Genomic DNA, 57,671 nt, shown 5'->3' with positions numbered 1-57,671 from the left:
TGGAGAAGCAAATGAATTTCATTCTATGATTGCTCCAACATTATTAATAGAAAATTTGATTTTAAAATTAGGGATGAAAGAAGAAGAGAAGAATATTGAACGATTAGAAACACTATCTCGCTTAAGAAAACAATTTAGTGAAGAACTACCGAGATAACTAGAATAGGACCGTTATTTCTATGTAATCTATCATTGATTCTTTTCTCCTACAAGATTATACTATAATTAAGATAAATATGAGATTAAGCTACCATCAAATCGATATTAAGTAATAGATTTTTATGTTTTTTTAACTACATAATGTGTCTGATTCTCATATTTTCATAAATGTATATAAGGGAGTGCGACAATGGAATTAGTTCAAGAAATGAAGCAAAAAGATTTAGTGAAAAAAAATACGTTAATGTATATCATTATGACGATTACTTTATTGACAGGTTTGGTTTTAGCTTTCATCACAAATAAGATGATAGTAGCAATGTATTATGGTACAGAATTATTGCTTATTACCGCTATTTATTTTATATTACAAAAACTTCTCAAAAAACATGGTGTTTTACCGTATTTACTTGTTGCATTATTTTACTTGTCAAACATTGTTTTTATTTTTACGCAAGGTGCTTCTGCAGCAATATTCCTTATTGTGATCTTTTTATCATTGTTTTCTGCGATTCAAATGAATAAGAAGTTATTCTTCTTCGGTTTTGTTATAGGGTTTATTGTAATTTTCTCTAACTATTTTCAAATGGATTCATCAAATGAAATAATGAATCAATTATTTCAAAATGCAATTCTAATATATTTACTAACTGCCATTATTTTTCATTTTGTTATCGGAATAGCAGATAAGCAATTAAAACAAGTTGAGCAACTATTACTAGATGCAAATGAAGAAAGCTTAAGAAAACAAAACCAATCAGCACAAATTGAAAATTCAGTAAAAGCGATATTAGAAAAAGTCGCTACAATAAATGAACAACTACAAGAAAATGTTGAGCGTCAAAATGACTTGAATCATTCTATTTTTGAAATTTCTCAAGCTAGCCAAGCACAAGCAGAACAAATTGCAGATATTTCAAGCGCTACAAACGAAACACGCAAAAATGTGGATACTGTTCAACAGCAATCTAAAAAATTGTATGATGATTCTTCAAATGCAATTCACTTAGTAACATCTGGAAAAGAAAAAATGGACACATTGAATCAAAATAATTTGGAAATGGAAAGTACAATTGGGCAATTAAGTAGGACTTTTGCCGAATTAACAGAGAAAATTAAAGAAACAAATCAATTTGCAGATACAATTAAAGAAATAACAGAACAAACGAATTTGCTAGCACTCAATGCATCGATAGAAGCTGCACGAGCAGGTGAAGCAGGAAAAGGTTTTGCTGTTGTTGCTGATGAAATAAGAAAATTAGCAGATTTAACTGGTGAGACAACAGAAAAAATTACAAATAACCTCGTCTCCTTAAATAAAGCAAATGACTCTGCTGTTGCACAAATGGATCAAAGTATGCAGAATTTTGTTGTTAGTATGGATATGACAGAACAAATTACCGGCTATTTTAATGAGTTAACATCAACTGTTTCCACATTAAATGGAGCATTACAGAACTTCACAGTGCTAGCAGAAGCAGTTCAAGTACAATCCAATGGTGTAGAATCTTCAACAAATGAACTTGCAGCAATCATCGAGGAAGCGTCAGCCAGTTTACAAGAAATGAGCGCGACAATCACTTCACTAACAGACAAAAATACCGGTTTAGCTGAACTATTAGACGAAGCAGTAAAAGACACAAAAAAATTAAATGAAATTGCTAACACAAAAGCGGAAACGTCCGTTTAGAAACGTAGAGACTGGAGTAAACCAACTGAGATAAAGGAATCACGATGAGCTTGCGAATCGATGATGACTTATCGTAGGGTGGTTTGCGAAGTCTCCTAGTTTCTGGACGTTTACGCTAGACGACACAAAAGCGGAAACGCCCGTTTAGAAACGTAGAGACTGAAGTAAACCAACTGAAATAAAGGAATCACGATGAGCTTGCGAATCGATGATGACTTATTGTAGGGCGGTTTACGAAGTCTCCTAGTTTCTGGGCGCTTACGCTAGACGACACAAAAGCGGAAACGTCCGTTTAGAAACGTAGAGACTGGAACGCATCAACAGAAATAAAGGAATCACGGTGAGCTTGCGAATCGATGATGACTTATTGATCGTTGATTCGTGAAGTCTCCTAGTTTCTGGGCGTTGTAGCTGGATGACACAAAAGCGGAAACGCCCGTTTAGAAACGTAGAGACTGGAACGCATCAACAGAAATAAAGGAATCACGATGAGCTTGCGAATCGATGATGACTTATTGTAGGGCGGTTTACGAAGTCTCCTAGTTTCTGGGCGCTTACGCTAGACGATACAAAAGCGGAAACGCCCGTTTAGAAACGTAGAGACTGGAACGCATCAACAGAAATAAAGAAATCACGATGAGCTTGCGAACCGATGATGACTTAAGGATATACTTATAATTCCCTATACAACCCACAAAAGACGAAGAAAATTAATTCTTCGTCTTTTGTTTATCATTCATAAATGATTCGCTTCATTATACAAATAGTAGGTAACAAATAAAAACACTCAATAAATAAATAAGTGAACTAACAAACAATTGATTCGCCCAATGGAGCACATCGCGTTGTTTGAACCCTTTAATTGCAATATATAACCAACTAAGATTGAGTATTGTAATGACAACATAAAACCAAATAGACATATCTTGCACAAATAATGGTACAAAAAGTAATAGTGCAATGTATATAGTTGTTCGACAAATCGTTGTTTGATATCCTTTAACAATTGGCAACATCTTCAAACCAGACTTCTTGTAGTCATCAAATTTGCGGATAGCAATAGCATACGTATGGGGCATTTGCCACAAAAACATTATGGCAAACAAAGAAAGCGGTATGACATGAAGTGCTGAATCTACTACTGCCCAGCCCATCAATGGAGTTACCGCTCCTGACAAACTTCCTATATGTGTATTCCATGTAACCCGACGTTTTGTCCATATGGTATACACTACGACATAGGTAAACCATCCAATCCATCCATATAATGCTACTTCGAAATTTATATATAATAAAAGTAATTGTCCGATTACACTTAGACTGATACCAATTGTTAATACTGTACGTAATGACATTGTTCCAGTTACTGTTGGTCTATCTTTTGCTCTTTCCATTAATTTATCTACATCTGCTTCCAAATAATTATTACAAGTTAGTGCGCCTGCAACCAAAAATGTACTACCAACTAACAGCAGTATAACTTGCAGGAAATAATCACTTAATGGTACACCATAATAATGTAATGCAATAAAAAAAGTAATCATTGCTGGAGTTACATTTGCGATTAAGACAAATCTTTTAAATAAATATTTTAAATCATGTAAAACTTGATTGATGTTGATCACTTCCTTATGCTACCCCTTTTTAACTTTTGCGTAATGTCATTCGCCAGCTTGCGCCTGTACCAATATTATGTGCTTTAGCAAAGGAACCTTGATTAATTGCAATAGCCATATTATCTAAAGAATTCACATATATTAATGGTTCACCTATATGAATTGCTGCAAATGAACGGCCAAATGTTATTACATTATGATAAACTTGGCGACTCTCATATTCTATCATTACCTCAATCTTATCACCATAATCTACATGTAATTGTAGAAATAATTCACGCGGAACATTTGTCCATAAATTTCCATATCGCACATCTAAAATATCAATGGATCCCCTTACTGTACCTTCTTGTATGACAGGTTCATCATACGGTAATGAAACAAATTGCTTAATCGGCAACATTTGACCAACTTCCTCAAAAGAAATGACACCTGCAGCAATTCTCGCACCTGTAAATGCATAAATATCTCTGCCATGAAAAGTGTGTGATGCTCCAGACTTTGGTAACCGGTTTGTTTCTTCATCTATTTCACGTATCGATTCCATGCCGATAAATTTTGCAATATGCGTCAAAGTACCGTTATCTGGAGTCACAATATATTGACCAGATACTGTTTTGGCAACAATACTTTTTCGATTGGAGCCTACACCTGGATCCACTACAGAAACAAATACTGTTCCTTTTGGCCAATACGTAACAGTTTGCCACAATCGATAAGAAGCTGACCATATATCAAATGGTGGTATATCATGCGTATTATCATAAATTGGAATTACCTTACTAACAGAATGAGCAACACCTTTCATTGCACTTACTGCACCATCTTCTAAACCAAAATCTGATTGCAATACTAACGCATTCATCATGATAATTCCTCCTATCGAATAATTAGTCTTCTTTATAATAAAAATAAGCCGAATTCCATTTGATATCTATTTGTTATGATAAAACTATTATACTATTTCTATCATCTTTTGTCCTTATTCACAAATTGTAAATTGTATGAACACATGTGTATTTTTAAGAAAAAGTGAAAAACTATCCACAATACATTGTAGAAAGAAAGGATGTTACTACATGCAAAAAAAGGTGGTTATTATCGGTGGTGCCGGTACAATTGGTATAAAATTATATGAAGGGTTACATCATTTGTATTCCATTCAATTATTGGACAAACTAACACATCACCATTTAGAAATCATTCAAGTTGATGCAACAAATTACGAGAAGTTGAGTCAACAAATTCCCCAAAATACAGATGTACTGATTAATTTATTAAGAATAGAAACAACAGATGCAGTCGAAGATATCGATACATTTCATGACATGACTGAAGTTTTTTTCAAAGCCTCTTATTACATTCTAGATATTGCAACAAAATATCAAATTCCAAAAGTTATTTTTGCTAGCAGCAATCATGTCACAGACTATTATGAGCAAAACGGCTATTCTACACTCAAAAGAGAAATTAAGACAACAGATTATCCTGCACCAAAAGGTCTATATGGTGTACTGAAAATGGCCTCTGAATTAACTGGATTCATCTTCATGTTACATCATAATCTATCCGTTATTAATATTCGAATAGGATCTGTGCCAAATGAACCAAAATCCAATGATCGATTAAAAAGAACGATTTTACACGAAGCTGATTTGATTCAATTATTTCAAAAAGCAATCGAGTCGGACCAGCAATATGGTACATACTACGGTGTTTCTAATAATGTGGATAAACCTTGGGATATTGCAAATGCAATCGAAGAACTAGGATATAGACCAATGGAATAAGCAGATTAATTTCTTTCTTTATTAAAAATTGGTACCATATGTTTACTGTTTCATTAGAAAAGCTTCTTAAAATAGATGAACATAACGTGTCACATAGAGAGGATGGAAGGAATGACAAATATAAACATACCTGTTTCTGTATTAAACTTAGTTCCAATTCGAGAAGGATTCGGTCCAAAAGATGCTATTGATCAAATGGTAGATTTAGCGCAAGCAGTGGAAAAAATGGGCTATGAAAGATATTGGATTGCTGAGCATCACAATACAACAACACTAGTTAGTTCTGCAACAACCATGTTAATGAAACATACATTAGAACATACAAATAGTATCCGTGTGGGCTCTGGTGGCGTGATGCTTCCAAATCATGCACCACTTGTTGTAGCAGAACAATTTGGTACTATGGAATTACTTTATCCTAATCGATTAGATCTTGGATTAGGTAGAGCTCCCGGAACAGACCAGTTAACAGCAAGTGCACTACGTCGTGGAAAAGATGATGGTGTGTACACATTTCCGAAAGATGTACAACAATTACTTACTTATTTCGGGAGTGAAGAAGAACAAGGATATGTAAAGGCATTTCCAGGAGTGAATGCAAATATCCCTATCTATATTTTAGGATCTTCTACGGATTCTGCACATTTAGCAGCAAAATTAGGATTACCATACGTATTTGCGTCACACTTTGCTCCAACACATATGGAACAAGCAATCAAAATATACCGCGAATCATTCCAAGCATCAGAGTATCTTGAAAAACCATATATGATGGTATGTCTAAATGTAATAGCATGTGAGACAGACGAGGAAGCTAAAAAAGAACAAACAACAATGCAACAATTTTTCCTAAATGTCGTAAGAGGATCAAAAAACCCACTTCAGCCACCTGTTGAAGATATGGATACACTTTGGTCAGCACATGAAAAGCATGTTGCCGAATCGATGTCTAGCGTGACATTACTCGGAAGCAAAGCATCCATTACATCCCAACTCACTCGTTTTCAAGAGAAATACAATGTAGATGAATTAATGGCCGTCTCCTACATTTATGATATAGAAAAACAAAAACGCTCCTATCAAATATTAAAAGAAATTGTTGATTCAAAAGCGAAAGGGACCGTTTAAAAACGTAATGTATACTTAACCAATCAAAAAAGTAAAAGTGCTCATTCTTAAACGAGCACTTTTACTTTATTTCTTATTCAAATGTTGGCCAATCATCATTCCAATTGAATTGTCTTATCTGCATACGAATTGTTCCATTCGCATTACCGTCATAATAATGATAAATCATATAGTGATCTCCATCTACTTCGATGACATCTTGACCACCAGGACCAATTTGATTATCTTCTGCATCTAAAATGATGTCACCACCGCCGTCTAATAAATCTGTTCCATTTGAATCTACATAAGGACCAGTGATAGATTCAGATCGACCGACAGCAACTTTATACGTACTAGCTGTACCATTACAACATTGATCCCACGAAGTCAATAAATAGTAGTAATCACCATGTTTAAAAATGGTCGGACCTTCAATCGCATTATGAGTCGTTGTCATAGCACGTGATGCCAATACGTACTCATCTATTCCTAGTTCCGTCATGTTGACTAAATCTCGTAATACAATACCGCCAAAGTGTGAACCATATAGCAACCACCATTTTCCATTATCTTCAATTACCATCGGATCAATTGCATTAAATGTATCTCGATTAGTTGTTGTTACAATTGGACCATGATCTTCCCAACTATTCACATCACCTGGTGTTTCAGTTGATGCTACACCAATAGCAGAGTAATTTGTTCCAAACATAGACGCAGCATAATACATATAAAATACACCATCATTTTCAATGACATATGGTGCCCACAAATGTTTAACATTATAGTCTTTTACCCATTCAGGTGTAGGAATTTCTCCAATTGATTGCCAAGGACCTTCTAAGCTATTCTCAGATTTACGAATATAAATCCCACCAGGATTCTGTTCATCACGCGCAATCCCTGTTGAAACAACATAAAAAGTACCATTTGCTTCAAATATAGAAGGATCATGAGTTGGATCATCTATACCTTTTTCAAATCCTCCAATGTCCCCTGTCATCTCGAGTTTTGTATTTTCCATATGTTTATCCGTATCCTTTCCACCAGCCTCTTGTTTTTCCGGTTGGTCAAAGACAATTGATCCAACAAGTAAAACAATTGAAAAAATAATTGCAATAATTGCCCCAAACTTTTTCATTTCTTTTCCCCTCAATTCTCAAAGTTGTACGTACATTATAGCACGAGAGGATGATAGAAATCTACAAATTATATTTCCATTCTATTTAATTCATCATCAAAAAAAGCAAACGCTTCAGAAGAATTATGAATTGGATTTTCAAGAAGGTTCCATATATTCAATGCTGTATCCATAGGTTTTTTAGGCGCTTTCTTTCCACCCATATCAGTAGACATCCAACCAGGATGAATCGATAGAATTTGAATATCTTCTTCCATTAAGTACTTCTTTAATTTCTCTGTTAACATATTTAATGCAACTTTAGATAACCCGTACGGATAATCTCCAGCATATGCATTCGTCAAACTACCCGCTTCTGAACTAATATTTATAATGGATTGTGAGGAAGTACTATCCGTTGTTGCGCCATTACGAATTAATGGTAGAAAGTGCTTAATGACTCGAATTGGACCAACTGTATTTGTATCTAGTGCTTTCAATGTTTCTGCAATATCTAACTCTTCAATCGTTTTATCTCGTTCATTTAATATTGCTGCATTATTTATAATAATATCGACATATTGATCAGTAAATTTGACCGCTTTAGCTGCTTCTATTACGGATTTTTCATTTGTTACATCTATATGTAAAATTCTGAGTTGACCTTCAAATACTTTCTTTAATTCCTGAAGTTGTGTAATATCACGATCAGCCACAGATCGAACACCTGCAAAAATTACATGCCCTCTTTTCAGTCCTGTTTCCACTAAAGATAGTCCTAATCCACGATTTGCACCAGTAATTAGTACTTTCATTTATTATCACTCCTATGTTCATTTTCCTCTTCACTATATTATATTGTAAACCCTTTCATGAAATTTTGCATTATTATTTAAAATATCATGAAAAAAATCTTCAATTCGAATCATTAATCTATAGAGAATAAGGATATCGAGTAGGCCTATAGAATAACAGAAAAGATGCGGTATGTACTAAGCATACATGCCACATCTTTTTTTCATAACATTATTTATTTTTAATCATTTTCGCTATTTCCATTAAGATCATACTTCCTACCGCAAGTCCAAATGCAATAAGGATTTCATTCCATCCAAATGCTTCTGGAATATGGAAGATTTCTCTTGCGAATGGCATGATTGTTACACTATATAATACAAAACCAACTAAGACCGCTCCAATCACATACTTATTACTGAACAATCCAGCACCAATTGCTGTTTGTACATTCGAACGAGCCGGAAATGTTTGTAACGTTCGTGCTAAGATTAATGTTGTAAATGCCATCGCCACACCCATGTCATCAGAATGTTGCAAACCGATATAATGAGAGACAATTACCGCAATACCTATAAATAAACCTCTAACAATAACAGATCTTAATGTACCTCCAGCAAAGATTCCTTCATCAATATTTCGTGGTTTTCGTTTCATTACATTTGGTTCTGGTTTTTCCATACCTAGTGCGATTGCAGGTAAAGAGTCGTTAACTAAGTTAATAAAAAGCAATTGCAAAGCTGTAAATGGGTTTGCCCAATTCATGATTACAGCAAACATAATCGCTATAATTGCTCCTAAATTCCCTGCAAATAAATACGCAATCGACTTTTTAATGTTATCAAATACCGTTCTACCCACACTTACTGCCTTCACAATGGAAACAAAATTATCATCTGTTAGAATCATTGCAGCAGAATCTTTTGCTACATCTGTTCCACTGCCCATTCCGATACCGATATCTGCTTGTTTTAATGCAGGTGCATCATTTACTCCATCACCCGTCATCGCAGTAATTTGATTTTTTTTCTGCCATGCTTTTACGATTCTAATTTTGTTCTCAGGGGATACACGTGCATATACAGAAATTTTCTCTAACTTTTGATCAAGTTCATCATCTGTCATTTTATCAAGTTCTTTCCCTGTAACAGCAAGGTCTCCTTCATTCATTAGACCAATTTCACGTCCAATTGCTTCAGCAGTTGTCTTATGGTCTCCTGTAATCATGACAGGTTTTATACCCGCCTTTTTCGCTTCTTCAATCGATCCATATACAGCATCACGTGGTGGGTCCATCATTGCAGTAAGTCCGATAAGTGTAAAATCATGCTCATCTTCTAATGTGATTTGCTGATTTTCTTCTAATTCTTTAAACCCAAATGCTAAAACCCGTAATGCTTGTTTAGAATAAGACTCATTCTGTTCCTTTAACTTCTCTAACCATTCGGGATTTAATTGTTCCACAGTGCCATCTACTAAAATAGAAGTGGCTTTCTCTAACATAACATCAGGTCCACCTTTAATTAGCATGATTCTCTTTCCATCTATCTCGTGAACCGTTGACATCATTTTGCGATCAGAATCGAAAGGTAATTCTGCATCTCGCTTATAGTTTTCTCTAAATTCCTTATAGGATTCCTTCTGATCTTCAACGAATCGGATGAGTGCAATTTCAGTAGGATCCCCTATTTCATTATTGTCTGCATTAATATAGGAATCATTACATAAGGCTGCTGTTCTGAGTAACATTTTCTCATTCTCTCCTAGTGTGTCTTCAAATGGATGACTGACACCAGGTAAATAATAATCTGTTACTGTCATTTGATTTTTTGTTAAAGTACCAGTTTTATCCGTACAGATGACACTAGTAGAACCGAGTGTCTCAACAGCTGGTAGTCTTCTAATGATGGCATGTTGTTTTGCCATTTTATTCGTCCCTACAGATAATACAATCGTTACAATAGAAGATAATGCCTCAGGGATTGCAGCAACTGCAATTGCTACAGAGAACATTAATGCATCTAAAACGGCTTTTGTCATGTCTACGTCTGCGCCACTTAACCACAATCTACCTACTTGTACTGCAAATATAACTACACAGATTAACAATATTGCAATACCTAACTTCTTACTAAATGCATCTAATTTGCGTTGTAATGGTGTCTGTTTTTGTTCCGCTGTCTCAATCATTTCTGCTATTTTACCAATTTCGGCTTTTTCACCTGTTGCTGTAACGACAAACGTTCCGCGACCATTTACTACAAGGGAACTACTAAAAACCATATTTCGTTGATCACCGATAGATACTTCATCATCAATGATTCCGGTAATCTTCTCAACAGCATCTGATTCCCCTGTTAACATACCTTCATTTATTTTTAATGATTCTGCTTCAATTAATCGTCCATCTGCTGGAATATAGTCTCCCGCTTCTAATTTTACGATGTCCCCTGGAACTAATTCTCTTGCCATGATCGTGGAAGTAGTTCCATTACGTACAACTTTTGCTTCAGGTGCTGACATATCTCTTAACGCATCTAATGAGCTCTCTGCCTTTTTTGTTTGTACGACGCTAATAATAGAGTTAAGTAAAATAACAAGGAAGATAATGACTGATTCAATTACTTCACCCAATATTAATTGAATAACTGCTGCAATAACTAATACAATCACCATTGCATCTTTAAATGTTTCTAAAAATAATTTCCATGTTGGCACTTTTTCCTTACTAGCAATTTCATTGTATCCTTCTTCTTCTAACCTTTGTTGAACAAGTTGATCAGATAACCCTTCTGTTTTCTTTACATCAAATTGTTCTAATACTTCTTCCTTAGATTGTTGATATGTACGCATGCTACTCCTCCTTCGGCCCTGTAAGAACTACATTAACTTTCTCTATCCTTAGATTTGAGACTTCTACTATTTGAAATTCTACACCATTATATGTAACAATGGGTTGCTCACCTTCTTTAGGTATATAACCTAATTGATGAACAAGGAAACCATTTAATGTTTCAAATTCATCTGATGGTAATGCAATAGAAAATGCATCCTCTAATAAATATAAATGAGCGGTTCCTTCTACTTCATAATGATTCTTTTTAATCTTCTTCACTGTCAACTGCTCATCTTCTCCAGGCAAGTGATGTTCACTCATTATTTCTCCAACAATCTCTTCAATCATATCTTCTATTGTAATCAATCCATCAATCCCACCATATTCATCTACAACCATTGCAATATGAACGTTATTATTACGCATGTCGCGAAATGCGATGTCAATCGGTTGCGATTCTAAGACAAAATATGGTTCTCTCAGTAATGACTTACTATCAAAATGATCCTTATTCATTCTAATAATAGAAACGATATCCTTCATATGTAATGTTCCTATAATATTGTCCATACTATCTTCATATACAGGAAAACGCGTAAATCGTTTTTCATTCATCAAAGTTATAATCTCATCAAATGAGGCATGAATATTTATTGCACTAATTTCTGTACGGTGTGTCATAATGTCAGATACTGTCTTGTTGTTAAATTCAAAGATGTTATGAATCATTTGTTTTTCATCTTGCTCAATCGTTCCTTTTTCACCACCTATATCTACAAGCATTCGAATTTCTTCTTCATTCGCCTCTTCTTGCTTGGCATTTGGATCGACACCTAATAGTCTTACGATTCCATTCGTAGAAAGATTCAATATTTTCACAAAAGGTGTACTAATTTTAAATAATAATGTTAATGGTGTGACCACTTTATATGCAATTGCTTCTGCCTTTTGTAAAGCTAGTTGCTTTGGAACTAATTCTCCAATCACTAATGTAAAATAAGATAGTAAAATAGTGATTACAACAACAGAAATGGTTCTTAATAAACCTGGTGCAACTGGGACGCCAATTGAAACAAGCCAATCAGACAATGGGTTGGCAAAACTATCTGCAGCAAATGCACTTGCTAAGAATCCCGCAAGCGTAATTCCGATTTGAATGGTTGCCAAAAATCGCCCAGGCTCATTCAATAGAATTTGAAGCTTCACAGATTTCTTATCTCCTTGATCTGCACGTTTTTTTATTTTATTATCATTTAATGCTACTAAAGCAATCTCGGATGCTGCAAAAAAAGCATTAATAAAAATTAAAATAATTAATACAGTAATAGCAAACGCCATACTTTTTCACCCACTCATTAAATTGTTTAGTATTGTTATACCCTAATTTGTTGTTCATACAACTACATTTCACACAATTTTTTTATAATTTCACAAAAAAAAAACATCCGTCCAAAAATGAACGAATGTTTTTTAAATCTTAATAGAATAATTCTGCTAATGCATCTTCTCGATATTTATTTGCTTGTTCTGTTAAATCTGGCGCAATATCGTGTGCATTTACTTCCCCGTTAACAATTGCTGCTTCTACATCACCGAATTCTCCACCAAAGTATACTTCATCAAGGAATGTTTGGAATCCTGGTTGTGCTGCTCCACCAAGTGGAATTGGGTGTTTCGCACGTTGTAAGAAATCATCATAGTAATGGCTTTCTGGCAATAATGCACGTAAACCATCCCATGTTTCTTGATTCTTGATTAATGGTAAACCATCTGGGTGATCGAACACTAAGTTACCATTCTCATCTTGGATTGTTTCAAATGCTTCTAACTTCGCATCCCAACCTTCTTTACCCCAACCAAAGAATTTTAGTAATTCATATGCTTCACGTGGGTGTTCTGTTGCTGCAGATAGAGCACCAAAGTCAATAAACGCTGGTTTATTTTCTGTTTCTGCATTGTCACCTTTAGGTACTACGTAAGGAACCCATTTGATTCCTTTATCAACAAACTCAGGTGTTGCAAATAATCCATTTGTCCACCATGCATCTAATTGCATTGCAAGACGTCCTGTACTTGCTGCCCATAGTAATCTGTCACCAAATGCAGCTTCTGCTTCATCTGTATCAAAGAATGGTGCATGAACACCACTACGTACATATTCAGCATGTTGTGTTGTCGCTTCTGCCCAATCTGTAGTTAAATCATAAGACTCGCCGTCCCATCCAAATTCACCTGTACCATCTTGATTCACAATTGGAGCCATAGTAACTAATTTAGTAAATGTATTATAACCATAAATACCTTGTTCAGGAACTGTCATTTGTTGCATTAAATCAATCATTTCACTATATGTCCAATCTGGTGAAGGCATATCCACATTTAATTTCTCGAAAAGGTTTTCATCTAAGAAAATTGTGTATGGATAATAATTTGCAGCAGCTGCAAGTTTTCTTTCTCCATCAAAATAACCAACATCTACTACTGTGTCTAATAAATCACTTGTTTCAGGGTCTGCTTCAAAGTATTCTGTCATGTCACCTAACCATGCATTACGAATTGCAATATCCACATTTCCTAAATACCAAAATACATCTGGTAATTCGCCAGTACTTGCTAAGTTCGTTAAATGATCATTCCATCCTTCTTGCTCAAGTGTCACTAGTTCAACAGTAATGTTTGGATATTTCTCCATGAACTTATCTGCTAAGAATTGATTAAGTTCAGGATTTGCCCATGATGCATAAGAAAGCGTAATTTCTTCCTCTGTCATTGGTGGCAATTCTTTTGCTTCTCCTTCACTTTCTGATGATTCTGTTCCACCATCATTGGCTGAATCTGCTGGTTCATCACCTGAATCATTGGAACAACCTACAGCAACCATCAACAGTAACAACATTGCTGCCAAAAGACTTACTATCATTTTTTTTGACATTTTCTTTTTCCCCCATTTCTTTTAATGAAAAATTTATATTACGGTGCTTATTCACCGGTAATACCAGTTCGATCAACACTTTCCACAAAATATCGTTGTAAAAAGAAGTAAATAATTAGTAATGGTAAGATACTTATAACCGTACCTGCCATTTTGATGCCCTCGTTAATCTTGTTCGGACTGTTCTCTGTTACAGGATACATCGCTTCATAATTTGCTTCGAACTGTTGTAACTGTAACAAAATCGTTGTGATATCTGTTGACTTACTTGTTAAATACAGTGTTGTTAAGTACGTCTCATTCCAATACCACACAAACGAGAATAGAAAGGAAACGATAAATGCTGGAGCGGCCATTGGAATTGCGATTTTAAAGAAGCTAATCAGCTGTCCTGCTCCATCCACCTCTGCCGCTTCATAAAGTGACTTCGGTGTTTGTTTAAAGAATTGATAAAAAATTAATATGAAAATGGTGCTATTAATCCCTTGTCCTAATGCAGCAGGAATCCAAAATGCGTTTAATGATCCAGTTAAACCTAATTCACTAAATAGGCGATATGTTGGCATCATTAATATTTGCGGTGGGATTATAAAGCTAAATAACATGAATCCAAATAACACTTTTTTTAATGGGAATTCAAATCTCGCAAACCCATAACCTACTAATGAAGCTACTGCTACTTGGAAAACAGTAGGTATAATCGCAATTAAAAAGCTCCCTACTAATGATGAGCGAATATTCATTACAGAAAATGCTTGCTCATAGTTTTTTGTATAGAATGTCGATGGAATCCACCGAACAGCTGTATCTAGTAAATCACTTAATGATTTCATACTTGTAACAAACATATGAATCATTGGATATAAGTAAACAAAACCAATACACAGTAATAATGTATAAATGACAAGCTTTAACAAAAAGCCTTTGCGATCATTAAAACCAAATAGAAAGCGTGCTAGTTTAGCTTTAACTAATCGCCACTTTTCACTTGGTGTAATTTCTTGATTACGAATCACACCAATAACGCCTGTTCCTTCTTTCGTAGCCATTAGAATTCCCTCCTATTTATCAAAATGCTCGCTTGGACTTTCTTTCGCGGAAAGAAAGGAAAATTACAATTAGCATAATACCGATGATAATCGCATACATCCAAGCCATCGCAGAAGCGAATCCATATCCTCTAGTTGCATTAAACATATTACTGTAGATCAAATTAATAATTGGATTTTGTCCACTATTTGCTAATGCAACAAGTGTGTATACCATATTGATTAATATGATTGGTTTAATTGTAGGTAATGTAATCTTCCAGAAACATTCCCAACTTGATCCACCATCGATTTTCGCTGCTTCATATAAACTAGGATCTATTTTCTGTAATACTGCTAAGAAAATTAAAATTTGCACACCGGAATACCATAATATAATGATAATTTGGTTGAATAACCCTGCAATTACATTTGCGATGAACATCGGGAAAATTTGAACTAACAAACCTACAATTGTATCTTGATTTACCATCGGGATGGAAGTAGCCCCTTGATCAATTAATTGATTTATTACAGGGCCACTTGCAACAATTACAGGTAAGAAAAAGATGGTTCTAAATGTTCCTTTAAATTTCACATTTTGATTTAATAACATTGCCATAATCAGTGCGAATACAACAATAACTGGTACACGCAATATCGTATTCATGAAAAAGGCAAGTAATTCTTGTAAGAAGAACATATCCTTTAACCATACATCTAAATAATTGTTCAATCCGACATAGCGAAATTGTAATCCAACTGGAGTAATTCGCATGCTATTCAAACTGTAATAGAATGATTGAATCATTGGCCATAGTACAAAGATTAGAAATCCGATTAACCATGGTAAGATAAAGAGATAGCCATATATAGTTTGTCGTTTTAATTTCACTGTCCTTGCACCACCTTATATGACATTCCATCAAGTTGAATATCGTCTATTTGCTGTGATTCACTATGGTAATTGATATATACAATTGCTCCATTGTCATAACTTACTTTCGTTACTTTACCGTTACGCTCATGATTAACAATCATTGCCTCACCAATTACTTCATGTACGCTTTGCAATTCCTCATAATAAGAAGGAATCATCTCTTCATATCTTTCATATTGTGAGCTATAAATATTAGACGAATTCGTATTCTTCAGCTCAGCTGGATTTTCATGTGTTATATAGAAAGAAGGATTGACACCTTGTTCTACTAACTGCAAGAAAAATTCCTCCTGATTCGCTTGGAAATTTGTATATTCCGCATACATTGGCACTAATCCTTTTAGTGTTAATGCAATAAAAGGAATATCTTCGTCTGTAAATACATAGTTAGATGACTTTGTTGGTAAGTCGACTATTGCATTTGTCTTATTCCATAAATAAGCAAAAGGTTGTTCTAGCAACAAATTAAATATGTCGTTATATTGTGAGATAATTGTCTCGTAATCATTTTTTGTAGTGATTCTATCAAATTCTTTACTACCATCACTGTAAGAGAATAAAGTATTGGAAATACCGCTTAGCATCACATTCTCTATCGACTCACTTGTATATTCTTTTTCCATCTTATTGAGTAATTCAATAGTCGATTTAGGATGTAAGTAATTGAAAGATTCGTATACGTTACCATGTACTTCGTCTTCATATGCACGCTTATTGAACTTTTTCATTAATTCGTATTTTGTATTAGTTAATTCTTCCATATTAATGCGAAGAGCATCTTGATATACATATAAATCAATGCTATTTTTCTTAGCATTTTCAAGTAATTCTTGAATGGACATTTCATCATCTAATGCAGATTCTGGGTTGAAAGATCTGACCGGTAATCCACCGTATAGTCCACCTTCTTGCCATCCTTTATAGATAGATAAAATATTTCCTACTCCATTTTTTTGTAAGTCTTGTAAAATCGTATTTGCTTGATCAAATGTAGTCATTGGAACATCTTGTTTCATAATCAATCCTTGTTCTACTTCTGTACCAAGAAAATCGATTCTCGCTTTAAATGGTGTGTCTTTGTCTGTGACTAGATTATTCTCTAACAGGTACTCTCTGTAATTGCTTGCTAATCCCATATAATTTGCATTTTCTCCAGATACAAATTGGTAATGGACTTTAATATCAAAGTCATTTCTATTCTTTTGGCGGACAACCATTGTACCGCTATCTTGACTTGTTGGTTGATTATATACTTGACGATAAATGAATTTTGAAGTAATCCAGTTATATGGCAAAATAGCCCCACTAGGATACGCTTCGATTTTTGCACTATACTCTCCTTCTTCAATAATTCCTAAATAACCAATCTCTGAATCTGTTTGAACCATGCCGAATATTGGTGCTAAAATCTTTTCTGGATCATTAAATGGATCCATTCGATTAAACAAGGAAAGAACATAGGAATCATCAATTCCAACATTACCACCATAAACCATTTCTGAGTATGGTTGCTTATACTTGCCATCATTGTCTTTCAAATGAATTAATGCCCCAGATCCATCAGGAATGAACATATATCCCTCTCGTTCACCCAATTGAGAGTAACCTAGGAATGGATACACATAAAGACTTGCCATTTTGTATTTATCCGAGTTTTCTTTAATAGAATCTTTTGGAACGTCGACTGTAATACCTTTTTCATTTAAAGATACTTTTACTTCAAACGATATCTCTAACTCTGGATATTCAATTTGTGCGACAAACCCATCAGATTCTTTTGTAATTGTTTTTGTTGGATTTTGAGAATACATATCTGCTCTATAAACAACAATATTTGTATCCACTAAATATTCCATCACAATTCCCGAACGAGTGAAGTTCTTCCATGACTCATTACTATCAATCGGATTTTTCACCGTGGAATACATCACAGCTCCAGTCGATTTATCACGAATAATTAGTGATAGATTCTCTTCATTTACATACATTTCTAATTTGTTGTTTTCCACATAAAATTTGTGTCCATCAATTTCATCTTGTTTAGAAGTTACATATTCTGGACGTTTCTCTGCACTTAAGTCTTCATCTACTACTTGCTCTGGCTCTGGTTGTGCAGGCGGTTGCTCTGCTCCTTCTTCTGCGCCCGCATCTGGAGCTTCTTCTGTCGGTTCCTCTACAGGTACAGTTGGAGCTTGTGGTGTGTTAATCGATTGATTCGATTCATCACTCTGAAATACTAAGTATAGGAAGCCTCCAGTGATTGCAAGAAATAATATTATTTTTATGATAGTTCTCGGCTTCAATTTAGCGATTTTCAAAACGATACACCCCCTCATTTACAAGCGATACAACAAATTGAATCATTTGTAAAACAAGCACATACACGATAAATAACAGAAGTACTGCAATTAAAATCATGAATAATGTTAAGAAAATGATTTTAATTGTATCTCTAATCGTATAATCATTAATTTCTTTAATCATTACAAACAGCAAGATACCTACCCACACGTATATAATGAAATTCGCCAAATTAAGTAAGTACGCTTCATTAAATGTTAAAAAATTACTTAGAATAATTAGAAATGGTTTAAAAATAAAAAATGGTGCAAATGCATAAATAAAACTTATAAATACATGTTTAAACTTACCTTCCCCGTCGTTAATCGTACAAATTAAGTAATGACTAACAATAACAAGTAAGAATAGGAAGAAGAATCCTACGAAATCCATTCCTAAACTGAATTCACCTTCTCTTACATAACGGAAAATAAATCCTGAATAATACTTTTCTGCTACGAATAAAACAAATAGTATACCTAACCAAAAGATTGCTGATCCATAGCTTGCTTTATTTTCATGTTGAATACTATAATAACTGTCAATTGGATGCCTAATTAAATTCTTAATGAAAAGAACATTTTTTATAAATTTAAACTCGTATTTCTCATTTACTCGATTGCGTACTTGTTTTTTCCATTCATACTTACGATTTAACCATCCTAATATTTTCGCTAGAATAAACCACGCTATTAAGATATAAATGAAATAAATTACATTTTCACGCATCCATTTATTTCGCACTTCCCAAAAAGCATCGGAATAGCCTTCTTTATACTTCGCTTGTCTAAAAGAATCTAATGACAAATTGTAATTCTCTTCTTTAAAATAGGCTTCTCCAAGACCTAAATGTGCAAAGTCAAATAATCCATTTAAGCGGATTACTTCTTGCCATGGTTCTTTACTTGCATCGTAATCTCCATTTTGATAAAGTTCTAGACTTTGATGCACAAGGTTTGCAAATTCTGTTGGTTGAAAGATTTGAATTTGATTTTTTTCTGGATCAAGTGCATAGATTTGATTGTTTTGATCAACAGCAATGGCAGAAATTTTGCTAAATAAACCGACACGTTGTCTTCCATCATCTTGACCACCAAATACAAATAGTAAATTCCCTTCACTTGTATATTCATAAATAAAGCCATTTTCACCTGCGACGAATATGTTTTCGAGTGATCCAATTTCTACAGATACAGGGAAATCATCATATACTGCAGCATCTAGTATATTTTTACCCGCAACATTTAATTTACGAATTCCTTCTACTCTCTCCCCTTGCGAAACAGCATATACCAGACCTTTTTCGTCAATATTCAAGTTCTTTGCAGTTGCTGGTACAGAATCAATCATTTTAGATAATTGTTCTTCTGTAAATATTGCTTTGCGAAATGCTGTTAATGGTGTAACAACTGTTTGGTTTGGTGCGAAATACCCAATGAACTCCCCATTGTTCGCATTGATTTGAATAATACCATTGGAGTTCCCTCTTGAAATAACATAGACGTTATCTCGTTTATCGACTGCAACCTTCTCTGGAACAAATGTTGCCTTCTCTCCAAATAATATACTTTCAGGTCGCTCAAATTCTTGTAATAACTCCCCTTCCAAACTAAAAACAAATACTTTCGTAGCAACTTCATCTGCGACATATACTTTATCATCATGAGATAAGAATATACCTGTTGGCTTTTGTAATACACCTTCTCCAAATGTTCGTACAAGTGTACCGTCTGATTTTCCAACTAGTATACGTTTATTTCCAGTATCCGCAATATAGATATTTCCATCTTTACCTATCTTCATGTCTGCTGCCTGAAGAAACAACTCTTCATCAAATTTCACGATTGTTTCTCTTACAGTATAAGCTGTTTGTGTCTCTACATACTGTCCGTATCCATCTTCAGTAAATGTCTTGTATGCTGTATTTGCTAAAGCTGGTTCAAACGGAAGAAGTAGACACAACAACGTAAGTAGGACAACTATTTTCTTTTTTATTTTTTTCATCATTACACCTACTTTAATCCCGAATGTGACATCGTATTCATTACTTTACTTTGTAAGATAATGAAAAGAATTAAGTTCGGCACAAACATTATTAATGCAGCAACAGCAGCCATTCCTTGTCCAACTACTACATTTGTCTCCACCGCTAATGTGTTCATAAAGAATGCCAATGTTCGCATATTCTCGCTCGTTGTAAATAAATTCGATGTTTCTAAATCGTTCCAAACTAATTGAAATGCTAGTATTGCAGCAGTAGCAATTGCTGGTTTTATTAATGGAAGAATAATCTTATAGTAAATCTTAAAACTCCCTGCCCCATCAATAACTGCAGCTTCAATTAATGAATCTGGTATCTGATCAATAAATTGCTTAATTAAGAATAATCCTACAGGCATCGCAATTAATGGAAAAATATGTGCAAAATACGTATCTTCAATGCCTAAATAAGAAATTGTTAAATATCTTGGAATCATTACTGCGATTGGAACGAACATTAATGCTGCAGTATTGATTTCAAAAATCGCCTTTTTACCAGTAAATTTCTTTTTTGATAATACATATCCCGCTAAGGAAGAAATGAAAACAGATAGAAATACAACCGCTCCTGTGACTAGTAAACTATTAAATAAATATCTACTTAGTGGTATCCCAGATGTATTTGCTAGTTCGAATAAGTTTTCAAAGTTCTCAAATGTTGGTCTAATAACAAAGAACCTCGGCGGGAAAGCGTATAGCTCATCCAATGGTTTAAATGCATGATTGATAATAAACAAAATTGGTAAAAGCATAAAAATCGCAAAAGGAATTAAAAAGATATAGAATTTCAGCTGACTTTTCTGAAATTTCTTTGGGTTTATCCCACTACTTTTAAAAGCCATATCAACCTTCCTTTCTTCTCTATGTCAGACAGTTTCATGTACTTATTTATGTTGATTCACTAAAAAGTTTTTTAGAAATGTATGAGAATAAATAAATGATTAAGAGTAGTACAACAGATAACGCTGCTGCATAACCCATTTCAAATCGTATAAAACCATAATCTTCAATATGATTGACAATCAGTTGACCTGCATAGGAAGGCGTTGGATTTGCCCCAGTCAACTGCACCCCAATGGCTCCTGTGGAGAATGTACCCACAATTGCCATTACTGCTCCAAATAACATTTGCGGTTTCATCGAAGGGATCGTAATATAAATGAGTTCTTGGAAACGGTTCTTAATCCCATCAATTGCACCTGCTTCATACAATGTCTCATCCACGTTCAATACACCTGCAAGCATTGCTAAAAAACCAACTCCCATACTGCTCCATAATGCAACGATAATCATAATTAACAGTATGTATCTAGTATCTTGTAGCCAAATAATTGGTTCTGTAATAAAACCCCATTGCATTAAAATGCTGTTCACATAACCTGCCTGGTTTCCACTAAAAATAACTTTCCAAACAACCGCCATTGCCACACCTTGTGTCATGGATGGTGAATAGAAAATCAAAGCTAATATCATTCGTGGAACTGGCGTCAATTGCGCTAAACACCACGCAAGTAGGAAGGATAAAATATATCCACCAGGGCCAACAATTAATGCGAATAGTACTGTATTTGGCAACACGTATTGCATAAAAATCTCATCTTGTGTTAGTAGATTGATATAATTGAGAAACCCTACAAAGTCAGGTTTCTCAATTGTATTAAAATTTGTGAAAGACAAGAATATAGCAATAACAACTGGAACTACGATAAATAATGTAAACATTAAAAGATATGGGAGCAAAAAGAGATACGAACGCTTATTGTCTGTTTTCATTATTTGCCCTCCGTTTACTCAGTATTTACTTCTGGATTGTAATATGGTTCGATTAACTCCCCATTTTTCATAAATCCAAACTCTTCTAATTTTCGAATTGTTTCTCTATTTACACGTTTGCTTGCCAAGTCAATTGCTGTTCGTAAATTCTCCCCATCTAAAACAATAGAATTGTACGCATTACTTAATTCACGCTCTAACATATAACTTCCTGGTACCCTCGGAACTTCTGTAATCCACTCAGCTTGTTGTAATACCACTTCTTTATGACTTGTAGACCATGGTAGACCGTTATATGCTTCTACATTTGCTGTATTCCACATATATTCTTCCCCATACGTTGTTTGCAATGAATTACCAAATGCAACTTGAACATCTGTACTCGCCCACCATTTTAAGAATTCCCATGCTGCGTCTTTTTTATCTGTATCTTTAAAGATGATATTGCTTTCTGCACCACCAGTAGACCAACGTTCAATCTCACCATCTTCATTCTCTACACCTGGTACTAGTGCTATTTCCCATTGATTCGCAATTTCAGGTGCTGCATTTAAAATAAGGTTGTACATATAATAATCCGATATCCCAATAGGAATAGATCCATCACGGAATTGCTGATAAAAACTAGGTACATCATATGGTGCATTGTAAATTGTGAATAATTCTGTTAAATCTCTAACACCATCAATGGTTTCATTTTCATTTAATAGTGTTCGATCAATTGTTTCACCATAAAATCTTCCACCATTTTGATAAATAATTGGCATGGTACCAGCGAATATCTTCATACCTGGCATCCCTGCTGTCGGATAAAAGAAGTTCATCCCTTTTCGTTGTAATTCAGGTAAATATGTTCTTATTTGTGCAACGGTTTCTGGTACTGGTAACCCCAATCGATCTAAAATATCCTTACGATAGAACATCACCCAAAAATTCATCGTATCTGGTAGCGCATACACTCCACCTTGTACAGTTGCTGGAATATGCATTCCTTTAGGGAAAAGTTCACTGACTTCTTCAAAACCTTCTTGTTCACTTAAATCTAGTAATGCACCACGAATGGCTACTTCAAAAGGAAGTGCATAGTTCACACCAAGCGCAACGTCTGGAGCTTCCCCTGCCGCATTCGCTAAAATCAATTTGTTCTGGTCTGGCATTAAAGATAAATCTACTTTCATACCAGTCATAGGTGTAAATTGTTCATCAATTAACTGTTGCATGATTTCTACATACTGTCTCGGACGGTTCACCCATACTTGAAGGTGATCTGGGTTAATATTATTCACAGAGTAGTCTTGATCACCAAAAGATTGAAATAATCGTTTGACACTATTCCATTGTTTTTCTACAAACCCAACTCCGACATCAATATCATTTTTATCTTGAAAGAAATATAATTTATCAATAGCGATTCCATTATTGTTCATCTCTTGTAATAAATTACCTAGATGTGCTGTGATTGAATTTGTTCCAGTGGATAATTCGTTTTTACGAACAACGAGTTCATCCACATCCTCAGCAATACTTCTCAGTTGTTTTTCTGCAATAACTAATGAAGAAAATGCGCCTATCTCCTTTACACTAGGATTAAACTCTTTTACTTCTTTATAAAGCGTATTCATTTGTTCTGCCCATCGAATAAGTAAATCTTCAATGCCTGGAATATATTGCTCAATATCTATATCACGATTTTTATCTACACTTGGACCGACTAAATTCGTCAATTCTAGTGATAATGCCTGAATTTCTGCACTAATTTGTTCAACTTCTTCAATTGTTGACTTAATTGGAGACATACTTATTTGTAAACTTAAAGTATGTGTTCCTTCTTCTAAATAAATTGGTAATTGTTTTTGATTATGACTAAATACCATCGTTTGGTAACTGGTTGTATATTGGATAGGATAATCCTTTAATTCTTGATAAGGAATTTTACCATCAACTAACACGTTTACAAAGACAGGAAAATCCGGCTTTGAACTTTGATCATAATGAGACCCTAGATAATAGTACCCACTTTCTTCCACATCAAACTCAAATGTAACCTTCTGTCCTGCTGTTTTGAATGACCCTGCATCAATATGATTAAGTACGATATTATCAATATTGTATGGCGTTAAATCACTATTGTACGCACCAGCAGCACGAATTGCAGAATCGTTTTTATATGTATGCTGCTCAGCCTCTATCTCAATATAATTGTCCCCTGAGACATCTTCCATTTCTACGTTTGCTAATTCATTTGTTCCTCGCAAAACAACTTGTTTAATTGACAAATTTCCTTCAGTTAAACGTAAGTTCAATTTGTTTTCACCTTGTTTAAGTTGAATAAGGAATGGATCACTATCTCTGTAACTCGAATCAATCACAAATTTTGTTTGCCATTCATCCACCTTTATCGGTTGAGGAATAATTTCATTACCGTACTTATCTTTACTTAGCTCTTCTGGATTTTTCCATTTACTTTCAAATACTACGTTTCTTAATTCATAGAACGGAATCTCTCCATTCACTTCTAATTCCAATTGAGATGGCAAAACTTGATTTCCTTCAATAAGGTACTCAAAACCAATTTGGTAGTAAGCTGTCTCTGGCGCATCCACAACAAGTTCTACACCACTTAAAGGTTCAATTTTCAACACATCTCCTTGAGGACCGTTTTCAACCAAACTGTTATCTGATAATAAACCGCTTACATTGTTGTATATAATAGGCTCTCCATTATATACTTTAAAATCATCTGACGCGATGTACGAGCTATATTTCTCATCTAATAAATTCACGTCTCCAACAATGTCATCAGCAGTTTGTTGCTCCGCCCCCTCAACTTGTACTGTCATGTTACCAATAAACACAATCCAAATCGTTAAGGAAAATAGAATGAATCGTAGTACATAAGTAGGATTCATTGCAACCACCTCTGTAATATTCTTTTATAAAAGGATAAATATGTTACTATTTCCTTTCACCTTAACTTAAATATACATACAAGTTGAATTCTAGTCAATAACTTTTTTATAAATCTTATTTCTCTCTATTGACTTTAATTAACTTATTCGTTAATCTCATGAATATAGAATGATTTAAAGAGTTTTCTGTATAATTCAAATCCAATAAACAGCGTGTTTCTAGTCTCCATTTGGATTTTTATTACATACATAAAAGTTAATTACTCAGATTATTTTTGTGTAAATTTTTTAAAAAAATATTAGATTATTTTATAAACAATAGAAAGAAGTGAAGTGAAGCGTATGCAACTAGAAATAAATAAGGAATCATTACCTGTATATGAAGCATTAGCAAGCGAGGTGAGGCTACATATTATTCAATTATTATCAAAAAACAAACTGAATATTAAAGAATTATCTGAAGCATTAGGAATTAGCAGTCCTATAGTAACAAAACATGTGAAGAAATTAGAAGTTGCTGGTATTATCAGAACTGAGAAAATTCCTGGTAAGTCAGGCTTACAAAGAATTTCGATTCTCAAAGTAGATTGTATAGAGATTAACTTTCCAGCTAAGATATCCCAATCTTATGCAACATACGAAACATCCGTACCAGTTGGACATTTTACCAATTACCATGTCGTACCTACATGTGGAATAGCAACAACAGAAGATATTGTAGGTACATTGGATGATCCAAGATTTTTTATGGATCCAAAACGTGTGGATGCGAGGATTCTATGGTTCACTCAAGGATTTATTGAATACAAATCACCTAATTTCCTTCGGGAAGAAGATGAACTTCAACAAATTGAAATCAGTTTAGAATTAGCATCAGAAGCTCCACTATCTAATGATAATTGGCCGTCTGATATCACATTTAGTTTAAATGGCTTAGAACTAGGAACATGGGTTAGTCCTGGTGATTATGCGGATAAACGAGGAAAATTCACACCAGATTGGTGGCCGCCAATTATTAATCAGTATGGATTATTAAAAACACTTAGAATTACATCACATGGTACATACATGGATGATGAGTTACTCTCTAAGATGACGATTCATGACATAAATACAGAATCAGATGTTTGGAATTTGAAAATGGAAGTAAAAGAAGATGCATCCAATATTGGTGGTGTGACTATTTTCGGAAGAGAGTTTGGTAATCACAATCAAGATATATTATTCAAAATTTATTATTTGTAAAGAAAATAGAAAGAAGAAATTAGGACAATAGATTTCTTCAACTACAAAAATCCACTTCCTACTCTATTGGTTCCTTTTTCCTGAAAAACCACTTTTCCAAGCGATTTGCGCTTAGGAAAGTGGATCTTCAGAAAAAAGCCCATGGAAAGGGAGTGGAATATATGCACACGAATCATTTCACACAATAACTAGTTATAGTGGTGTCGTATCATCATTTTATTTTAAATCAATACATGTAGTATCATTCGCGTTTTGCATTAATAATACCCTAGCTCTACTATATTCATATATACATCGCTTATCATTCATCATCTATCTTATTTAAAATATTCACTAATCCTTGAAAATGTGGTTTGATAATAAAATCTTTTGCACCTAGTTGAATTGCTCTTGTCACATTATCTCTAGTCGCTAAAGAGGAAGAAATAATGACATTTGCATTTGGGTTTAGTTCCATAATTTTCGCTAGTGCATCTAAACCATTCGATTTAGGCATCACAATATCTAAAATTACAATATTCGGACGCAGTCTTTGATATTGCTTTACTGCGTCAAGACCATTTATTGCTTCACCAATGACTGTATAATCAGACTTCTCTACCAATCGTTTAATCCATTTACGCATAAAAGCTGAGTCATCAGCAATTAATACAGTCCGCATATTTTTTACCCCTTTGAATTACGTATTCTTTCATGCTGTTAGTCTCTTTATTTTACTCTAATTTACCTCCGTACGAAAGAAAATTCGAGCAATTTCTACAATTTTTTATGTATCGACAATTAATTTTATAGAAAATGTGATATCAGTCACAATTTCATTCTAAACTTTTCGTTATAGTAAGGATAGATTCCATAAAGGAGGAAAACAATATGAGAACATTCGAATTACATGATACTCCAGCTGATATAGTAAAGTTATTCCCTAAAGCAAGTGATTATTTCAAACAAGCCAAAATAGATTTTTGTTGTGGAGGAGATGAGCCACTACAAACAATAATTGCAAAAAAGAAGAAAGCAATTGATTCAGATGCGCTACTTGAAACAATCAATTCATCCTATAAACAATGGATTGATGCAGGTAATACCCACACAAATTGGGATGAAGTAAGTAATTCTGATATCATCGATCATATTATGAGGAATCATCATAACTATTTACACGAAGAATTATTACCTTTAAGTCAATTTGTTACAAAAATCTACCGTGTGCATGGTGGACATCACCCACACTTAGAACAGCTACACAGACTTTTCCATACATTCAAATTAGAAATGGAAGCACATTTAATCGAAGAAGAAAGAGACTTATTTCCATTAGTAAAAGAATATGAAGAAACGCAAAATCCAGAAATCAAAGCGAAAATTATTAAGTTAAATGAAACAATGGAAGAAGACCATGACCATGTTGGTAATATTCTAAAAGAGATGAATGAAATTACAAATAGCTATGAATTACCTGAAGGTGCATGTAATTCTTACCGCATCACATACGCCAGGTTACAAGAGTTAGAAAGTAACACATATGAACATATCCATTTAGAAAATAATATTCTATTCAAAAACTTCTAATGAATTCTTAAATCTTACAATCCGAACTATTCACGCACTGAAAATAGTTCGGATTATTTTTAAACTTATCACGAAATACAAGAAAAATTCAACATAATAAACAAGCTATTTGTGTAAATTTATTAAAATAGGGTATTCTTGTTACATAGAAGTATTTTTTAGATGAGGAGATGTTTTGGATGGAAATTAAAGTTTCTGATCAAGCATTACAATGGTTTAAAAAAGATGTAGAACTAAAGCAAGGAGATACAGTGAAATTTCAAGCAAAGTACGGAGGATCTAGTCCCATTCATGATGGATTTTCACTTGCATTTCAATTACACGAACCAGCTAAAAACGCAATAGCTAAAACAGAAAAAGATGGAATTACATTTTTCATCGACAACACAGATGAATGGTATTTCAAAGGACACAATTTACTTGTGGAATATGATGAGAAACTTGACGAAGTATCTTATGAATATGAAGAAATAAATTGAGCAGACAATAAAATACTTTCACACTATTTATGATAGAATAGTATGAAATAGATGGAGCACCTGTCTTTCCGGTGCTCTTTTTATCGAATAATCTTCGAGGAGGGAATCATGGTGAGTACAGAATTCCGTAAAGCAATGAGTAAATTTGCTACAGGTATTACTATAGTTACAACAGAGTTTGATAACAGCATCCAAGGTATGACAGTAAATGCATTTATGTCCGTATCTTTAGAACCACAATTAATTACTATTTCATTAGATAAAAGCAGTACTTTCTATCAAAATGCTGAGAAAATAAAACGTTTTGGTATTAGTATTTTACGCGAAGAACAAAAGGAAATATCAATGATTTTCGCAAAGCAAATCGACAAAACATATACTGATTACACTACATTTGATGGTATTCCGACAATTACCAATCCACTCGCTACACTCGCATGTACTGTAGTCAATCAAGTGGAAGCTGGTGATCACTTATTGTTGATTGCTAGTGTAGATAAGATTGAAATTGCTGAGGATGATGGTGAACCTATTTTGTATTACAATAGTAGCTATCGTTCGATTCAGAACAAGTAAATAAGTGAGGAAAGCACATTGTCACTTCTACACATTTTAAAATTAGCGATACAATTACCGAAAAAACAAGCACTTTTTCAACTTAATAGAATAAGTATGCGAGACACTTTAGTATATCTATTTTTGCTTTTTTTTATTGCATTCTTACCAAATGCATTTATTAATGTGCAACAATTTGATTACGCTGAACAAGTAGTGAGTTATTCTCAATACTTATTGCAAGTCATTGTCACATATCCTTTTTTAATCATGTTCTTTGTTGTTAGTGGTGTATCTATTCTGGCACTCCCTGCATGGTTCTTATCTATTGGACTTAATCGTAAATTAGCATATCAACAATTATGGAAAATGACTGGATTCGCTTTATTATTTCCTATCATTAGTTATTTAATATTGTTCTACAGTCCTATTTCTAACTATATCGCCGCATCTATTAGCGGATTACTATTATATAGTTTGTTGTGTAAAATGATTTTAATTTATCCGAAAAGAAAGAAAAGGAGTGTCCATCATTGACAAATATTCCATGGAAAATTGGTAGTTCTCACACAACACAACTCGATCGGTTTAAAGTAACCATTGACGAAGTAGTTCTAGCAAATCAAACAACAAAAAACTTCTCTTATATTCATTTTAGTGACGGCGTCTGCGTATTAGCACTCACACCTAATGAAGAAGTGTTAGTTTTGAAACAATACCGACATGCAGTGAGGTCATGGGAGATGGAACTCCCAGCAGGTATGATAGATGAAGAGGAAGAACCGTTGGAAGCAGCTAAACGAGAATTACTTGAAGAGACAGGATATGACACAAATGAATGGAAATCACTCGGTTTTTTCTTTCCATCACCTGGTTCAACAACAGAGAGGATTCATTTATTCTTAGCAACAAATGTACAACAAATACAAGCACCCGAGTTAGATGAACTAGAACAAATCGAACTTTTAACATTGTCGTTAGATACGTTCAACAAAAATATATATCAAGGAAATTTCAACCATGGTGCAGGACTTGCATGCTGGGCAAAATATCTCTCATTAAAAAGAAGCAACTAACCTTTAAAAAGTTATATGGTGAAATAACAAAGCATCTTTTTTTGGTGTGCATTAGTTATTTCACCATTTTTACTTCTAAATTAAATTTTCACCCATCTTTTTTCTTCAGCAGACTGTTCAATTGCTTCTAAAATTCGTTGATTGATTACACCATCTTCAAAATTCGGTGTTGGTTGCGTATCTGATGCAATCCCTCTAAAAAACGCATCTATTAAATGAATAAATGTGTGCTCATAGCCAATGATATGTCCCGCCGGCCAGTACGCACCTACATATGGATGTTCTTCTTCTGTACAGTTCACCAAACGAAAACCTTGCTCACCTATTTCATCGTCAGCAAAATACACTTCAAGGAAATTCATATGCTCCATATCCCAGCGAATCGAACCTTTTTCTCCATTTATTTCGAATTTGTTTTTATTTCGATTTCCTGTTGCAAATCTCGTTGCTTCAAATGTACCTAATGCACCATTTTTAAAACGAGCCAATACAGTTACAGCATCGTCTACTGTTACTTCTCCCATTTGACTTGTATCACCTTTTGCACTTAATCCACCTGTCATTTCTCCAATCGGTCTTTCCTTAATGAATGTCTCCATTGTTGCAACAATTTCATCAAATTCTCCAATTAAATAACGAGCTAAATCAAGACTATGTGCACCAATATCACCCAATGCACCAGATCCAGATACCTCTTTCTTCAGACGCCATACTAACGGAAAGTTCGGATCAACAATAAAATCTTGTAAATAGTTAGCGCGATAATGAAAGATTCGACCTAATTTGCCGTCTTCTATTAACTTCTTAGCAAACTGTACTGCTGGCACATAACGATAATTATGACATATCATGTGCTTCACACCATTTTTGCGAACTGCTTCTAACATTCTTTTCGCTTCTTCTACATTTAATGCAAGTGGCTTTTCTGTAATGATATGCTTTCCTGCTTCAGCAGCTGCAATGGCAATTTCTGCATGTGTATGATTCGGTGTCACGATATCAATTACATCAATATCCTCTCGATTGATTACATTACGCCAATCTGTCTCATATGATTCAAATCCGAACTTCTCTTGCGCTTCTTTTACACTCGCTTCATTCCTACCTACAATGACTTTCAGTTCCGCTTTTAATGGATTATCAAAATAAAAATTTAAATCTCGATATGCATGACTATGAGCTTTCCCCATAAATTGATACCCAATTAATGCCACACTTACTGTTTGTTTTTCAGACATGTTATTCCTCCTCACTAGTATAATTTTTGAGCCTCGCAACTGATAATGCACTTGGCTGGATACAAGTACTCGTCAATGTATAATGTCTTCCTTCATTGCTTGCATCATGGAACCCATGCATCGCATCAAGCACATGAAATGCGATTTCTCCATCTACTCTTGATGGACGCTTGGATTGAATCGCATCTACCATCTCTGCTATACCTAGTCCTCGATTATTCTCCGAAAAAGGATGTACATACGGTATTTCTCGCCATTCGCTCTCACTCTTCGTTCTAACTAATACACGTCCGCCAAATGTATTTGGATCTGGCACAACCATACTCCCTTCTGATCCATATAGTTCAATATGTGGCAATTGATGATGCCACGTATCAAAACTTGTAACAATAGAAGCAATCGCCCCATTTTTAAAATCGATCACTCCATTTATTTGTGTCGGTGTTTCCACTTTTATTTTCTCACCGTACTTCGCTTTACTCTTAATTGTTCGTTCATCGTAACCACTTGTCACAGACCCTGTTACTCTTTCCATAGGACCTAATAGAGCAACCAATGTGGTGAGATAATATGGTCCCATATCAAACATCGGACCGCCACCTTTTTGATAATAAAATGCCGGATCAGGATGCCATCCCTCGTGCCCTGGAATCATCATAAATGCAGTTGCAGATAATGGCCTTCCTATTACACCATCATCGATTATCTTCTTACATGTTTGGATACCCGCACCTAAAAATGTATCAGGGGCATTTCCTAAATACACTCCTTTTTCTTTCGCGATATCCAACATTTGCTTCCCTTCTTCTCTCGTTACAGCTAATGGCTTCTCCCCATATACATGCTTTCCTTGTTCCATTGCTTTTATTGCAATTTCTGCATGCACACTAGGAATTGTTAAATTAATGATAAGTTCCACATCTTCATCTCTTAAAAGTTGTTCTGTTGTATACGCTTTTTTAATACCATACTTCTCTGCTTGTTCTTTGGCACGGTCTATCATTAAATCGGCAACTGCAATGATTTCATAATTCGTAAATTTACTACTATTTTTTAAGTAAATGTGACTAATATTGCCACAACCAACAATTCCAACCTTCATCTTCTCCACTTTAACTACCTCCTTAGCGACTAGCCCAAATCATTCCTCGCTCCATTAATGTTAACACTTCTTTCATCTTGACAATTTCGGCCACATGACCTAAAGAACAATAATAGACGTTCCCTTTCCCCCACTTTTTCGTCCAAACTACAGGCATCTCCACTTTACCATTTGAAGTATAAGGTCCTTCCGCCACAGGAAATGTCGTTGTAGCTAGAACATTTATTGCCGGGTCTGTATGCATATAATATTGCTCAGAACAAACCTCAAAATCTTCTAGTCCTTCTGTTAACGAATTGGTAGAATCGACAATGTTCACCTGATATGTAACTCCGTCATTCCCCGGATGTGCTACCCATTGTCCACCAACCATAAATTGATAATCTACTTCCATACGAAATGAATCCCCCATTCCTCCATGCAAACCTGCAAGGCCAGTCCCTAATTCAACCGCTTTCAAAAGAGGTTGTAACTGTTCTTGTGTAATCGTACCTTGTGTCCAATTCGGTACAATTAAATCATATGTTGTTAAATCATCTTCTTGTAATGTATCAAGTGTGTCCGTGATTTTTACTTCAAACTCGTTTTTTTCTAATAAACTCGCTAAAATAGATGCAACTTCCTCTGGTTCATGACCTTGCCAACCACCTTGAAATATTAGTGCTTTTTTCACAATACTACCTCCTATTATTCAATCGTTTCACTCTCATATAAAAAATAATCAAAATCAGCATAATTTTGCTGCCCACTTAAATCTTGAACAGCTACCCCTACAAAAGTTCCTGTAAATCTTACGTAATCTGAATCATCATCAGACAAATGACCAATATCAATTTCTTCTCCAATTTTTATCCACTCTTTTTCTTGTTGTTTAAAGTAAAACTGAGTCATATGTCTTCTGATTTCAGCACGCAGATAGATTGGTTTTTGGGAATCAATTGCAATATCTTCTGCTAACAATTCATCATACTTCCCATATTTCATCTCAACTAATCCAATACAAGATCCTAACTGCTCATCATATGTCATTCGTATATATACATAATCTTCTGTATCATAATAGAGAGCCAAACCCGCCATTTGTTGAAAAGTAGTAGGATGAAACTCCATCACTGTCTCCACATTAACATGCATGTGCTCTAATCTACGCATTAACATACTCTGTCTATGCAGAGAATTCATTGATTCTTGACCATATAACCGTAAAAAGCCTTTTCTCTCTGATAACGTATACCACTTTTCTTCAAAACTTCTTCTTAAAGAATTCCAATAGAGTGCTAGTTCTTCAGTGTCAAAATCGTCCCGTTGTTGCTTTTGATATTGTACAGGGGTAGGTACATGAGGTGTTGGCACATCCATTTTCGGATATGGACCTCCTTCTATTCTTAACCATCCATCTTCTGTCCAATAACATTTTTGTAAGGCCGTTTCTCTGCCTAGAATACATTTATCTTGAACGACAGGGCGTCCACATAAATGAGCCATATACCAACTACCATCTGGTGTTTCTACTAGACTACCATGCCCTGCTTTTTGAAGCATACTTCGATTCGTATAATCAGATGTTAAAATAGGATTTGTCGGATCTACTTCATATGGACCCATTATAAAATGCGCTCTAGCCATTGTGGCAGCATGGTTATATTCTGTACCACCTTCTGCTGTTAACAAATAATAATAGCCATTCTTCTTATACAAATGTGGTGCTTCTGTTTTACCTAAATTGGTCCCTTCAAATATTCGATAAATATCTCCTACTAATTTCTTTTTTTCAGAGGAATATTCTTGTAATACAATTCCACCAAATGGATTCTTCCCTTTGCGGTGATCCCAAATCATGTTCACTACATATTTCTTCCCATCATCATCATGAAACATGGATGGGTCAAATCCGCTACTATTTAAATAAATCGGCTCAGACCATGGTCCTTCAACCTTTTCTGCAGTAACTAAATAGTTATGTGTATCTTTAAATGCACCTTTTCTACTTTTTACATCTGTAAAAATCAAATAAAAAAGCCCATCATCATATGTTAAACATGGTGCCCACACTCCACCTGAATTCAGATTTCCAATCATATTGAGTTGTGATGTACGTGTCAGTGCATATGTTTTTAATTCCCAATTCACCAAATCCTTCGAATGATAAATCGGCACACCAGGGAACCATTCGAAACTAGAAACAGCTATGTAATAATCATCTGCTACTCTTACAATAGATGGATCCGGATGGAATCCAGTTAAAATTGGATTCTTTATCATATATATGCCTCCTTTACAAAAAAATATAAAGCGCTATCATTATTATAACTTAGTTTATTCTATATACAAACTTTTTTTGCTCCTTACATATAATTTTTTATATTACTTTAGCGATAAAGTAAATTATCTATTTACAATAAGTTAAATATCTATATAATATAAAGAAAGGGTTTTCATTTATATATCGAAAGGAGGATAGTGTTTCACTCAGTTCTTTTATCGACACTATATTTATATAATAATGGAGGTTATTATGAAATCAACTAATCGTTTAGCATTTATTTTTACATTAGTAACTTTATTGATTGCATTGTCATTTTCAAACACACCGTATATTCAAGCAGCTGAGAGCTCCCTCCACATCGTAGACTCCAACGCAACAAAAAACACAAAAGCATTATTCAGTTATCTTCAATCAGTAAGCGGGGAACATATCTTATTTGGGCAACAACACGTTACTGATGAGGGGTTAACACTAACAAATAATCCCCCTCGCGTAGCATCTGAACAATCAGACATTTTTCACTCCACGGGCGATTATCCTGCACTATTTGGTTGGGATACATTAAGTATTTCAGGTGATGAAAAGCCAGGTGTGAAAGGCGATGTTGAACAAAGTATTACTAATTTAGCAGCGTCTATGAAGAAAGTTCATGAATTAGGTGGGATATTAACATTAAGTATGCACCCAGATAATTTCGCAACTGGTGGACGTTATAATGATACATCTGGAAATACTGTTGCAACGATATTACCTGGCGGCGAAAACAATGAAAAGTTAAATGCTTATTTAGATAATATTGCAAGCTTAGCAACACAATTAAAAGATGATAGCGGTGAATCAATCCCATTTATCTTTAGACCATTTCATGAACAAACGGGAGGCTGGTTCTGGTGGGGTGCACATCAAACAACACCAGAACAATATAAAGCATTATTCCGCTACACTGTAGAATACTTACGTGATACAAAAGATGTACACAATATCTTATATGGCTTTTCTCCAGGTGCTGGACCTGCGGGAGATTTAGACAGATATTTAGCTACATATCCTGGTGATGCATATGTAGATATTTTTGGAATTGATAATTACGACAACAAAGCTAACGCAGGATCTGCCGCATGGTTAAATGGATTAGTCACAGACCTAGCTATGTTAGTAGATTTAGCTGAAGAACGTGGGAAAATTGCCGCACTCACTGAATTTGGATACAGTGCACAAGGAATGAACCAAACTGGTAATACATTAGATTGGTACACAAAGGTATTAGATGCAATTAAAGCAGATCCAAAAGCAAAAAAAATAGCTTATATGCAAACATGGGCAAATTTTGGTTGGCCAAATAATATGTTTGTTCCGTACAAGGATATCCATGGAGACTTGGGTGGAGATCACGAGTTATTACCTGATTTTATACACTTCAAAGATGACGCTTACACAGCATTTCGAAACGATATTTCTAATAATATCTTTATTCCTACACATCAAAATAGTACGACAACAAAGCCTGAACCCATTGCACATATTGCTTCACCAGTATCTGGAACGACAATTGTTTCAGATGAAACGACCATTCGACTTCGTGTGTTGAACGATACACCAACTAAAGTGAGTTATACAGTGGAAGGTTCTGATTCAGAATATGAATTAACGCGAAATGAAGCAACAAATTATTATGAAGGTACATTTAGACCACTTGCATCTATGAATGGTTCTTCCACTAATTTGACATTCAAAGTGGAATATAGTAATGGCGACACGTATACAGAAGACGTAAAATTATTTATTAAAGCAAGTGAATTAGCTTATAGAACCTATACATTTGACGATTCCATCTCTGATATCAAGTCAAATGGTACCTATCCAGAAGCAACTATTCAAGAGTTTGTACACAAATCTTTAGATGGAGACGGCAAATTACACATCAAAGTGGCTGATATGCCTACAGATGAAACTTGGCAAGAAATAAAATTAGAGCTTCTAAACCTTACCAATGAAGATGTACAGCAAATTAATCAAGTATCCTTTGATGTATTACTGCCATCAACTGTAGGTGACGGAACCATTCAAGCAATTGCAATGCTTCCTGATGATTGGGATACGAAGTATGGTATGAACGAAACAGCAAAGCAAACAAGTGAATTAGAAGAAGTGACTATAGGTGGAGAAACATTCAAAAAATATCATGTCACAATCCCATTCACACCATCTGATAATTCAAGAACGGTTGCTTTAAGTATTGTCGGTAGCAAGTTACAACTGAACGGCGATTTATATGTGGATAATATTGTATTAAAGAGTACCTATACAGAAGCACCAGCAAACCCGTTATTAGTAGATAACTTTGAAGATTATTTTGGAGATGACAGTTTATTAAATAATCAATATTCAAGTAATGGGGATAAAGTAATTCTATCCCATTCCACTGAAAATATGAACGAAGGACAATATGGTTTATCTTACACATTTACAATTGCAAACTTAGGATATGCAGGAAGACAAATGGCATTAAACAATGTTGATTGGTCTGAAACAAACGGAATAGAATTTTGGTTAAAACATGACTCTTATCCGAACGAATTAACGATTCAAATTCAAATCGGTGGTGTAAGTTTTGAAGCATACCGCGAGTTAAAAGATGCACATGACGGTGTTGTAAAAATACCTTTTTCTGAATTTAAACCAGCACCATGGGAAGGAAAACCTAATGTTGTCATTGATAAAGAAAAGTTACAAGCTGTGAAGCAATTTGCAATCTATACAGGTGGAGAAAAAGGTACAGGTACACTATATTTTGATAACTTCAGAGCAATATATGATGAAAATTTAGGAGAAGTACCAGATTCCTCTGTAGTACCAGATGAAGAAAGAAATCAAATTTTATTTGATTTTGAGGATGGAGAATTAAATTGGTTATTTCTTGGCAATGGAACAGAACCTACAATTACAACAGATGGCATTAATGGATCAAGCTTACAAACAACAATAGATTTATCAAAAGGAGATCCGCTCACTTTGTACACTACAAGTATTTCTGACTTATCTGAAGAAGACATTGTTAGTGCAAAAATCAAATTGCAAACAGGTGCAGCTATAGTGAAATTTTTTATCAAAACTGGTGACGATTGGACATGGCATGATGGTGGAGAAATAGAGCTTCAAGCAGGTGGCGTGCAGACAGTTCAACTTGACCTTACAAAAATAGAGAACTTGGATAATGTACGCGAATTTGGTTTTGAATTCATTCCTCTATCAGAAGAAGGATCCTCTGTAATCCTAGTTGATGATATCACATTAACAGATGGTGTGGTGCCTGATGATAATAATGATGATCAATCTGGCGAGGAAACTGGGAATGATAATCAAAATGGCGACAAGCCTAGTGATGACAATCAAAATACTGGCCAGCCTGGTGATGACAATCAAACGGAAGAAAAACCTAGTGATGATGCTCAAAATACTAATCAGTCGAGTGATGATAATGAATCTGACGAAGATGAGAACCTTACAAATGACAATGAATCAAGTACAGAAAATAATGAAGAACAACTTCCAAATACCGCAACATCTATGTACAATTTCTTGTTCATTGGTTTCGTTAGTTTATTACTAGGATGTATCGCTATCTATTTAATTAGAAGAAACAGAATCACACATGATAACTAATTATGTCAATAATATGAAATAAACATATTTAATAGTGGAACAAAAAGCTTCTCATTTGTATTCGCAATGAGAAGCTTTTTTCTATTCGATATCATTATCTTACATATCAATCGACAAAAAATTATCATTTCCTAGGAAATAATCTATATGGAAAATTGTCTTCTCGTTTAGAGAGCACCTTTACTTATATTATTTTAAGAGGTTTTTGTATGTTTCCTCATTGCTTTAGGAATATAGACACAATATGGTTCACTCTCCAAATAATCCCCTGTCATCGCATACGCCCTTGATCGAGAACCACCACATACCTGCCTAAATTCACACACACCACATTTACCTTTATATTGGTTTGGATCACGTAATTGCTTCAATATTGGAGAATTCCGATAAATATCTGGTAATGTTTGTAGACGAACATTACCTACTTTCACAGGTAGTAGTCCACTTGGATAAACATCTCCAATATGTGAAATAAATACAAAGCCGTTTCCATCATTAACTCCTTTAGGTGCTCTACCTAAACCATCTACTGTACCTGTTGCACCTTTTTCTAATACATTCTCAAAAGCAATGGTTGTTTCTTTTTCTTTCGCTTTTTGTTGAAGCACAACTCTACGATAATGCTGTCCTGCTGTTGTTTTTATATCAAAAGAGGCATCTTGTGCAACATGATGTAGCCATCTGAACACTTTCTCATGTTCTACAGGAGAAATCATATCTTTCTCTTGCCCTCTACCAACAGGAACCAAGAAGAATACACTCCATAACACAACATTTAGTTTCTCCATTAATGTCTTCATTTCTTCTAAGTAATTGAGATTGTATTTAGAAATTACTGTGTTGATTTGTAACGGCATGTTTAATTCATGTAAATATTCAATAGCTTCCATTGTTCGCTTAAATGATCCAGTAGTTCCCCTAAAATGATCATGTATTTCCGCATTTGGTCCATCAATACTAAATGCCCATCTTGCAAGTCCAATATCTTTCGCCTTTTTCATTACATCTTTTGTTACATTTGGAGTAGCTGATGGTGTCATCGAAACACGTACACCTTTTTGTATCGCATATGTTGCAATATCAAATAAATCGTTCCGCTCTAAAGGATCCCCTCCAGTAAATACGAGTAAAGGGTTTTTCATTGAATGAATTTGATCAATCAATACTTTCGCTTCATCAAAATTCAATTCTCGAGGATCACGGTGATGTTGAGCATCTGCCCGACAATGAAGGCATTTCAATGCACATGCTCTCGTTACTTCCCAAATAACAATAAAAGGATCTTCATTATAATCACGCGGTGAAAACATAGGTTTTTCTCTCAACTTAAACGCTCCTTTTGTTGAAATATTACTTTAACCGTAATAGAAAAAGAGAATGAATGTTGTGATATATTACACAGGTGAAGATCAAGTTCGACAACACCTACTGCATGTGACTCTTCCATGTCAACGGGTACTAGATTCTGAGTAAAACAAAAAACACATGCATTTTCCATACATGTGCTTACATTACTATTTATCTTGGTAATAAATAAAAGAATACACAGAAAAAATGTGCAATAGACCCCGCTAGAACAAATAAATGCCATAAAGCATGATGAAATTTAAATGCTCTCCAGACGTAAAAAACAGCACCTATTGTATACAATAAACCGCCAGCCACTAACCAACGAACACCATTCGGGTGTAAATTTTCTACTAATGGTTGCCATGCTAGCACAATTAACCAACCCATAACAACATAAAGAATTGTCGAGAAAAAAAGGAATTTTTTCACAAAAAAAGCTTTAAAAACAGTTCCACCAATTGCAAGACCCCAGATGACACCAAATAACGTCCAACCTTGCCACCCTTGAATAGCTAAAAATAAAAATGGTGTATATGTACCAGCAATAAAGAAATAAATCGATGAGTGATCTAATACTTCAAATACATTTTTTGCACGACCTTTTGGCAAACTATGCAAAAGTGTGGAAGATGTATAAAGTAATACCATTGTTACACCAAATAATGTAAAACTAACAATGTGCCAAGCCGTACCATAAAGTGAGGAATAGACAACAAGTAATACCAAACCAGCTATACTAAGTACCATTCCTATTCCATGTGTGATGGAATTAGCTATTTCTTCTTTCACCGTGAATTCATGTGTTGAACCCATCTTACACGTTCCTTCCCTACTATATATCTTCATTTATTCCAAACAATTGATGATTCGATTGGAATATTAAGGTTTCTCCTCTATTATTATGTTCCTTTTAATTTTTATTTGCAAGTAATTAAGTTAAGAGAAGCACGTATATAATGAAGGGAAATTATATGGGGAAATTTCCTGAAAATCACCACATCGGGATGCCTTTATCACTAATAACATTTGTGTGCCACTCTACATTTTCATAAAAAAATACGAATCTTTTAAGAGATTCGCATTTTCTTATTATTTTCGTTTCTTTTCGATAAACAACAAAAGTAACACAAGCAAGATAATTGCAATGATTGTTGCACCAAATGCAAGACTAACTTGTCCTGATATTGCTAATACTACATAGCCAATACATGCAGCAAATGCACAAATGAATGCATATGGTAATTGTGTCATGACGTGATCAATATGGTCAGAACCAGCACCAGTTGAAGATAATATAGATGTATCAGAAATCGGAGAACAATGATCCCCAAAAACAGAACCAGCTAACACTGCTGACATTGCTGGAATGACTAAATCTATGTCATATACAATCGCAATTTGTGCAGCTATAGGTAACATAATCGCAAATGTTCCCCACGAAGTACCTGTAGCTAATGCCATAAATCCTGCTAAAATAAATAACAATAAAGCTAAATAATTCATATTAAAAGACAGATCTTCTACTAATGATGCAAGATATCCACCTGTATCAATTATTTCAATTATTGCTCCAATCATCCATGCTAAAATTAAAATATAAATTGCCGGAAGCATTGATTGGATTCCATTACCAAATATAGTACTTAGTTTAGTTTTTTCACCTTGTAAGATTACGTACATCACAAGAGAAATGACAACTGCTAAAAGTCCACCAATAAATAAAGAAAGATTTACATTCGTATTTTCGAACATTTGTAATACACTTGCGTCGCCCTCTACTTCCATTCGACCAGTAATCAGCATGGAGGCAACTGTGGCAATCACTAAAACAAGTATCGGAATTAACAAATGTCTTACTTTTCCATTCGCATTCATTAATGTATCTTCATTTGATAATGCTTGTGTACTTTTTTTATTTGGATCTAATACTTCTCCTGTCTCCATTGCTCTATTTTCATGTGTTCTCATTGAACCAATATTCACATTAAATATAGCGACAAGAAAAACAAGTAATAATGCTGCAAATGCATAGAAATTATATGGAATCATCTTCACAAATGCTTCTAAAGGCTGAAATTCCGTTACTTCTGCTGCAACGAAAATTGAACCTAATGTCCCGATAATATATGCACCCCAACTAGATATTGGTGTAATAACAGTAACTGGTGCAGAAGTAGAATCAATAAAATAAGCAAGTTTGGCACGTGATATTTTATAACGATCTGTAATCGGTCTTGCTACTTGTCCAACAGCAAGACTATTAAAATAATCATCGATAAAGATAATAACACCAAGAAATGCTGGAATTAATTGCGCATCACGTCTCGTCTTCACTTTTTTGATCGCCCAGTCACCAAATGCTTTACTCCCACCTGATGCAGTCATGAAAACAGTCATTATTCCAAGAAACAATAAAAATGTTAACAAATATATATTCCCTGTATTAATGCCATCTTCTGTATAAAAAATATCACGAAATACGAGCCAAATTTGTTCTAATGACTTTCCTATTCTAAAATCATGTATAAGTAAAGCCCCTACAATAATACCTGTACCGAGTGACAAAAGTATTTTTCTAGTAAATAAAACTAATATCAGCATTAAAATCGCTGGTATTAGCGAATAAATCGTTCCTTCCATTATCAAACCTCCACCTGAAAAATATCACAATTATATCAACTTGGATTAAATTAATCGACAAAATTCACTTTTTACAGTTTACCAATATTTCAATCTAATGTCATGTTTTTTTCAATATTTTTCAGTTGGATGGAAGGAATACTATCTCGTAATACAAAAAAGCTTCTTCATTCGGCAGTTTGAAGAAGCTTTTTGTATTGTAATAGAAAGGACACAACTTAAACCATATGGCTATATTCCACATCAGGCGAGTACTTTCGCTTTTGTTTATTAACTGAATACAAATCCTAATACTCCAACTAACGTGGCGTAGATTACCATTGGTAGTAATGTCATTCTAATAATACTGCCTTCTTTACCTATTAATCCTACAACAGATGCAGCTGCGACTACGTTTACTACACAAATCATATTCCCTGTATTAGCGCCCATCACTTGCATACTAACAATTGTTGTTGGATCCATCCCTACTTGATCAGCGACAGAGAATTGGAAAAGTGAGAACATCATGTTACTAAATGTGGCACTTCCAGAGATGAAAGAACCTAATGCACCAATAAATGGTGCCATGAATGGCCAACCAGTGCCGATAAGATCTGCTGCTTGATGTGCTAACTCAACAGGCATACTAGCTAGATCTGCTTCATTGACGCCAGAGTTAATAAAAATACGTACCATTGGAACTGCTGTAAATAAGGTAATTGCGGTCCCAACTAATGTTTTCATTGAACTTGCACATACTTCCATTACTTGGTGTTTATTCATTTGATGATAGATAATCGTAATAACTACAACAATGATAAAAACCGTTCCAGGTAAATAAAGTGGTTCAAGCATTGCACTAATATTTGTTCCTAATATTTGTTGCCAACCTACTTTTACACTTGTTAATAACTCTTTAAATGGCAATACTTCTAAACGAGTGAGTATTAGCAAAAATCCTAATAACAAATATGGAATCCATGCTTTCATTAGTGGCATAACAGATTGAGCCTGATTCTCTTCAACCGTTACAGTACCTAGCCAATCTTTTGACCATGTCTCTTTTCGGCCAAAGTCCCATGTTTCTTTTGGCATAAACCATCCTTTTTTTATTGCGACAAGTACAAGCACTAGACCAACTAAGCCACCTATAATAGATGGGAACTCTGGCCCAATAAATGTAGCAACAAGAAATGCTGGAAAAGTATAGCTCAATCCTGCATAAATAGCGAATTTCCACATGACTAGTCCATGACGCCATGTTTTCTCTTCACCGAAAAATCTAGTTAAAAGTAGAATCATAATAAATGGAACAAGTGTACCAACAATTAAATCAAATCGCATGACTTGGCTTGCAATTACTTTTAAATATTCCGTTATTGATAAATCACCAAGAAATACCGCTACAATTGGACTGATTCCTCCACCTTCCATTAAACCTTGCTCTACACCGACAATTAACGGTGTTCCAACAGCACCGAATGTAACCGGACTACTATCTGCAATCAATGCAATCACTACTGCTGCTAAAGGTGGAAAGCCTAAGACAACTAATAATGGCGCGACTATCGCAGCAGGCGTTCCGAATCCAGCAGCTCCTTCAATAAATGCACCAAACATCCATGCAATTAACACTACTTGCACACGTCGATCAGGTGTTACACTCATAAAATAAGCACGAATTGTATCAATAGCTCCACTTTTTTGCAATGTATTTAATAACAAAATAGCACCAAATACAATGTACAAAATAGATATCGCAATAATGATTCCTTCAATCAAAGATGCACTAAGTTGAATAAAAGGTACTTTCCAATAAAAATATGCTAATATTGCTGTAACAAATAAACTAATTGGCATCGCTTTAATTGCAGGTAATCGTAGTACTACTAAAAATAAAAAAACTGCTAAAATTGGTGTTAACGCAACAAGTGTCATCATCTCTTCCACCCCATCTCCCTTTATATGTTCATTTTATCACATAAGATAATAATAACAATATTATTGTGAAACATTTCACAATATAGACATTTTTCAAACTATATAGTTAGAAATGTATGCATTCCATTGAAGAAATAAGACTTATTTGTCCAATAAAAAAGCTAGTCTATCAGAATACAGATGATAAACTAGCAATAATTTTTATTTTTCATATATTTCAATCGGCAAACAATCAGGGTCTTGAAAAAAAGTAAATAATTTTCCTGTAACAGGGTCTTCTCGTATTTCTTCCACATCAATTCCTTTACTTTTTAAATCTTTACAAGTTTCCTTGATACTATCGACTTCAAAAGCGATATGACGCAATCCACAAGCCTCTGGATAAGAAGTTCTCGTTGGTGGATCTGGAAAGGAAAATAGTTCTATCACATACTCTCCTACCAATGCAAGATCTAACTTAAAAGATTGTCTCTCTTCTCGATAATTTTCATTTATAATTTCTAGCCCTAATTTGTTCACATAAAAGTCTTTTGATTTTTTGTAATCAGAATATATTATTGCAATATGATGGATTTTTCTTAACATCTTTTCCCCCTAGCTTTCTGTATAATTTCATTCTCTCCATACTTGTTCTAAGAGTATAACTAAAACTGTACCTACAAGCAATCCATTACTTAATAGATTTTGTAAATAAGATGGTAATTCTGCAAAGACCTCGATTGGTAAAAACATTGCTCCCATCCCAAACAAATAGCTAACTCCGACAATAGTCATTTTTCTTGTATCTAGTTTTTCTAATGTTGTATTATTAATAGCTAAACCGACTAAATTCACAAAAGATGCCATTAATGCTGCATTTGCAATTGGCGACGGTATGCTTGAAATAAAAGCAACAATTGGAGGAAATAGTGCAACAATCATCAACACAATAGATGCATAGATAAATGGCATTTTCTTTTTTTGACCTGTTAATCCAATAAAACCTGCTGATGTAGCAAGCGGAACATTTGCAATTGCTGAGAACATTCCTGCTAACCCATGACTTACACCAGAAAAAGCAGTACCTTTATTTACTTGACTACGAATATCTAAGATATCAGACCCTAGTGTTTGTTTTACAGCAACAATCGATGCAACAACATTAGATATTAATATTAATGCTGTAATAAATGCAATAGGTATTACACTCACATCAAATATCGGCATTCCAAAAGCAAATACTTCTGGTAATTGAAAAACAGGCATTTCTGTAGATGTTCTTTCAGGCTTAATGAACCATTCATATAATAACCAGCCAATAGCTAAACCAATTAACACTGCATAGTTACTTATCCAACCTTTTCCGAAAATAGATAAGCCTAATACAATAAAAAATGTCATAAAAGCAAGTGTAGCACTATCCAATTGAATCGTACTCGCATCTCCTTGTAACCCTAACATTCCTTGCAAAAATGTCCCGCTTAATTGAACAGTTAATAGGAAGAAAAACACACCTGTCACTAGTGGGGTAAAAATAGGCAAAATAAATTGCGAAATTTTGAATAAACCAAACAATAACAAAAACAATCCTGTAACAATCATCGTTGTTTGTATTAATTGTAAAGACTTATCTAAAGAGGTTCCGTGTTGCAAGCCTGTCATTGCCATTACGGTAAAAATACTAATCCATATGCCAGCCGGTCCTTCCATTATTGGTAACCGATGTCCAAATAAACCTTGTAACAAAGAAGCTAGTCCAACTAAAAAGAAAGTGCGCTGCATCAAACCTGCCACTTCATGAAATTCCAGTTCGAAAACAGAACCTATCACAATGGGTAATGCAACAGAACTTGCTAACAAGAAGACAAACCATTGTAATGTCTCCATAGATGTATTTGATTTATTATGTACTTTCAACTTAAACGCTCCTAACCTATTTACTGCAACCTGTTCTATTATATCGAAGAATACAAAAGTTCGCTCATTATCCGCATTTCTCACCGTACCAACGAAACACATAAAACAAAAAAAGACGAAACCTATCTACTTTTGTGTAGATAAAATTTCGCCTTATTGTTAATTTAAATGAATTATCAATAACTACCTTCTAATTGGTCTTCTATAAAGATACATACCAACACCGATTAGGCACAATAATAAACCGCCGATAATGATATTAGATATATTTGTTGCAGTGTCTGGTAACACTTTATCTTTATCAGTTTGATTAGATTCGCTATCTGACACATTTCCATCAGTATTATTCTCTTCTTTTGCAAAAACTCCATATGTGGAAAAATGATCTACAACTGTTGTAATCACTTCACTATCTAGTTCGCCACCAATTAATTCCCATTCTTTTGTTGACTCATTATAATAATATATTGCTACATTATTGTTACCGTTATGCGCAAGCGACAGCTCAAATGCTCCGGTATAATCTTCATAACCCTCTGGAAAGATAAATTCGAATGTATAAGCATCACCACTAAGAATTAATCCTTCTCCTTCTGTTACAGATGCCTTTGTTACAATTAATTTTGTCCCGTCAGGTAAATCACTCGACATTTTTACTTTTGATTTTGAATCAGCAATTTGAACGATTTCATTAGGATATACCTCCGTTTCTTTATCTAGCTGTATCTTTTTTCTGCTATCTGAGTTCTCTCCTGGCCCTTCACCTGGATTTTCTCCTGGCCCTTCACCCGGATTCTCTCCTGGCCCTTCACCCGGATTCTCTCCTGGCTCTTCACCCGGATTCTCTCCTGGCTCTTCACCTGGATTCTCTCCTGGCCCTTCACCCGGATTCTCTCCTGGCTCTTCACCTGGATTCTCTTCATCATCCTCATTTAAACTTTGGGCATCCCATCCCTTTAATACATTTTCTACTGTCCAGTTTTTTGCTTCTTCATCAGTTAATTGACGGCGTGAATCATTTATAACTGCACCTGGTCCTGTATTTTTGTACTCAAATAATCTTGCATCTTCTGGGCTTAAGCCACTCATTGATGTCCAACCTTCATCTTTAATATGGGGACCTAACTCACTATACATATAGACAACACTACCACGAGCATTTGGATTCCCACCAGCTGGCCATGGTCTACCTAAATATACTGTCTTGTCTTTTGCATCACTTGTTAGTTTACTATTTAAGATAAGCATACCGTATTCGTCTGACAATAATGTACTTGCAGCCGTTACATATCCATTATTGGAGTCTGAACCTCTATCATATGAATGTATAATCGATTCTTCTATAACGACTCGAGCTGCTCCAAAGATAAAGTCTACATCGCCCTCAATATATACTTTGTAGAAATATTGACTACCTGAATGTGTATACAATGTGTCTTGATTTCCAATGAAGCTCACATTCTTGTAGTATTGTCTGTCTCCACTAGCATAGGCTGCTACAGCCTGCTTTCCTTCTGTTTCCATCGTTTCATCGAAGCTATTCTCTATCGTCATATTTTCTATGCGTAAATCATCTGCTCGTAAATAGACACTCGCACTACCACTTGTTCCTAATGTGCCACCAACACCATTATCTCTTCCTGCATAGTTATCATAAGTTAGAATGGTTCCTTCCATACTTTCTCCTAATAGATGAATATGTGGTTTATTATTAGGAATGGTAACAACTTCTTTATACACTCCATCTTTCACGTAAATAGTCACTTGCGATGAATTGTTGACTGGTACTGCATCCACTGCAGCTTGAACTGTTGTATAATCACCTGTACCGTCTTTCGCTACGATAATTTTACTATCAATTGCTTCCATCTGTTTTATTTGTCCCTCCAGTTTGTATACTTTCTCTGCTTGTAATGTTCTTCCATCTTCATCGACCGAAGATTCTCCTGCTATTTTTACATATACTTTGTTTGTGTAATTTCCAGTGGACTTTGCAATTGCTAATAGCTGTGTACCCCAATGTCCTCCCCATGAATAACCATTTCGACGTTCTTCTTCAATCTCTAAGATATTATGTTTGATTACGCCATCACGACCGGAGAAAATTGGTAAATTTGTTCCGATTTCATAAAAGCGATACCACGCTGTCGAATTGGAGTCTTCTACAAAATATTCATTGTTCGGATCTCCACTAATATAGCGAGTATTCTCTAATTTCACAGCATCTAACCACGTCAATGCTGCAGTTACCGCTTGATTAATCGCTTCTGTTTGTGGTCGTGACATTAAATAACGAATAATCCCAATAGATTCTTGTCCTGAAATGGATGGATGCTCATAACTTCTTGCACCCCTTGCTTCATACGTATAAGGGTCATGTTGTGCACACCATGCTGTTAATTCTCCATCGACTTCAATTTGAGCATTTAAAATGTATTCAACAGCCAAATCAATCGCTACTTCTGCTTTCACTTGATATGCTGCGCTTATCATTCCATCATTAAATGGATAACGCTCTTTTGCGACTAAATCTAATAATTCTAATACATTTAACATCGCTTCATCATTAAATGTCACATAATCAGAGTAATTGCCTCTACGTGGATATACTTGTGCAAATCCACCTGTTTCATATTGTAAATCAAATAAAAAGTCTAATCCTTTCTCCACACTTTCCTTATATTTTTCATCATTTGTTTCTTGATAAATTTGTGCTAAGAAAGAAATCTCACTAATCGTTGCATCATTGTCAATTGTCCCAAATTCCACTCCATCATCACTTACCCATTCCGAACGAGACTCTTCCCCGTCCCATGGTCTTGTATATATATGTGGCCAATTCTTTGTCCAGCCACCATGATCCATTTGCCATGTTAAAAGATTGTTAGCTTCATTAATTGCATTGTCTAAATCACCTGAAAATTTTGTTTCTTCCATTTCCTGCTCTATTTCAGCAAAGTCATTCCATGCATCCAAACTATGCATGACAATGACCGTTTGCCCAAATTGATTCATGCCACTTGCCGCTTTATCAATTCTTAGATTAGCAAAACCGGGAGATAATAAACTCCAACTTCTTGTTGGAATGACCACATCCAAATCTGTGTAATCAAATGACTCAAACTTTCCATTTAATGTGACTGCCATTACATTATTGCTAACTGCATGCACCCCAACAACTTCTGCATGTTCACTCTGGTCTGCTGCTTTATATTCCGCTAATAAATCGATTGCTTCTTTATAAGTAATATGCTCACTTCCACTTAATCCCACATCATCTGAAGTGATATTTTTTATGATTTTTGCGACTTCTCCCTTTGTAATTTGTTTTTCAGGTGAAATCTTACCATCTACAACTAAATGTTCTGCATATTCTTCTGTTTTTGTAGCTTTTAGAACATAGGCATACCATTCTTCCATGGATACTTCGTAAACCTTAGTATCTGTAGATAAATTTTTAAATGAATCTTCATAAACAAAACCAAATGTATCATTAATTAAAGAGAAAAATGCTAATCTAGTCATTTCATCATTCTCTGCAATTGCTTTATCTGCAATAATTCCAAGTTTCTTCATTTTGGATACTAACAAACCACCTGCAACTTCTTCCATTTCCTTATCTTCCACATCAATCACCGTATCATCATCACTATTTAATTGATTATGAATACGTAAGTGATCAATATTCGCTCCACCACTAGCACCTGCACCTGTTGCTCGGATAATATTCTGTCCTTCTTGCAATGTTACTTTTGTTGTTGTATATTGCCAATTTGCCCATCCACCTGATGAATCAAACGCTAATGCTTCTTCCACTATCGTACCATTTACTTTAATTTCTGCAGGTCGTTCATCTGTTCCACCGTGTGCATAGCGGAATGCTAATGAATATTCTCCAGTTATAGGAACATCAACAGTCCACTCTACAAAGCTACCTTTTGTATTTGGGTTGTAATCAATAAATCCAGTTCCAGTAAAACCTGCATGCTTATTATCAATAATTACTTTACCTTCTTCTAAAAAAGCATCTTCTGCTTCATATATTTGATCATAATCCATGTAAATACGAACATGATCAATATTTGCTCCCCCACTAGGCGCAATTGCTGTTAGTCGTATTTTATTTTCACCAGCTTGCAAATCTGCTGTCATACTACTATTCTTCCATTCTGCAAAACCACCAGTCGGATCAAATGCTAGAGAAGGATTCACCATCTCTCCATTCACAGAAACTTCACCTGGACGCAAATCTGTTCCACCATGTGCGTAACGGAAATCTAAAGTATACTCTCCTTCTACCGGCACATTCACAGTCCATTCAATCCAACCACCAGGTGCATTTGGATTATAATCAACAAACCCAGACCCAGTGAACCCTATATGTTTATTGTCAATAATTGCACTATCTAATAAAGCATTTTCCGCTTCATATATTCCATTTTCTCCATCTTCCACTGGTTCTGTCGGTTCTGTTGGTTCAGTTGGTTCTTCCTCCACAATCATGCCTGTTACTTTTATGTCATCCACATAATGGCCGATTGTGTCTCCATTTGGAGTAAAAGATTCTATAAAATTCACTTTCGTTGCAGCTTGATTAAAACTTGCATTTTCTAACTTTAATTCATCATTGATATACACACTCGCAACACTTTGATCTAAATCAATTACTACTTTTATGTCATACCATTCATTTTCAGTCACTTCAATTAGTGGTGTGTATTCGCTACCAACACGATAGGTAATCGCTCCGTTTTTTGTTTCTATAATAACAGGAGTCCCATCACCTTTTACACGCATAACTTTCGTTGAACTCGTATATTCAGGTTGCATAAACTTCATTTCCATTGTCACGATACCAGATACTTCTTGAAAACTTTTGCTTATTGCAACATTCGTTTCACTACTCGTATCTTCTAAATACACACTCCTATTCTCAGAAGAAGGAATGTCTACTACACTTACTTTTCCGCCTGCTTCGGATACTGTTACATCATTAGGCTTCTCACCAATTGTATCTTCATTGAAGTTATAATCGACAACCACTTCTCCAACTGGTTCTTCTGGTTCTGCAGGCTCTTCTACTCTCTCTTTTGTCGTGATGACAAAATTATCTAGATAATGGCCTTTTGCACCACCACCTGGAGTATATGATTCCACATAATTCACTTTTGTTGTTGGCTCATTTAATGGAGCGTTTTCTAATATTAAGTTACCATCTACATAAACATTAGATGTTTGTGTAGTAATATTCACTTCTACTTTCACTTCATACCATGTGCCACTAGTTACTTCAACTAAATTATGAATTTTCTCCCCTGTTCTATACGTAAGGTAATTACTCTTTGTTTCAATGATAACAGGTGTCTTATCCCCTTTAATGCGAAGAATTTTTGCAGAACTTGTATATTCCGGTTGCATATAATCCACTTCAAAAGTAACAACATCTGTTATGTCTTCAAAACTTTTAGCTATTTGTACACTTTCTCCATCTACCGTATCATTTAAGAATAAACTTTTATCTTCTGCAGATGGCACCTCTGCTATAATCACTTCTCCTCCCTCCACTTTATAATCTAGCATTGAAGGTTCTATTCCTGTTTCTGCTTGATTAAAGTCTTCTCCAAAAATAACAACGTTGTTAAAATTGTCCGCAGCTTTCACCATACCTAATGGCAATGGGGTCAATACTGTTGCAATAATTACCATGATAGCGGTCATTAAATACAGATACTGTTTTCCTTTTTTCAAAGATAAAACTCCCTTCATTTGTTTAGTCTGACTATTCTCACTATTTTTGATAAACCTTGCTTACCCTTCCCCTAAACAAACTTTCCATATTCTATTTAAAAATTTAAAAACCCTCCTTTCATAAAAATTTGTCCTTTACATGTTGTTCATACTTTCATAAGTTTTGGACTTTTTTCATCACGATATTGCTTTGGTGTCATATGCACATATTTTTTAAAGCACCTAATAAAATTAGATGCAGAAGAAAACCCAACAGATGTTGCAATTTCATTAATCGCAATCGAGGAATGCACTAACATTTTCTTAGCCTCAAACATTCGCTTTTGCAAAATATATTGCTGAATAGTCATTCCAAATTCTCGTTTGAAAAAATGACAAAGATAATACTTGTTAAAATGCAATCGATCTGCAAGTTCATCTAGTTGCCAGTTTGTTTGCCATATTGCATTAATTTCTTTTACTATCCTTTCTTGCAATAGCAATCCATCCAAATCATGATCACTTGCTAATAAATGTTCATTTTTATCTGCATGCATTTCTCTACATATGTATAACAATAGTTGTGTTAAGAGTAATTCAATTGCTTGTTTTTGTTCCCATCCATGAATATTTTGATCTTCTTTAAGTAGTTGATTGATAATTTGTTGAAAAGGTTCTTTTCGCCACATAAATAGTGGTAAAGAACAATAAGGTAATGGAAGTGTGTCTAATAGTTGTTTAAATTGAAGAAATACTGGTTGTTCCACAGAGAAGAAATCATCTGTAAACATAATAACAACACGCTCATATGGTGGCCCATCGATAATTTGTACTTTATGAAATGCTGTACTACGAAAAAATAACAGATGATCTTGTTTAAGATGAATAATTTTTTCATCAAAAATAAACTTTGCTTCACCGTTTCTCACCCAGACAATTTCATATCCTGCATGTGCATGAAAATCCTTCACTGTCTTCTTATTGTCTTTATGTTGAATTTTAAATAACGAGATTGGAATATTCGTATTGTTCATCGTTACTCTCCTTCATGATTTCATCCAGGACTTTTTAGAAAGCGATTACATTTTGTATTATAGCACACCAAAATTTATTCGGCATGCAAAATCATTGTTGAAAAAATATTCTTGGATTGCTTTTTTAGGCGTATTGAACTAAGCTGACGATTGAATAAAAAACTTATCTACTTCTAAGCAGACAAGTTAGGATAACTATTACATTTATATATTTCTTTTTTCTTTATATCCTTTTCTCCATGTAAATACTAACAAGAATAAAAACACAATTGATTGACCTACAATAAAAATAGCTTCCCAAAAATTTTTCGTATTTTCTGGAGTAAATAAATATGGTAACAAATTAGCATATACATATATTACTTGTGGAATACTATAAAGAATAAGGATTAAAAATGTGAACCCAACTCCAATTACTTGAAATATCGAAAAGATCACCACATACTTTATTTCTCTTTCATATGGTTCAGTTGTTGTTGGTACCTGAAGAAATGGTAGCCATTTTTTTAAATAGTTTTTGCTATGATCCATTATATTATAGCAACTTGTAACATTCTCAAATAAATAATAAAAATCTGTTCGTATGTAAAAGCAACATTGATACACAGTTTTAACAAAAATATCAAAAATAACAATAGAAAGTATACTATCAATCAAACTACCTTCAATTGGTAGAAATAATTTGCAAAGAATTGTTAAGAACAATATCCACTGTTCCATATATACTCCACTTAAGAAAAGCACATTTCTTTTCTTTGGTGGTAGCTTCCACCCTGCTGTCATATCTGTCTCTAATACGATTAATACCAATAGACGATTACTAATCTCTAAGTTAGTAGGCAAGCTGTATGCTCGCATTGCAAGTATGTGACCTAATTCGTGAAACAACAATAAAATTAATGAAACGATTAAGTATGTAACTAAACTTAACACAATGGAATCAAACAAAAAAACTACTTGATAGTTTGGTAACAATGTCGAATCTGCGGCGAATAAAACAATATTAACTAAAATTAGTAAAAATAATATCCCAATAGAGTAACGATGAATGATCAATTTCGCGAACGATGGTGATATCCAATTAAATCGTTTGACTACATTATTTTTTATATTTTGCTCGACAAGAACACCATCTACTTCCATAACTAATTGAAGTTCTAATAATTGTTCCACAAAATCTAAAATATCTACTTCTTCATTTGGATATTTGTTTACTAGTTTCTCTTCTATCTCTTTCAAGGTAAATTGATCTTGAATCCAATGAATAGCGTCCACACAGATTTCTGGCATTTCTAAAAAGTCACCAGTACGCTCATTTTCAATAATATAATTTATTTTGTCTTTTCTTATTGTAATTGGAAATAATTTTAGAGTAGAATTTTTTGATAGCATGAGATTGCCTCCGTGAGTGTCATGATTCTTAGAATAGCAAAGTGGTAGTTCATTTTCAGAACTACCACAATAGAAATTACTATTTTGCTGGTACAGGCCAACCTATAAATGCACACCACCAACAAGTCGTTTTTACTTTATTAAGTTTACGAATTTTCATTAATCTCACCTCTATTCTTATGATAATTATTATGAAAAGCTACCCATTGTGGATAAACTTCTTCAAACTTATCAACAAGCTCTGCATCAAATTGAGTACCTTTTTCTTCAATAATTCGTGATTTGGCTACTTCTAACGGTAACGCTGCTCTATATGACCTGGAAGAAGTCATTGCATCAAAAGCATCTGCTATGGCAGTTATCCTCGCAAATAGTGATATTTGCTCGCCTTTTAATTGATCAGGATACCCATTACCATCCCATCTCTCATGATGATGTCTGATTACTTCTATGTAATTTGTTAGTCCTTCCACATTCTTAATTGCTTCTGCACCTATTACAGGATGTTGCTTTATAATGTCATATTCTTGCTCAGTTAATTTACTTTTCTTTAACAGGATTTCATCAGGAATACTCACCTTTCCAACATCGTGCAAAAGACACACATTATAAAATGCATTTAACTCATTCTGCTTAAATTTATCTAATGATTCGGCCAAGATTAGTGCATAACTAGCTACTCGCTCACTATGACCTCTAGTATATTTATCCTTTAGTTCTAGTGTAGTTACGATCCCCCTTACAATTCCCTCTAACTGTTCATCATAAGAGTTTTCTACAGCTTTCACATAAGCAATAAATCTAAATAATATAATACTTCCTACTAATGAAACTACCACTGTAATAATTAATGGTAATATAACAATTGGCTCTTCTAACATAAAACCAATCATTAGGTATTTTAAAATCGTACCCAAAGAAACAGTTAAATAGAATCTTAAATTAACAAAGATAGGAGCAAATAATATCATTACAATTTCTAGTACATTTCCACTCGCATATATTTCCGTACTGTTACTGTAATGAAGATATTCAGACAACATATTTACAATCGTGTAGGAAATAAATAAGATATATTTTATTCGATAGTCCTTATTTCTTTTAAACAGGTAATAAGAGATAGGAATCAACAAAAAAATAGCTGAATAGATTAAAAAGTTGAAAGCACTTCTATGCATCAAGATATCATAATTCGCAGTAATATAACTCATTATGGAAGCATACAAAATATCATAGAAAAAAAACGTCACAAAAAATAACCACATAAACCAAATTGTTGTACGTTTCTTCTCTGTTGCTAAGGAAGATCGATTTTTTAAATTGTTCATTGGTATTCCTTTCATTAAATTCTTTTTAATAAGTCTATTACCCTACTATTATAGAATATTTTCCTAATATTTCATATAGTTACATGTTATTTTTATTCAAATTTCTACATAAATTTTACCTAATTTGTTTATACTACCTTCTTGAATAGATTCTTTTGGAGGGAATTCATATGAAAAAGGGTAATAATATCTCAAGCTTACAAGACCAAAACCAGTTAGCACAGGCACAACAATCTTTGCTTCACCTGCAACATGCAATGCAGCAAGCACAAACAAATCCAAATACTGAAATAATGTCTCAAATTCAACAAGCAATAGAAAAGGCAGAACGCTCGCTACTTCAAGCAGAAGCTGTGACAGATGATATACAGGCAATTAACTTAGTAAGAAATGAATTACAAAGACAACAAGACACTTATCAAAATCTAGTTGATCAAAATTTTTCTTAATCATTTATCGATACACAAAAGCATAAAGAGCTACCTTCTCTCCTGAAAAGGTAGCTCTCATGTATTTAAGACTCTTTCGTTAACATACCATGGACTTTTTGAACTTCATCATCTGAAACAACTAAATAGTAAATACCACCTATTTTTTGACCAGTTCCAGACATCATATAACTTGTAAAGTTCTTTCTAGTACCTTGGTAATTGTTAAATAATGTTGTCATATCCTCAAAATTCATATTTGTCACTACATTACGCCCTAAAACATCAATTAATTCATGAATTTTACCAATAGAATTAAGTGACGCACCTTTGTCCATAATTGCTTTAATTACAATACGTTGACGTTCTGTTCTACCAAAGTCACCAGATGAATCTTGTTTTCTCATTCGAACAAATCCCATTGTTTGTGGGCCATTTAAATTCAACTCACCGATTGAATAATGAAAACCATTATCTTTCCAATCAATATCATTTTGAACAGTGATACCACCTAATGCATCAACTAAATCTGACAAACCTTCCATATTCATTCTCACATAATAATCTAATTCAATATCTAAGAAGTTCTCTACGGTATTAATAGACATATCCACACCGCCAAATGCGTAGGCATGGTTAATCTTGTCCACTGTTCCATGACCAACTATTTCTGTACGCGTATCTCGTGGGATACTCACTAACTGCATCGAATCATCTGTTGGATTTAGTGAAAGTACCATTAATGCATCAGATCTTCCGCTATCATTTGCTCTTTGATCTACACCTAATAACAAAATATTCAAAGGTTTTTTATCATTTACTTTCTTCTTTGTTACAGAAGTATCTATTGTTTCTACCTCTTCATGTATCGTATCATTTACGGTTTGTTTTGCATTATGATAAATAGAGTATACATACCCACCAATTGCCAAAATAAAAACTAAGATAATACTAAAAATGATTTTAATCCACTTTTTTTTCTTATTTTTAGTTGCATTTAATCTTTTTCCCAATTTCATTTCTCCTCAATTGTAAAATTTCAACAAATTTATTATATCATACATGTATCATTTGTCATTATAAAAAATAAGTAATTTACACTATTTTATATTACCATTCTTCTTTATATTACAATGTTCGTTACTCCCCTTATACTTTTGTACTATTTTTCGATTTTGTTGTATTTTCTTTTGCTGGAAATATTCAGACACGTTCGTACAAATTTTTTGTGGAAAAAGACAGAGCAAAATGATATTATATAAGTATATAAGTAAGTTACTTAAATATTTAGCTATCATAGTTCATAGTTGTACTAACAAGTTATCTTTACTATTTACTAACAACAAATATTCACAACTATATTGTTGGAAGCGTTTGACTAATTATATGAAACTGAAATTTATATTATTGGAGGAATTACAATGAGTCTCGATGTAAAAAATACAATACTAGAAGGAAAAACTTCACTAGGAATCGAACTAGGATCAACCAGAATTAAAGCAGTTTTAATAAATGAAAATAATGTACCAATCGCTTCAGGTGCACACGATTGGGAAAATAGTTATGTAGATAATATCTGGACATATAGTGTCGAAGAAATATGGACAGGTATACAAGATAGTTATCAAAAGATGGCAGCAGAAGTGCGCGAAAAATATGATGTCACTCTAACGACTATTGGT

General features: G+C 34.3%; 43 protein-coding genes (2 of these 43 running past the window's edge). 13 read left to right on the top strand and 30 right to left on the bottom strand.

Annotated features, from left to right (window positions below):
* A protein-coding gene (locus ACFOZ1_RS02900; protein ID WP_390195661.1) for a MurR/RpiR family transcriptional regulator crosses the window boundary here: on the top strand, positions 1–157 show its end. Its footprint begins 665 nt before the window's first position; 157 of the gene's 822 nt are visible here — the last part of the coding sequence; its start codon lies off the left edge, out of view; it ends in the stop codon at positions 155–157.
* A 192-nt stretch (positions 158–349) separates the two neighbouring features.
* Positions 350–1,849: a methyl-accepting chemotaxis protein gene (locus ACFOZ1_RS02895; protein ID WP_390195659.1), complete on the top strand. Its 1,500-nt coding sequence runs from the start codon at positions 350–352 to the stop codon at positions 1,847–1,849.
* A gap of 755 nt (positions 1,850–2,604) precedes the next feature.
* Here the strand turns inward: ACFOZ1_RS02895 and cyoE are convergent.
* Entirely contained in the window at positions 2,605–3,474 is an 870-nt protein-coding gene (gene cyoE, locus ACFOZ1_RS02890) for a heme o synthase (RefSeq protein ID WP_390195657.1), read from the bottom strand.
* A 19-nt stretch (positions 3,475–3,493) separates the two neighbouring features.
* Positions 3,494–4,333, bottom strand: coding sequence for an SAM hydrolase/SAM-dependent halogenase family protein (locus ACFOZ1_RS02885; protein ID WP_390195654.1), 840 nt, complete (start codon positions 4,331–4,333; stop codon positions 3,494–3,496).
* Between the two features lie 211 nt (positions 4,334–4,544).
* Here ACFOZ1_RS02885 and ACFOZ1_RS02880 point away from each other — a divergent pair, with 211 nt between their 5' ends.
* Together ACFOZ1_RS02880 and ACFOZ1_RS02875 are read left to right on the top strand one after the other, a co-directional pair.
* The gene (locus ACFOZ1_RS02880; protein WP_390195652.1) at positions 4,545–5,255 is read left to right on the top strand and encodes an NAD-dependent epimerase/dehydratase family protein; all 711 of its coding nucleotides are present in this window, start codon (positions 4,545–4,547) and stop codon (positions 5,253–5,255) included.
* Between the two features lie 111 nt (positions 5,256–5,366).
* Positions 5,367–6,383 (top strand): LLM class flavin-dependent oxidoreductase, encoded by a 1,017-nt coding sequence (locus ACFOZ1_RS02875; RefSeq protein WP_390195649.1) that lies wholly within the window; start codon positions 5,367–5,369, stop codon positions 6,381–6,383.
* Between the two features lie 73 nt (positions 6,384–6,456).
* On the opposite strand, the gene ACFOZ1_RS02870 is transcribed toward ACFOZ1_RS02875, so the two are convergent.
* The 12 genes from ACFOZ1_RS02870 to ACFOZ1_RS02815 all read right to left on the bottom strand — a co-directional run bounded on the left by ACFOZ1_RS02870 (position 6,457) and on the right by ACFOZ1_RS02815 (position 25,078).
* Positions 6,457–7,506 (bottom strand): arabinan endo-1,5-alpha-L-arabinosidase, encoded by a 1,050-nt coding sequence (locus ACFOZ1_RS02870; protein ID WP_390195646.1) that lies wholly within the window; start codon positions 7,504–7,506, stop codon positions 6,457–6,459.
* A gap of 68 nt (positions 7,507–7,574) precedes the next feature.
* Entirely contained in the window at positions 7,575–8,300 is a 726-nt protein-coding gene (locus ACFOZ1_RS02865) for an SDR family NAD(P)-dependent oxidoreductase (RefSeq protein WP_390195643.1), read from the bottom strand.
* A gap of 211 nt (positions 8,301–8,511) precedes the next feature.
* A complete protein-coding gene (locus ACFOZ1_RS02860; protein WP_390195640.1) occupies positions 8,512–11,133 on the bottom strand; it encodes a cation-translocating P-type ATPase in 2,622 nt (873 codons plus the stop codon).
* Between the two features lies 1 nt (position 11,134).
* A complete protein-coding gene (locus tag ACFOZ1_RS02855) occupies positions 11,135–12,454 on the bottom strand; it encodes a hemolysin family protein (RefSeq protein ID WP_390195638.1) in 1,320 nt (439 codons plus the stop codon).
* 139 nt (positions 12,455–12,593) lie between these two features.
* Entirely contained in the window at positions 12,594–14,048 is a 1,455-nt protein-coding gene (locus ACFOZ1_RS02850) for an ABC transporter substrate-binding protein (protein ID WP_390195635.1), read from the bottom strand.
* A 47-nt stretch (positions 14,049–14,095) separates the two neighbouring features.
* Complete coding sequence (locus tag ACFOZ1_RS02845; RefSeq protein WP_390195633.1) at positions 14,096–15,097, bottom strand: carbohydrate ABC transporter permease; 1,002 nt, start codon at positions 15,095–15,097, stop codon at positions 14,096–14,098.
* Positions 15,098–15,116: 19 nt separating this feature from the next.
* Positions 15,117–15,971 (bottom strand): carbohydrate ABC transporter permease, encoded by an 855-nt coding sequence (locus ACFOZ1_RS02840; protein ID WP_390195631.1) that lies wholly within the window; start codon positions 15,969–15,971, stop codon positions 15,117–15,119.
* Positions 15,968–18,334, bottom strand: coding sequence for a DUF5696 domain-containing protein (locus ACFOZ1_RS02835; protein WP_390195628.1), 2,367 nt, complete (start codon positions 18,332–18,334; stop codon positions 15,968–15,970). The genes ACFOZ1_RS02840 and ACFOZ1_RS02835 overlap by 4 nt, the downstream gene beginning before the upstream one ends.
* Positions 18,321–20,360, bottom strand: coding sequence for a YIP1 family protein (locus ACFOZ1_RS02830; protein ID WP_390195625.1), 2,040 nt, complete (start codon positions 20,358–20,360; stop codon positions 18,321–18,323). The genes ACFOZ1_RS02835 and ACFOZ1_RS02830 overlap by 14 nt, the downstream gene beginning before the upstream one ends.
* Before the next feature lie 8 nt (positions 20,361–20,368).
* Positions 20,369–21,238: a carbohydrate ABC transporter permease gene (locus tag ACFOZ1_RS02825; RefSeq protein ID WP_390195622.1), complete on the bottom strand. Its 870-nt coding sequence runs from the start codon at positions 21,236–21,238 to the stop codon at positions 20,369–20,371.
* A 46-nt stretch (positions 21,239–21,284) separates the two neighbouring features.
* The gene (locus ACFOZ1_RS02820) at positions 21,285–22,169 is read right to left on the bottom strand and encodes a carbohydrate ABC transporter permease (RefSeq protein ID WP_390195620.1); all 885 of its coding nucleotides are present in this window, start codon (positions 22,167–22,169) and stop codon (positions 21,285–21,287) included.
* 14 nt (positions 22,170–22,183) lie between these two features.
* Positions 22,184–25,078, bottom strand: coding sequence for an extracellular solute-binding protein (locus ACFOZ1_RS02815; RefSeq protein ID WP_390195618.1), 2,895 nt, complete (start codon positions 25,076–25,078; stop codon positions 22,184–22,186).
* A gap of 342 nt (positions 25,079–25,420) precedes the next feature.
* Here ACFOZ1_RS02815 and ACFOZ1_RS02810 point away from each other — a divergent pair, with 342 nt between their 5' ends.
* Positions 25,421–26,323, top strand: coding sequence for an ArsR/SmtB family transcription factor (locus tag ACFOZ1_RS02810; RefSeq protein ID WP_390195616.1), 903 nt, complete (start codon positions 25,421–25,423; stop codon positions 26,321–26,323).
* Between the two features lie 301 nt (positions 26,324–26,624).
* On the opposite strand, the gene ACFOZ1_RS02805 is transcribed toward ACFOZ1_RS02810, so the two are convergent.
* Complete coding sequence (locus ACFOZ1_RS02805; RefSeq protein WP_390195613.1) at positions 26,625–26,984, bottom strand: response regulator; 360 nt, start codon at positions 26,982–26,984, stop codon at positions 26,625–26,627.
* A 209-nt stretch (positions 26,985–27,193) separates the two neighbouring features.
* On the opposite strand from ACFOZ1_RS02805, the gene ric reads away from it, so the two are divergent.
* The 5 genes from ric (at position 27,194) to ACFOZ1_RS02780 (ending at position 30,002) form a co-directional block, all read left to right on the top strand.
* Positions 27,194–27,892 carry an iron-sulfur cluster repair di-iron protein gene (gene ric / locus ACFOZ1_RS02800; RefSeq protein ID WP_390195611.1) on the top strand — a complete coding sequence of 233 codons (699 nt, stop codon included), beginning with the start codon at positions 27,194–27,196 and terminating at the stop codon, positions 27,890–27,892.
* A 179-nt stretch (positions 27,893–28,071) separates the two neighbouring features.
* A complete protein-coding gene (locus tag ACFOZ1_RS02795) occupies positions 28,072–28,371 on the top strand; it encodes a HesB/YadR/YfhF family protein (RefSeq protein WP_390195608.1) in 300 nt (99 codons plus the stop codon).
* A gap of 108 nt (positions 28,372–28,479) precedes the next feature.
* The gene (locus ACFOZ1_RS02790; RefSeq protein WP_390195606.1) at positions 28,480–28,947 is read left to right on the top strand and encodes a flavin reductase family protein; all 468 of its coding nucleotides are present in this window, start codon (positions 28,480–28,482) and stop codon (positions 28,945–28,947) included.
* An 18-nt stretch (positions 28,948–28,965) separates the two neighbouring features.
* Entirely contained in the window at positions 28,966–29,463 is a 498-nt protein-coding gene (locus ACFOZ1_RS02785) for a hypothetical protein (protein ID WP_390195605.1), read from the top strand.
* The gene (locus tag ACFOZ1_RS02780; protein ID WP_390195603.1) at positions 29,460–30,002 is read left to right on the top strand and encodes an NUDIX hydrolase; all 543 of its coding nucleotides are present in this window, start codon (positions 29,460–29,462) and stop codon (positions 30,000–30,002) included. Before ACFOZ1_RS02785 ends, ACFOZ1_RS02780 begins: the two co-directional genes overlap by 4 nt.
* A gap of 80 nt (positions 30,003–30,082) precedes the next feature.
* Here the strand turns inward: ACFOZ1_RS02780 and ACFOZ1_RS02775 are convergent, their stop codons facing one another.
* The 4 genes from ACFOZ1_RS02775 to ACFOZ1_RS02760 are packed head-to-tail and all read right to left on the bottom strand — an operon-like array spanning position 30,083 to position 34,604.
* On the bottom strand, positions 30,083–31,240 hold the full coding sequence (locus ACFOZ1_RS02775; protein WP_390195600.1) for a Gfo/Idh/MocA family protein: 1,158 nt from the start codon (positions 31,238–31,240) through the stop codon (positions 30,083–30,085).
* 1 nt (position 31,241) lies between these two features.
* On the bottom strand, positions 31,242–32,342 hold the full coding sequence (locus ACFOZ1_RS02770) for a Gfo/Idh/MocA family protein (RefSeq protein ID WP_390198029.1): 1,101 nt from the start codon (positions 32,340–32,342) through the stop codon (positions 31,242–31,244).
* A gap of 22 nt (positions 32,343–32,364) precedes the next feature.
* Positions 32,365–33,015: a ThuA domain-containing protein gene (locus ACFOZ1_RS02765; protein ID WP_390195598.1), complete on the bottom strand. Its 651-nt coding sequence runs from the start codon at positions 33,013–33,015 to the stop codon at positions 32,365–32,367.
* 14 nt (positions 33,016–33,029) lie between these two features.
* Positions 33,030–34,604: a glycoside hydrolase family 43 protein gene (locus ACFOZ1_RS02760; RefSeq protein ID WP_390195595.1), complete on the bottom strand. Its 1,575-nt coding sequence runs from the start codon at positions 34,602–34,604 to the stop codon at positions 33,030–33,032.
* A 253-nt stretch (positions 34,605–34,857) separates the two neighbouring features.
* On the opposite strand from ACFOZ1_RS02760, the gene ACFOZ1_RS02755 reads away from it, so the two are divergent.
* Positions 34,858–38,271: a glycosyl hydrolase gene (locus tag ACFOZ1_RS02755; RefSeq protein WP_390195593.1), complete on the top strand. Its 3,414-nt coding sequence runs from the start codon at positions 34,858–34,860 to the stop codon at positions 38,269–38,271.
* A gap of 194 nt (positions 38,272–38,465) precedes the next feature.
* On the opposite strand, the gene ACFOZ1_RS02750 is transcribed toward ACFOZ1_RS02755, so the two are convergent.
* From ACFOZ1_RS02750 to ACFOZ1_RS02705, 10 genes are all read right to left on the bottom strand, one after another.
* Positions 38,466–39,581: a TIGR04053 family radical SAM/SPASM domain-containing protein gene (locus ACFOZ1_RS02750; RefSeq protein ID WP_390198026.1), complete on the bottom strand. Its 1,116-nt coding sequence runs from the start codon at positions 39,579–39,581 to the stop codon at positions 38,466–38,468.
* Between the two features lie 208 nt (positions 39,582–39,789).
* Entirely contained in the window at positions 39,790–40,434 is a 645-nt protein-coding gene (trhA, locus tag ACFOZ1_RS02745) for a PAQR family membrane homeostasis protein TrhA (protein ID WP_390195590.1), read from the bottom strand.
* A 276-nt stretch (positions 40,435–40,710) separates the two neighbouring features.
* Positions 40,711–42,261: a Na+/H+ antiporter NhaC family protein gene (locus ACFOZ1_RS02740; RefSeq protein ID WP_390195589.1), complete on the bottom strand. Its 1,551-nt coding sequence runs from the start codon at positions 42,259–42,261 to the stop codon at positions 40,711–40,713.
* Between the two features lie 270 nt (positions 42,262–42,531).
* A complete protein-coding gene (locus tag ACFOZ1_RS02735) occupies positions 42,532–44,184 on the bottom strand; it encodes an L-lactate permease (protein ID WP_390195586.1) in 1,653 nt (550 codons plus the stop codon).
* A 201-nt stretch (positions 44,185–44,385) separates the two neighbouring features.
* Entirely contained in the window at positions 44,386–44,769 is a 384-nt protein-coding gene (gene gloA2, locus ACFOZ1_RS02730) for an SMU1112c/YaeR family gloxylase I-like metalloprotein (RefSeq protein ID WP_390195584.1), read from the bottom strand.
* A gap of 27 nt (positions 44,770–44,796) precedes the next feature.
* Positions 44,797–46,080: a purine/pyrimidine permease gene (locus ACFOZ1_RS02725; RefSeq protein ID WP_390195582.1), complete on the bottom strand. Its 1,284-nt coding sequence runs from the start codon at positions 46,078–46,080 to the stop codon at positions 44,797–44,799.
* 183 nt (positions 46,081–46,263) lie between these two features.
* A complete protein-coding gene (pelA, locus tag ACFOZ1_RS02720; protein ID WP_390195580.1) occupies positions 46,264–51,828 on the bottom strand; it encodes a pectate lyase in 5,565 nt (1,854 codons plus the stop codon).
* A gap of 146 nt (positions 51,829–51,974) precedes the next feature.
* On the bottom strand, positions 51,975–52,841 hold the full coding sequence (locus ACFOZ1_RS02715; RefSeq protein WP_390195577.1) for a helix-turn-helix transcriptional regulator: 867 nt from the start codon (positions 52,839–52,841) through the stop codon (positions 51,975–51,977).
* Between the two features lie 204 nt (positions 52,842–53,045).
* Positions 53,046–54,233, bottom strand: a complete 1,188-nt coding sequence (locus tag ACFOZ1_RS02710) for a hypothetical protein (RefSeq protein WP_390195575.1) — start codon at positions 54,231–54,233, stop codon at positions 53,046–53,048.
* A 146-nt stretch (positions 54,234–54,379) separates the two neighbouring features.
* Entirely contained in the window at positions 54,380–55,561 is a 1,182-nt protein-coding gene (locus ACFOZ1_RS02705; protein WP_390195573.1) for an HD-GYP domain-containing protein, read from the bottom strand.
* Positions 55,562–55,731: 170 nt separating this feature from the next.
* Here ACFOZ1_RS02705 and ACFOZ1_RS02700 point away from each other — a divergent pair, with 170 nt between their 5' ends.
* Positions 55,732–56,010 carry a hypothetical protein gene (locus ACFOZ1_RS02700; protein WP_390195570.1) on the top strand — a complete coding sequence of 93 codons (279 nt, stop codon included), beginning with the start codon at positions 55,732–55,734 and terminating at the stop codon, positions 56,008–56,010.
* Positions 56,011–56,075: 65 nt separating this feature from the next.
* Here ACFOZ1_RS02700 and ACFOZ1_RS02695 read toward each other — a convergent pair whose 3' ends face one another.
* Positions 56,076–57,008 (bottom strand): LCP family glycopolymer transferase, encoded by a 933-nt coding sequence (locus tag ACFOZ1_RS02695; RefSeq protein ID WP_390195568.1) that lies wholly within the window; start codon positions 57,006–57,008, stop codon positions 56,076–56,078.
* A gap of 402 nt (positions 57,009–57,410) precedes the next feature.
* Here ACFOZ1_RS02695 and ACFOZ1_RS02690 point away from each other — a divergent pair, with 402 nt between their 5' ends.
* Positions 57,411–57,671: the 5' end (the start) of a xylulokinase gene (locus tag ACFOZ1_RS02690; protein WP_390195566.1), read on the top strand. It continues 1,338 nt past the right edge of the window; 261 of the gene's 1,599 nt are visible here — the first part of the coding sequence; it begins with the start codon at positions 57,411–57,413; its stop codon lies off the right edge, out of view.

The organism is Gracilibacillus marinus (assembly GCF_042651725.1).
Classification (GTDB): Bacteria; Bacillota; Bacilli; order Bacillales; family Amphibacillaceae; genus Gracilibacillus; species Gracilibacillus marinus.
Note: the sequence above shows the minus strand (reverse complement) of the source record. Positions and strands in the feature narration are given on the sequence as shown.

Bases quoted from the DNA above. Each gene is read 5' to 3' on its own strand.
- ACFOZ1_RS02750 (WP_390198026.1), bottom strand. From the start codon at position 39,581: ATGTTTTCACCGCGTGATTATAATGAAGATCCTTTTATTGTTATTTGG.
- ACFOZ1_RS02790 (WP_390195606.1), top strand. From the start codon at position 28,480: ATGGTGAGTACAGAATTCCGTAAAGCAATGAGTAAATTTGCTACAGGT.
- ACFOZ1_RS02710 (WP_390195575.1), bottom strand. From the start codon at position 54,233: ATGCTATCAAAAAATTCTACTCTAAAATTATTTCCAATTACAATAAGA.
- ACFOZ1_RS02855 (WP_390195638.1), bottom strand. From the start codon at position 12,454: ATGGCGTTTGCTATTACTGTATTAATTATTTTAATTTTTATTAATGCT.
- ACFOZ1_RS02740 (WP_390195589.1), bottom strand. From the start codon at position 42,261: ATGGAAGGAACGATTTATTCGCTAATACCAGCGATTTTAATGCTGATA.
- ACFOZ1_RS02830 (WP_390195625.1), bottom strand. From the start codon at position 20,360: ATGAAAAAAATAAAAAAGAAAATAGTTGTCCTACTTACGTTGTTGTGT.
- ACFOZ1_RS02885 (WP_390195654.1), bottom strand. From the start codon at position 4,333: ATGATGAATGCGTTAGTATTGCAATCAGATTTTGGTTTAGAAGATGGT.
- ACFOZ1_RS02715 (WP_390195577.1), bottom strand. From the start codon at position 52,841: ATGAACAATACGAATATTCCAATCTCGTTATTTAAAATTCAACATAAA.
- ACFOZ1_RS02735 (WP_390195586.1), bottom strand. From the start codon at position 44,184: ATGATGACACTTGTTGCGTTAACACCAATTTTAGCAGTTTTTTTATTT.
- ACFOZ1_RS02700 (WP_390195570.1), top strand. From the start codon at position 55,732: ATGAAAAAGGGTAATAATATCTCAAGCTTACAAGACCAAAACCAGTTA.
- ACFOZ1_RS02760 (WP_390195595.1), bottom strand. From the start codon at position 34,604: ATGATAAAGAATCCAATTTTAACTGGATTCCATCCGGATCCATCTATT.
- ACFOZ1_RS02880 (WP_390195652.1), top strand. From the start codon at position 4,545: ATGCAAAAAAAGGTGGTTATTATCGGTGGTGCCGGTACAATTGGTATA.
- ACFOZ1_RS02755 (WP_390195593.1), top strand. From the start codon at position 34,858: ATGAAATCAACTAATCGTTTAGCATTTATTTTTACATTAGTAACTTTA.
- ACFOZ1_RS02825 (WP_390195622.1), bottom strand. From the start codon at position 21,238: ATGGCTTTTAAAAGTAGTGGGATAAACCCAAAGAAATTTCAGAAAAGT.
- ACFOZ1_RS02810 (WP_390195616.1), top strand. From the start codon at position 25,421: ATGCAACTAGAAATAAATAAGGAATCATTACCTGTATATGAAGCATTA.
- ACFOZ1_RS02775 (WP_390195600.1), bottom strand. From the start codon at position 31,240: ATGTCTGAAAAACAAACAGTAAGTGTGGCATTAATTGGGTATCAATTT.
- ACFOZ1_RS02705 (WP_390195573.1), bottom strand. From the start codon at position 55,561: ATGAACAATTTAAAAAATCGATCTTCCTTAGCAACAGAGAAGAAACGT.
- ACFOZ1_RS02870 (WP_390195646.1), bottom strand. From the start codon at position 7,506: ATGAAAAAGTTTGGGGCAATTATTGCAATTATTTTTTCAATTGTTTTA.
- ACFOZ1_RS02795 (WP_390195608.1), top strand. From the start codon at position 28,072: ATGGAAATTAAAGTTTCTGATCAAGCATTACAATGGTTTAAAAAAGAT.
- ACFOZ1_RS02770 (WP_390198029.1), bottom strand. From the start codon at position 32,342: ATGAAGGTTGGAATTGTTGGTTGTGGCAATATTAGTCACATTTACTTA.
- ACFOZ1_RS02815 (WP_390195618.1), bottom strand. From the start codon at position 25,078: ATGAATCCTACTTATGTACTACGATTCATTCTATTTTCCTTAACGATT.
- ACFOZ1_RS02805 (WP_390195613.1), bottom strand. From the start codon at position 26,984: ATGCGGACTGTATTAATTGCTGATGACTCAGCTTTTATGCGTAAATGG.
- ACFOZ1_RS02860 (WP_390195640.1), bottom strand. From the start codon at position 11,133: ATGCGTACATATCAACAATCTAAGGAAGAAGTATTAGAACAATTTGAT.
- ACFOZ1_RS02695 (WP_390195568.1), bottom strand. From the start codon at position 57,008: ATGAAATTGGGAAAAAGATTAAATGCAACTAAAAATAAGAAAAAAAAG.
- gloA2 (WP_390195584.1), bottom strand. From the start codon at position 44,769: ATGTTAAGAAAAATCCATCATATTGCAATAATATATTCTGATTACAAA.
- ACFOZ1_RS02865 (WP_390195643.1), bottom strand. From the start codon at position 8,300: ATGAAAGTACTAATTACTGGTGCAAATCGTGGATTAGGACTATCTTTA.
- ACFOZ1_RS02850 (WP_390195635.1), bottom strand. From the start codon at position 14,048: ATGTCAAAAAAAATGATAGTAAGTCTTTTGGCAGCAATGTTGTTACTG.
- ric (WP_390195611.1), top strand. From the start codon at position 27,194: ATGAGAACATTCGAATTACATGATACTCCAGCTGATATAGTAAAGTTA.
- ACFOZ1_RS02845 (WP_390195633.1), bottom strand. From the start codon at position 15,097: ATGGCTACGAAAGAAGGAACAGGCGTTATTGGTGTGATTCGTAATCAA.
- ACFOZ1_RS02820 (WP_390195620.1), bottom strand. From the start codon at position 22,169: ATGAAAACAGACAATAAGCGTTCGTATCTCTTTTTGCTCCCATATCTT.
- ACFOZ1_RS02875 (WP_390195649.1), top strand. From the start codon at position 5,367: ATGACAAATATAAACATACCTGTTTCTGTATTAAACTTAGTTCCAATT.
- ACFOZ1_RS02895 (WP_390195659.1), top strand. From the start codon at position 350: ATGGAATTAGTTCAAGAAATGAAGCAAAAAGATTTAGTGAAAAAAAAT.
- trhA (WP_390195590.1), bottom strand. From the start codon at position 40,434: ATGGGTTCAACACATGAATTCACGGTGAAAGAAGAAATAGCTAATTCC.